Annotated in this window: 42 protein-coding genes (1 of these 42 cut by a window edge); 21 read left to right on the forward strand and 21 right to left on the reverse strand. The window is 44.0% G+C overall.

The features are described from left to right. On the forward strand, positions 1 to 723 hold the end of the coding sequence (gene cydD / locus BCT11_RS21490) for a cysteine/glutathione ABC transporter permease/ATP-binding protein CydD (protein ID WP_102389254.1). 1065 nt of this gene lie to the left of the window's left edge; the window shows 723 of its 1788 coding nt (coding positions 1066–1788); its start codon lies beyond the left edge, outside the window; the stop codon is at positions 721 to 723. Then, on the forward strand, positions 716 to 2440 hold the full coding sequence (cydC, locus tag BCT11_RS21495; protein WP_042604561.1) for a cysteine/glutathione ABC transporter ATP-binding protein/permease CydC: 1725 nt from the start codon (positions 716 to 718) through the stop codon (positions 2438 to 2440). Before cydD ends, cydC begins: the two co-directional genes overlap by 8 nt. Positions 2441 to 2527: 87 nt before the next feature. Here cydC and BCT11_RS21500 read toward each other — a convergent pair whose 3' ends face one another. Both BCT11_RS21500 and dsdX read right to left on the reverse strand, forming a co-directional pair. After that, a complete protein-coding gene (locus tag BCT11_RS21500) occupies positions 2528 to 3859 on the reverse strand; it encodes a D-serine ammonia-lyase (protein ID WP_102389255.1) in 1332 nt (443 codons plus the stop codon). Positions 3860 to 3874: 15 nt separating this feature from the next. Next, positions 3875 to 5212, reverse strand: coding sequence for a D-serine transporter DsdX (gene dsdX / locus BCT11_RS21505; protein WP_102389256.1), 1338 nt, complete (start codon positions 5210 to 5212; stop codon positions 3875 to 3877). A gap of 208 nt (positions 5213 to 5420) precedes the next feature. Here dsdX and dsdC point away from each other — a divergent pair, with 208 nt between their 5' ends. Further along, positions 5421 to 6362, forward strand: coding sequence for a DNA-binding transcriptional regulator DsdC (dsdC, locus tag BCT11_RS21510; protein WP_102389277.1), 942 nt, complete (start codon positions 5421 to 5423; stop codon positions 6360 to 6362). Positions 6363 to 6366: 4 nt separating this feature from the next. On the opposite strand, the gene BCT11_RS21515 is transcribed toward dsdC, so the two are convergent. After that, positions 6367 to 7170, reverse strand: coding sequence for an EAL domain-containing protein (locus BCT11_RS21515; protein WP_102389257.1), 804 nt, complete (start codon positions 7168 to 7170; stop codon positions 6367 to 6369). A 163-nt stretch (positions 7171 to 7333) separates the two neighbouring features. Here BCT11_RS21515 and BCT11_RS21520 point away from each other — a divergent pair, with 163 nt between their 5' ends. The 5 genes from BCT11_RS21520 (at position 7334) to BCT11_RS21540 (ending at position 12851) form a co-directional block, all read left to right on the forward strand. Beyond that, positions 7334 to 8254 carry a helix-turn-helix transcriptional regulator gene (locus tag BCT11_RS21520; protein WP_102389258.1) on the forward strand — a complete coding sequence of 307 codons (921 nt, stop codon included), beginning with the start codon at positions 7334 to 7336 and terminating at the stop codon, positions 8252 to 8254. Positions 8255 to 8424: 170 nt separating this feature from the next. Then, positions 8425 to 9357, forward strand: a complete 933-nt coding sequence (locus BCT11_RS21525) for a helix-turn-helix transcriptional regulator (protein ID WP_102389259.1) — start codon at positions 8425 to 8427, stop codon at positions 9355 to 9357. Positions 9358 to 9427: 70 nt separating this feature from the next. Continuing rightward, complete coding sequence (locus BCT11_RS21530; RefSeq protein ID WP_039974469.1) at positions 9428 to 10375, forward strand: helix-turn-helix transcriptional regulator; 948 nt, start codon at positions 9428 to 9430, stop codon at positions 10373 to 10375. A 571-nt stretch (positions 10376 to 10946) separates the two neighbouring features. Continuing rightward, positions 10947 to 11960 (forward strand): transcriptional regulator, encoded by a 1014-nt coding sequence (locus BCT11_RS21535; RefSeq protein WP_038868752.1) that lies wholly within the window; start codon positions 10947 to 10949, stop codon positions 11958 to 11960. A 504-nt stretch (positions 11961 to 12464) separates the two neighbouring features. After that, the gene (locus BCT11_RS21540) at positions 12465 to 12851 is read left to right on the forward strand and encodes a hypothetical protein (protein ID WP_102389260.1); all 387 of its coding nucleotides are present in this window, start codon (positions 12465 to 12467) and stop codon (positions 12849 to 12851) included. Positions 12852 to 12941: 90 nt separating this feature from the next. On the opposite strand, the gene BCT11_RS21545 is transcribed toward BCT11_RS21540, so the two are convergent. The 4 genes from BCT11_RS21545 to BCT11_RS21560 form a co-directional block, all read right to left on the reverse strand. Beyond that, positions 12942 to 14900 (reverse strand): diguanylate cyclase, encoded by a 1959-nt coding sequence (locus BCT11_RS21545; protein ID WP_102389261.1) that lies wholly within the window; start codon positions 14898 to 14900, stop codon positions 12942 to 12944. Next, entirely contained in the window at positions 14897 to 16069 is a 1173-nt protein-coding gene (locus tag BCT11_RS21550; RefSeq protein WP_241909048.1) for an extracellular solute-binding protein, read from the reverse strand. Before BCT11_RS21550 ends, BCT11_RS21545 begins: the two co-directional genes overlap by 4 nt. A 164-nt stretch (positions 16070 to 16233) precedes the next feature. Next, the gene (gene serC / locus BCT11_RS21555) at positions 16234 to 17328 is read right to left on the reverse strand and encodes a 3-phosphoserine/phosphohydroxythreonine transaminase (protein WP_038868699.1); all 1095 of its coding nucleotides are present in this window, start codon (positions 17326 to 17328) and stop codon (positions 16234 to 16236) included. 131 nt (positions 17329 to 17459) lie between these two features. After that, positions 17460 to 18722, reverse strand: a complete 1263-nt coding sequence (locus tag BCT11_RS21560) for a DUF945 family protein (RefSeq protein WP_102389262.1) — start codon at positions 18720 to 18722, stop codon at positions 17460 to 17462. A 185-nt stretch (positions 18723 to 18907) separates the two neighbouring features. Here BCT11_RS21560 and BCT11_RS21565 point away from each other — a divergent pair, with 185 nt between their 5' ends. The 3 genes from BCT11_RS21565 (at position 18908) to BCT11_RS21575 (ending at position 22098) form a co-directional block, all read left to right on the forward strand. After that, on the forward strand, positions 18908 to 20848 hold the full coding sequence (locus tag BCT11_RS21565; RefSeq protein WP_102389263.1) for an ATP-binding protein: 1941 nt from the start codon (positions 18908 to 18910) through the stop codon (positions 20846 to 20848). Then, positions 20845 to 21342, forward strand: coding sequence for a response regulator (locus BCT11_RS21570; protein WP_038868702.1), 498 nt, complete (start codon positions 20845 to 20847; stop codon positions 21340 to 21342). The genes BCT11_RS21565 and BCT11_RS21570 overlap by 4 nt, the downstream gene beginning before the upstream one ends. A 207-nt stretch (positions 21343 to 21549) precedes the next feature. Further along, the gene (locus tag BCT11_RS21575; protein ID WP_038868703.1) at positions 21550 to 22098 is read left to right on the forward strand and encodes a hypothetical protein; all 549 of its coding nucleotides are present in this window, start codon (positions 21550 to 21552) and stop codon (positions 22096 to 22098) included. Between the two features lie 211 nt (positions 22099 to 22309). On the opposite strand, the gene BCT11_RS21580 is transcribed toward BCT11_RS21575, so the two are convergent. After that, positions 22310 to 22897 (reverse strand): TfoX/Sxy family DNA transformation protein, encoded by a 588-nt coding sequence (locus BCT11_RS21580; protein ID WP_038868704.1) that lies wholly within the window; start codon positions 22895 to 22897, stop codon positions 22310 to 22312. 370 nt (positions 22898 to 23267) lie between these two features. Between BCT11_RS21580 and BCT11_RS21595 the strand changes: the two genes are divergently transcribed. The 5 genes from BCT11_RS21595 to BCT11_RS21615 all read left to right on the forward strand — a co-directional run bounded on the left by BCT11_RS21595 (position 23268) and on the right by BCT11_RS21615 (position 28855). Beyond that, positions 23268 to 24188, forward strand: coding sequence for an HDOD domain-containing protein (locus tag BCT11_RS21595; protein WP_038874621.1), 921 nt, complete (start codon positions 23268 to 23270; stop codon positions 24186 to 24188). Between the two features lie 107 nt (positions 24189 to 24295). Continuing rightward, positions 24296 to 25201: a lysine exporter LysO family protein gene (locus tag BCT11_RS21600; RefSeq protein WP_102389264.1), complete on the forward strand. Its 906-nt coding sequence runs from the start codon at positions 24296 to 24298 to the stop codon at positions 25199 to 25201. A 208-nt stretch (positions 25202 to 25409) separates the two neighbouring features. Continuing rightward, positions 25410 to 25922, forward strand: coding sequence for a hypothetical protein (locus BCT11_RS21605; protein ID WP_005442243.1), 513 nt, complete (start codon positions 25410 to 25412; stop codon positions 25920 to 25922). Positions 25923 to 26043: 121 nt separating this feature from the next. Then, positions 26044 to 27690, forward strand: a complete 1647-nt coding sequence (gene panP, locus BCT11_RS21610; RefSeq protein ID WP_102389265.1) for a pyridoxal-dependent aspartate 1-decarboxylase PanP — start codon at positions 26044 to 26046, stop codon at positions 27688 to 27690. Between the two features lie 310 nt (positions 27691 to 28000). Further along, positions 28001 to 28855: a MurR/RpiR family transcriptional regulator gene (locus tag BCT11_RS21615; protein WP_038868710.1), complete on the forward strand. Its 855-nt coding sequence runs from the start codon at positions 28001 to 28003 to the stop codon at positions 28853 to 28855. Between the two features lie 67 nt (positions 28856 to 28922). On the opposite strand, the gene BCT11_RS21620 is transcribed toward BCT11_RS21615, so the two are convergent. Further along, positions 28923 to 30161 (reverse strand): iron-containing alcohol dehydrogenase, encoded by a 1239-nt coding sequence (locus BCT11_RS21620; protein ID WP_102389266.1) that lies wholly within the window; start codon positions 30159 to 30161, stop codon positions 28923 to 28925. 359 nt (positions 30162 to 30520) lie between these two features. Here BCT11_RS21620 and BCT11_RS21625 point away from each other — a divergent pair, with 359 nt between their 5' ends. Together BCT11_RS21625 and BCT11_RS21630 are read left to right on the forward strand one after the other, a co-directional pair. Further along, on the forward strand, positions 30521 to 30787 hold the full coding sequence (locus BCT11_RS21625; RefSeq protein WP_005428550.1) for a GrxA family glutaredoxin: 267 nt from the start codon (positions 30521 to 30523) through the stop codon (positions 30785 to 30787). 181 nt (positions 30788 to 30968) lie between these two features. Next, positions 30969 to 32651: an aspartate:alanine antiporter gene (locus tag BCT11_RS21630; RefSeq protein ID WP_038868712.1), complete on the forward strand. Its 1683-nt coding sequence runs from the start codon at positions 30969 to 30971 to the stop codon at positions 32649 to 32651. Positions 32652 to 32755: 104 nt separating this feature from the next. Here BCT11_RS21630 and fabV read toward each other — a convergent pair whose 3' ends face one another. The 8 genes from fabV to BCT11_RS21670 all read right to left on the reverse strand — a co-directional run bounded on the left by fabV (position 32756) and on the right by BCT11_RS21670 (position 44802). Then, positions 32756 to 33958 carry an enoyl-ACP reductase FabV gene (gene fabV, locus BCT11_RS21635; protein ID WP_061034875.1) on the reverse strand — a complete coding sequence of 401 codons (1203 nt, stop codon included), beginning with the start codon at positions 33956 to 33958 and terminating at the stop codon, positions 32756 to 32758. A 180-nt stretch (positions 33959 to 34138) separates the two neighbouring features. After that, positions 34139 to 36424, reverse strand: a complete 2286-nt coding sequence (locus tag BCT11_RS21640; protein WP_102389267.1) for an acyl-CoA dehydrogenase — start codon at positions 36422 to 36424, stop codon at positions 34139 to 34141. Positions 36425 to 36493: 69 nt separating this feature from the next. Then, positions 36494 to 37120: a TetR/AcrR family transcriptional regulator gene (locus BCT11_RS21645; RefSeq protein ID WP_038868716.1), complete on the reverse strand. Its 627-nt coding sequence runs from the start codon at positions 37118 to 37120 to the stop codon at positions 36494 to 36496. A 446-nt stretch (positions 37121 to 37566) separates the two neighbouring features. Next, on the reverse strand, positions 37567 to 38736 hold the full coding sequence (gene nhaA, locus BCT11_RS21650) for a Na+/H+ antiporter NhaA (protein ID WP_038868717.1): 1170 nt from the start codon (positions 38734 to 38736) through the stop codon (positions 37567 to 37569). Positions 38737 to 39066: 330 nt separating this feature from the next. Further along, entirely contained in the window at positions 39067 to 40182 is a 1116-nt protein-coding gene (locus BCT11_RS21655) for a lipocalin-like domain-containing protein (protein WP_038868755.1), read from the reverse strand. 8 nt (positions 40183 to 40190) lie between these two features. Further along, the gene (locus BCT11_RS21660; RefSeq protein ID WP_039977378.1) at positions 40191 to 42644 is read right to left on the reverse strand and encodes an ABC transporter permease; all 2454 of its coding nucleotides are present in this window, start codon (positions 42642 to 42644) and stop codon (positions 40191 to 40193) included. Continuing rightward, a complete protein-coding gene (locus tag BCT11_RS21665) occupies positions 42625 to 43296 on the reverse strand; it encodes an ABC transporter ATP-binding protein (RefSeq protein WP_038874609.1) in 672 nt (223 codons plus the stop codon). Before BCT11_RS21665 ends, BCT11_RS21660 begins: the two co-directional genes overlap by 20 nt. 129 nt (positions 43297 to 43425) lie before the next feature. Continuing rightward, positions 43426 to 44802, reverse strand: coding sequence for an MATE family efflux transporter (locus BCT11_RS21670; RefSeq protein WP_102389268.1), 1377 nt, complete (start codon positions 44800 to 44802; stop codon positions 43426 to 43428). 94 nt (positions 44803 to 44896) lie between these two features. Here BCT11_RS21670 and BCT11_RS21675 point away from each other — a divergent pair, with 94 nt between their 5' ends. Both BCT11_RS21675 and BCT11_RS21680 read left to right on the forward strand, forming a co-directional pair. After that, positions 44897 to 46336, forward strand: coding sequence for a DUF2867 domain-containing protein (locus BCT11_RS21675; RefSeq protein WP_102389269.1), 1440 nt, complete (start codon positions 44897 to 44899; stop codon positions 46334 to 46336). 216 nt (positions 46337 to 46552) lie between these two features. After that, on the forward strand, positions 46553 to 48457 hold the full coding sequence (locus BCT11_RS21680) for an alpha/beta fold hydrolase (protein ID WP_102389270.1): 1905 nt from the start codon (positions 46553 to 46555) through the stop codon (positions 48455 to 48457). A gap of 153 nt (positions 48458 to 48610) precedes the next feature. On the opposite strand, the gene BCT11_RS21685 is transcribed toward BCT11_RS21680, so the two are convergent. The 3 genes from BCT11_RS21685 to rsuA all read right to left on the reverse strand — a co-directional run bounded on the left by BCT11_RS21685 (position 48611) and on the right by rsuA (position 51690). Then, positions 48611 to 49273 (reverse strand): DUF2913 family protein, encoded by a 663-nt coding sequence (locus BCT11_RS21685; RefSeq protein WP_198593984.1) that lies wholly within the window; start codon positions 49271 to 49273, stop codon positions 48611 to 48613. Then, on the reverse strand, positions 49273 to 50475 hold the full coding sequence (locus BCT11_RS21690) for a Bcr/CflA family multidrug efflux MFS transporter (RefSeq protein WP_102389272.1): 1203 nt from the start codon (positions 50473 to 50475) through the stop codon (positions 49273 to 49275). Before BCT11_RS21690 ends, BCT11_RS21685 begins: the two co-directional genes overlap by 1 nt. Positions 50476 to 50988: 513 nt before the next feature. Beyond that, entirely contained in the window at positions 50989 to 51690 is a 702-nt protein-coding gene (rsuA, locus tag BCT11_RS21695) for a 16S rRNA pseudouridine(516) synthase RsuA (protein WP_038868727.1), read from the reverse strand. A 154-nt stretch (positions 51691 to 51844) separates the two neighbouring features. On the opposite strand from rsuA, the gene BCT11_RS21700 reads away from it, so the two are divergent. Next, the gene (locus BCT11_RS21700) at positions 51845 to 53599 is read left to right on the forward strand and encodes a DEAD/DEAH box helicase (protein ID WP_038868728.1); all 1755 of its coding nucleotides are present in this window, start codon (positions 51845 to 51847) and stop codon (positions 53597 to 53599) included. Positions 53600 to 53661: 62 nt separating this feature from the next. On the opposite strand, the gene BCT11_RS21705 is transcribed toward BCT11_RS21700, so the two are convergent. Further along, complete coding sequence (locus BCT11_RS21705) at positions 53662 to 54999, reverse strand: GGDEF domain-containing protein (RefSeq protein WP_038868730.1); 1338 nt, start codon at positions 54997 to 54999, stop codon at positions 53662 to 53664. Between the last annotated feature and the right edge of the window lie 207 nt (positions 55000 to 55206).

Raw genomic sequence — 55206 nt, forward strand, 5'->3', positions numbered from 1 at the left:
GTTATCTTCAGCCCTGAAGGTAAACAGCTTGCTGGTCCCCTATCCTTCTCGCTAGAAGCGAATCAAAGCACCGCACTGGTTGGCCCAAGTGGTGCAGGTAAAACCAGCTTAGTAAATACCATCCTTGGTTTTATGCCATACAAAGGCAGCTTAAAGATTAACGGCTGTGAACTTTCCGAGTTGGATTTGGCGACATGGCGCGAAACCATCAGCTGGATTGGTCAAAACCCAATGCTTTTGCATGGCAGCATTCGTGACAACGTCACTCTTGGTAAGCAGGATATTCAAGATCAGCAAGTCCACTCAGTACTGAGCGACTCCTACGCTGCAGAGTTTGTTGAAATGCACGGTCTGGACTACCAAATATCTGATCGCTCTGGCGGTTTGTCTGTTGGTCAGGCACAGCGTCTTGCCCTTGCTCGTGCGATGCTACAAAACGGCCGTTTTTGGCTACTTGATGAACCAACTGCAAGTTTGGATGCTCGAAGCGAGAAATTAGTTATGGAAGGCATCGGTAAATACACCGAATCCACCACTAACTTGATGATCACTCACCAACTCGCGCCGCTGCAGAATGTCTCCCAGATTATGGTTATGCAAGAAGGTCAAATCGTTCAACGTGGCGATTACGCAACGTTGGCATCGCAAGATGGTTTATTTAAAGAAATGTTGGCTGCCAACCTAGCTCAACGTGAATCAGACAAGGGGAACTTAGATGCGTGATTTACTCCCTTATCTAAAACTGTATAAAAAGCATTGGTTTGGTTTGTCACTCGGCATGCTTCTGGCGTTTCTAACGCTGGCTGCTTCTATTGGCCTACTCACCTTATCCGGTTGGTTTATCTCTGCGGCTGCCGTCGCGGGTTTGACTATTGCTCGTGAAACTTTCAACTACATGCTTCCGGGCGCCGGCGTTCGTGGCGCCGCGATGGCACGTACTGCGGGCCGTTGGGGTGAGCGTGTAGTTAGCCACAATGCAACATTCAAACTACTGACGGATCTGCGTATCTTCTTCTTCAAGAAGCTTGCGCCTCTGATCCCTGGTCGCGTTTCGACTCTGCGTGATGCGGATCTGCTAAACCGTCTAGTGGCAGACGTAGACGCGATGGACCATGTGTACTTGCGTCTTGTCAGCCCTGTGATTGTTGGCATCTTCGGTATCTTGTCGCTAACCGCGGTACTTGCCTTCTTTGACTGGCACCTTGCGCTACTGCTTGGCGGTATCCTGACGGTAATGCTGTTGGTGTGGCCAGTATTGTTCTACAAACTGGGCAAACATAACGGCGAACACCTGACTCAAAACAAAGCACAACTGCGCGTAGCAACACTGGACTGGCTACAAGGTTATAGCGAGCTGAGCCTGTTTGGTGCAGAAGAGCGTTACCGTAACGTGATTCTAGAAAAGCAAAAACAGCTGCTATCCAACCAGTTTGTTAACGCAAACCTCACTGGTATGGCGTCTGGCTTGTTGATGCTCGCTAACGGCTTAACCCTTGTTGCAATGCTTTGGTTTGCTGCGGATGGTGTTGGTGGTCGTGCACCAGATCCTTGGATTGCACTGTTCGCGTTTGCAACCATGGCGAGCTTTGAAATTCTGATGCCAATTGCTGGTGCTTTCCAATATCTAGGTCAAACACTGACTTCAGCACGTCGATTAAACGAAATCACGCTAGCTGAGCCGGACGTTGTCTTCCCAGAAACATCGAAGCGTGAAGGTGATAAGCCGTTAAATATTGAGTTCGACAAGGTTGATTTCACCTACCCTGATGGCCAGCAAAAAGTGCTGAAAGACCTGACACTGTCACTGCCACAGGGCTCAAAAACGGCGATTGTTGGCCAAACCGGTTCAGGTAAATCGACGCTTATTCAATTGCTTTGTCGCTATTGGGATGTAAACCAAGGTCAAGTGAGCATTGGTGGTGCGCCTCTACAAGATTGGAGCGAGTCCGATTTGCGCGCTGCGATCACAGTAGTTAGCCAACGTGTTGATGTGCTTAATGGCACATTGCGTGACAACCTATTGCTTGCGGCTCCAGAAGCAACGGATGAACAGCTGGCTGATATTCTGACTAAAGTAGACTTGGCGAATCTGTTAGACGAACCAGGGCTGGATGCTTGGCTAGGTGACGGCGGTCGTCAGCTGTCTGGTGGTGAGAAGCGTCGTATCGGTATTGCTCGCGCGCTATTGCGTGACGCACCTATTCTGCTGCTTGATGAACCAACCGAAGGTCTAGACAAGCGCACTGAACAAACAGTGATGGAATTGTTCAAGCAACACTTCACCAATAAAACGGTGGTATTCATTACTCACCGTTTGATTGAGTTGGAAAGCATGGACAACATCTGTTTGATGGAACAAGGCGAAATCATCGAACAAGGTAGCCACCAAGCACTACTTGCAGAAAAAGGTCGTTACCACCAGCTATTACAATCTCTGTAATACTGGGATTCAAATAGACAAAGGGCTCATCAATTGATGAGCCCTTTTCTTTTGCTCTCGCTGTTCCCATAACAAGTGCAAAATTTGTTAACGACTTGACTTGGCCAGATAAGCCGACATTTCCTCTTCCGGTACCATGCCGCCACCGGTCGCCCAAACTAAGTGAGTCGCGTTGTTTAATTTCTCTTCAGTAAACTGCATTCGCGCTTGGTAAGCTTTGTCGTTAGAAACATGCACCGCACCAATCATGCCCGCTAACGCTGATGGTTCTAAACGAATATCTTCCAGCTCACTTAACTCGCCTAGATGGTGATACATGCGCTCATCCGTCATGGTGTAGTAACCATCAAGCAGTCTTTCCATTGCTCGACCAACAAAACCTGACGCACGACCTACCGCTAAACCGTCAGCTGCAGTGATATTGTCGATGCCAAGATCTTGCACCGCGATGTCATCATGCAAGCCGGTGTGCACACCAAGCAGCATACACGGAGAGTGTGTCGGCTCCGCGAAGATACAATGCACATCGTCACCAAAAGCCATCTTCAAGCCGAACGCTACACCACCAGGACCACCGCCCACCCCGCAAGGTAAGTAAACAAACAGAGGGTGATTCGAATCAACGACAATGCCTATCTCATCAAACTGTTGCTTCAAGCGCTCGCCTGCAACGGAATAACCTAAGAACAAGGTTTGAGAGTTTTCATCATCAATAAAGAAGCAAGTTGGATCTTTCTCCGCTTCTTTGCGTCCCTGCTCTACAGCAACACCGTAGTCTTGCTCGTATTCCACTACATTCACGCCGTGAGAGCGCAGTTTGTCCTTCTTCCACTCTCTCGCATCTGCCGACATATGAACCGACACAGAAAAACCGAGTTTTGCACTCATGATGCCGATAGACATACCTAGATTCCCTGTCGAACCTACGGCAATGCTGTACTGCTGAAAAAACTGACGAAACTCTTCACTGAACAATTTGCTGTAGTCATCAGTTTCACTTAGAAGCCCAGCTTCAATCACCAACTTCTCTGCGTGTGTTAGCACTTCATAGATGCCACCACGCGCCTTTATTGAACCTGAAATAGGCAGATGACTGTCTTTTTTAAGCATCAAACGTCCAAGAATTTGAGTGCCGTATTGCGTTTCCAAGCAGGACTTCATCTTGTCGATTTCAACAACGTTCGATTCAATAATTCCGTTAGAAGCCGCCGTTTCTGGGAAAGCTTTCACTAAATATGGAGCAAAGCGTTTTAGTCGTTCACTCGCGTCTTTAATGTTGGCAGCACCTAAACCAACGAACGGCAAGCCTTCTTCAAGTGTGGCGATATTTGGGTTGAACCAAACCACCTCTTCTAACCCAATGAGTCGCTCAACCAAAGGGAATTCTGCTACTAGTGCGTTTACGTTATGCGTAGTCATTATTGTTTACCTTTATTAGATCATGTACGACAGAAGGAATGTGCCTGCTAATGCAACAAAAGAGGCAATGAATGTCGCTGTCGTGTAGTACTTGAAGATTTCTGTCATCGTGGCTCCGCAATATTGCTTCACCAACCAAAAGAGCGAATCGGTCACTATCGTACAACCAATTGCGCCAGAGCCTATAGCCAGAGTAATGATTTCTGGACTTACGTTCGGATAAAGTGGGAGTAACGGAGCCACAATTGCCGTCGCGCCCATCATGGCAACGGTGGCAGATCCCACTGCCGCATGCAGAATAATCGCGACAAGCCATGCAAGAAGGATCGGATGCATATCGAGATTAGAAAGTAACTGAGCCAATACATCCGCCAAGCCACTGCCCTTTAGTACGCCGTTGAATGCACCACCAGCGCCAATAATCAGCAAGATGTTGGCAATCGAAGAAAATGCACCTTCCGTTTTCTCAAGCAGCACACTCATGCCCATGTTCTGCTTAATACCTAACATGTAATAAGCAACAAAAGCGGCGATAAACATTGCTGTGATTGGGTTGCCGATAAACTCCAAAGTGGTGTACAGCGCACTGCCATGTTCCATATTGAGTTCTGCCGCCGTTTTTAACAGCATCAGCGCAATAGGTAACATCACGGTGAATAGCGTCGCCCTCAAAGAGGGTAATTGTGCTTCATCTTTCACTTCTAGTGAGGTGAACTCTTCAGGTACGGTTTTGAAAGGTAGACGTGCACCCATCACCTTCAAGAACAACGGACCGCCAACTAAAGATGCAACCAAACCTATGAGTAAGCCATAGAAAATTACAGAACCGATATCAGCACCAAGCTCATTGGTCACAAACAATGCGGCAGGGTGTGGAGGGACAATACAGTGCACTGCCATCAAGGCAGTACAGAGCGGAATGGCGAGATTTAAAAGTGAGGTATTGGTTTTTTTCGCAATCGAAAAAGCCAGTGGAATTAGCAGTACCACGCCAACTTCTACGAATAGAGTAATTCCGCAAACAAGACCGATTAACACCATAATTACTTCAGGTGAGAGCCAGCGAATCTTTTGTAGGGTAAGGCCTATTCGTTCTGCCGCTCCAGACACTTCCATCATCTTGCCAAGTATGGTGCCTAAACCAATCACGACAGCAAGAAAACCAAGCGTTCCGCCAATGCCACTTTCGATAGCACTGACCATCTCTAAAGGTTGCATGCCCATCATCCCGCCAACGTAAAAACTGGCGAGTAACAGCGCTAAAAAAGGATGGAGTTTAAACTTAACGATCGCAAAAACGATCATTAAGATACTCGTTATGAGGGCAGTAATGACCCAAAGGTTGGATTCCATGTTCAGACCTATGTTGTTGTTTTAATTGACTGCAATTAAACGAGGAATCCATAGCCCTGACAAACGATCAAAACTCACCTTTAGATGAAGTGAATTGAAACAAAAGCGTGATTTATACGACGTTTAGTGAATTTTTCAACCAATAGGTGAAGCTAACTATAACAACACCGTTATTATGGGTTTTATCAAGCTCTACTCGTTGACGCACATGTACACCAGAGACAATATTTTCGCCAAGAACCAACGCATCAATAGCTTTCAACTTTCCAAGCTTCATACTTTTGAAGTGGCAGCACGACACAGTTCATTTTCTCTTGCGGCAGAAGAACTCTCCATGACGCCTAGCGCCATCTCTCACCGTATCAACAAGCTTGAAGAAGAGCTTGGCATTGCCTTGTTTACCCGCGCTCACCGCAAAATCACGCTCACAGAAGAAGGTGAACGTATTTATCTCGCCTTGAACAGAACACTCAACGAGTTAAATCAAGAGGTAATGGAAGTCAGAAATGGCGAAGTCTCCGGAGAGCTGACGATTTACTCTCGCCCTTCTTTTGCCCAATGTTGGCTCGTACCTAGGTTGTACCTATTTAAGCAAAAACACCCTTCCATCGAGCTGAATATTCTTACTGGCAATGAGAACGTCAATTTCCAAGGCTATGGCATCGATGCTGCGATCTATTTCGATGAGCAGATGCCAGAAAAGTTGTGGTCGAAAGAACTGATGAGCGAAGAGATAATCCCGGTCTGCACTCAAACATATGCAGAACAATTTAACCTATTTGAAAAGCCAGCGAATTTGGTAAACGCCACCCTACTTCACGACAACCAAGCATGGGATTACAACTCCCATCACGATGAATGGACGCTGTGGGCAAAAGAAAATGGCATAACAGACATTGACGATATTCCAAGCATTTCATTCGACCGTTCCGATTTAGCCGTTAGTGCCGCAATGCATAATGCGGGCGTTGCTATCGGTCGACTATCGCTGGTGGACAAACGACTTAAATCCGGCGAACTGATCACCCCTTTTAAAAACCAAACTCTGCAATGCAAACAGAAATATTATGTCGTTACGGCTAACGAGAAGCACTCACCTAAATTAGCGCTCTTCATTGGCTGGTTGAATCAACAAGTAAATGGGGAATAGCGAGCTACGCTCTTTTGAGTAACCGTTGGCTTTGTGCCAATGTGTCGAATGACAAATTGTCGTCAAGATCGCTGCGTAGTGTAGGTCGGTGTAAATAGTAACCTTGTGCATAATCCACACACAAACGTCGTACAAAATTCAAGTCGTCCGGAGTCTCTATTCCTTCTGCAACAAGGTCAAATTGGTACTTTTGCTTCCAAAGGCTTAAACACTGCCAAAATATCTCATACTGTTCTCCCCTCATGGTTAATAAGCTGCGATCCATTTTGACAATATCGGGCTCAACATAACGAATGATGGCTTCATCTCTGTGATTCGCACTACCAAAATCATCCAAGGCAATTTTGATACCCAAACGCTGGCAAACCTTTCTGTTCATTTGAAACATATGTTGATCAGCAACTTCCGTCGGATATTGGTTTTTCTCGGTAATCTCTAACCAGAGAGTCATTTTACCTCGGTTGCAAGACTGTAATAGAGGTAAAACATCTGCCAAAAATGAAACGCTCGCTAGATATGAAGGCGGAATATTGACCGAAATAAATCGGACAGAGCTCGGCAACATTTTCAATTGCTTGGTAAGTTTTTGAAATAAACGCTTGGTAAATTGGTTTGCGTACCCCTCCTCTTCGATACAACGAAATGAAGACTCAATACAACGAGGCGTATTCCATCGCGTTAACACTTCTGCTCCTAGAAGGAGATCTTGCCGCATACCATAGATCGGTTGAAAGATTGGATAGAATGCTCCCTTACTAATATCAGCAAAGACCTGCTTACATTTATCCTCCTTGGTTAAATTACTCATACATAACACCATTCAAAAGTATTTGTCAGCCCGAAAGAGTAAATCAACGAAACGCACAACTGTAGGCATCGAAAAATGGGATTCCTTGAGCTTTGCTATGCGCCTTCTATAATGACATAGCAATCAATAACCTAATATAAAAACAGAATGAGAGAGGTATTTGATGTTTGGCGGCTATTTAAAGCAAGTGCGGGAAGAGATTGGATTAACACAAAAAGAGCTTGCCACTAAGCTTAACCTTGCAAGCGCCGAGTTTGCCTCCATCGACCCAGTGACTATCAGTCGATGGGAAAGAGGAACGACCGCCCCCACGGTTATTAAAGCGATAAAGATTTTAAGAGTGCTGACGACAAACTTGATGCCTTTTTTGCGTCAGTTGCCAGCGAAAGTAGATAAAAACCTGCTTGCTGAAATAGCAGAGTATCGTTTTAAATCGCCATGGGCGACCTTAATGGCGTCGTCTTACGACGTACCAACTCCGGCAGGAGAAGTCTTAGAATACCCATTACTAGAAAGCGATCAAGACGTTTACTTAGCGAATCTCAAACACTTTTTTAGCAATATTGACCTCGACAATAAGGCACTTTTTGATGTTGATTTATATCAATACCAATTAGACAAAAAATTGTTTGCCCGAAAATTCATCGACAAAAATACGAAGGAAATATTAGGACACAGAATTGCTTTTTTACTCGATGCCAAAGAGCTAAGGCAATACTTTTCGTCCCCTTATTTTCCACTACCCGTTCAACAATCTCGCAGTTATTCTTCAAATAGAGTCATGGCCATGTGCACGGTATCTCGTTATTCATCCAACGAAGCCGTGTTTTGGGAAAACAATGCATCAGGGGCGAGATTTGTCGCCACTCATGCCAATATACATGACATCTACTTTTACGCGATTGACCAATGGTCAGTGAATTATATGGAAAGTTTAAATGCGGAAAAGGTTGCATTCGATACACCAGATGAAGATGGCATCGTCAAAATTGGAAATCAGTCATTCAAACGTTGTTTATATCGACTGGACAGTGCCAATTGGCTATCTCGTCCAGAAGTCATCTCTCTGTTACAAAACGCATAGCAAGACGCTGCGATATCCTTTTAAAAACAGGAGTATGAAAAGGATATAACCAAACTCAGACATATTATTGACATGGTTAACGGTAACACTACCTAACATTAAAATAACAACTACAATTTATGTAGACTCCGGTAAGAATTTAATAATATTCAATTTATTATGAGGTTTATATGTTTGGGGATTACCTGAAGCAACTTAGGGTCGAGGCGGGCCTTACGCAAAAGGAGCTTGCGGTAAAACTAAATTTGATCGACTCAGAATTTGTATCTATTGACTCTGTCACAGTGAGTCGCTGGGAGCGTAATAGCACAGCACCTAACCCGATTAGAGCAGTCAAAGTCTTACGCTCACTGACCAATGATCTTCGTCCGTACTTACTTTCATTGGAGGTTGAAGAAAACAGGACCCAAATCAACAACTATTTGAAAGATCGATACCGTTCTCCTTGGGATGTATTAATGGGTTCCTCTTATCACTCATCAAAAGAAACTGCAGAAGATGACGTAAAAGAGCTCCCCTTATTTGAATCGCGTTCAGAGAAATATGAAGAGGGATTGAAGAACTTTCTCAACAGCATCGGTATTGAAAACGAAGCACTATTCGACTTAGACCTATACCAACATCAGATAGAACACAAAATCTACGGGAAAAAATACATTAATGAAGATTCGGGTAAGCTACTTGGGCACTCTCTCTCTTTCTTCTTTCATGCAGAAGATCTCAATGATTACTTTTGCTCCCCTTTCTTAAAAATCCCGATAAAGAAAACGAAAGCTTATTCTCAAAACAAAAAAATGGCGATTTGCACACTCACCCACTTTTGTTCAGATGAGCCCACCTTCTGGATCGATCATCAAACAGGGATCGATTACCTTGCGAGACACGCAAATGTTCATGATCTTTATTACTACGCAGTCGATAAGCTAACAGCCGATTACATGATCAACATTGGGGCCGAAAAGGTCGCGTTCGACACACCCAATAAGCATGGCATCGTTAAAATCGGCCATGAAAAATACATGCGTTGCTTGCTCAAATTGGATAGTGCGGTATGGCTAACAAGGCCAGAATTATTACTGCTTCTGAAAAACCACTATGCTTAATGTTCAACGACCATAATGTAACGAGCAATTGTTAGTTGGTTCATTTCAATAATAAAAACAAGGTAAGTTTATGTTTGGAGATTATCTAAAGCAGTTGAGAATTCAACATGGATTAACGCAAAGGGAACTTGCCACAAAACTAAATCTATCTAGCCCAGAATTCACCTCGGTTGACTCTGTCACCATTAGCCGCTGGGAAAGAAACGCCACAACCCCAAACTCGGTAAAAGCAATCAAAGTGCTACGACAACTGACTTTGGATCTCAAGCCGTATTTGCTGACAATAGAAGCCCCATCAGAAGGAACGATATTAGATGATATTCTCTATGATCGTTTTCACTCGCAACGTGCGCTACTAATGTCTTCTGAATACGAAGAATTGAAACCTCAGAAAGACACTAAAATCATTGAAGAATCGATGTTCTCGAATGAAACCGCAGATCATGCCAGCCGATTGAAGAACTTCTTTATCAATGCCGATGCACACTACCCTGGTTTGATTGACTTAGACTTATTGAGCTTTCATAAAGAAGATAAAGTTATCGCCAACGTTTACCTAGATGAAGAAAGCCATAAAGTCAGAGGCCACTCCATCTCTTTTTTATTCAAAATAGAAGATCTCGAATCACTCTTTACTAGACCGGAACATACATTACCGTTTAGTTTAGCGAAACCTTATACTGAAAATAGAGAACTCGCACTTTGCTGCCTGAGTCGATACGCCGCAAACCAGCAAGTCTTTATGATGCTTCACCCAACCTTAGTGGATTATCTTGCTGCAAGATCCAACATTACCAGCCTCTACTATTACTCGTTTGATAATCAGTTCTCGGAATACCTTGTCAGCTTAGGGGCCGAAAAAGTGGCCTATGATAGCCCTGATAAATCAGGTTCAGTAACGATAGGTAAAACGGCCTATCGCAAATGCTTACTTAAAATAGATACATCGATATTGTTAGCACAATCTTCAATGATATACCTACTTCACCAACATCAACGTCATAGCAAACGTTGTTAACCAAAACATAAAGACTATCTAAATTAATGTCGTACGATTCATCGCCGCCATTAATTTAGAATAATGACTCTACTGGCAGCCGAATAAGGCTAAGTTCGGCAAATAACCTTAAATAAATATCTAATATACCCATATGAAATATGTTATCTGATATGAACATTTCTCACTTTTAAGATAAGACCAAGAAATAATTTACAGCACGTATAATTGTAAATACATCATCAAGTTTTACTCTAAATTCTCAAAAATGCTGTAATTTCAGCGCTATCCATCCCAAAATTAAGACAAAAAATGCGAGAACTAGGCATCTATTCATTGCTCAATAGCACAAATGCCTTCTCAATTTAATATCAAACATAATACGATTCTTATGATATTTATGAATAAATACGACATGAATATTAATGCATTTTCAACCTCCTATCAGCCGTATCAATTTTAGAAGAAAGGTCGCAAACCGAATATCGTTTATGACCTTAAAACTATTCGGTAGAGGAATGTCATGCACATAACTTAAACGAAGAATAACAATTAGCTATGGACATGTTTTAGATATATGGGAGAAAGTAAGGTGTTCGGGAGTTATCTAAAATCAATAAGAACCGCGTTAGGGTTAACTCAGGAGCAAGCATCGATTAGGCTAAATCTATTAGGTGGTGATTTAGCAAATATAGATTGCGTCACCTTCAGTAGATGGGAAAGAGGCATCACTCAACCAAGCCTTAGTCGACGAGTAAGAGTGCTTCGTGCATTCGAGAATAATTTGCTGCCGTACTTATGTAGCCTAGGGCTAGACTTATCGCTAAAAGAAGATGTCGAGCAATTCGAGCTGTCGCTAAAGCAACGGTATCAGGATGCGATGTCAATCATATCTGGCATTGATTACAACAGTGTACGCCAAGTCGAGCACGAGTACATCGAAGAGGAGGAGCTGAGTCAAAATAATGAGCAAGACTTTATTCATAGTTTGAACAACTTTCACGACCAATTAAAGTCGCTCAATATCAAACACAACCTCTCTTCAATCGATCTGGTCGAATATCAAAAGGATGGCCGCGCGATCGCTTATAAGTACTTATCAAGAGGTAAACTGGTTGGTCATAACATTGGTATGTTTTTTAGCGACCCAACGTTAGAAAACGAAATTGATAGGACAAAGCGAAATCGTCTTCCCATCGATACCATCGATCTGAGATTAACGAAACCATTGAAAGACAAAGGTACATATTCCTACTACGCGATTAGCCAACATTCGAAAAGCGAACGAGTATTTCGCAGGCAATTGCACACTGAGTTTACTTTCCTCGCTCAAAATGCGCATATTCATCACTACTATGCGAGCGTGACCTTAAAGAGCTCTGTTGATGTCATGTTAAAAATGGGATTTAGCGTTGCCGCCTATGAAAGTGAAAATCCTGTTGGTGCAATTAAAGTTGGTTCAAAACGCTATACGCGTGCTGTCATGTACATCGAAACCAGTGAGCTATTTACTCAACCGGAGTTTCTTTACTTATTAACTTGCTGTGGTGTCTGTACGGAGCGCGAATGCGACACATGTCTAGAGCACCCACATTGCATTTGCTGATAATAAACATCGAATAACAAACAGCTCTTCAATTTTTCGCTACGTTAAGGTCAATGTCGACAACGTTTTGCTTCGTCGTTATTGGCCTTCCTCCGAATAGCAACGATCTTGAAAATTCACTAGCCTTTAACGTTCGATAAAGTTTCTATTCTTGCCTTTTTGCTGCAACTTACTTCTCGCGCCGCGTTCGTTGATATCACTATTTGTCGTCATCATATTTGTGATTGAAATAAATTTATAGGCAAATACCATTTTAGCATTCATTAATATGCTTAAGGTTAATTAGGGAACTTACTATAACGTACCAGTTCAATCACTCTTACAAACAAGTGAAAAGCACAAATAGTATCTTTGTTTATTAAATAATTTTCACGTAAGTGCATGAAAATAAAATTACTTAGCAATTTAAGGTTTTTTCATTTCATAGATGCTATCCAAAGTCAGAATACAATCACTATGATCAATCTTTGACGCGCGAAACAGACTTGTTCACAGGTGAAAAGCATGAAAAAGATTCGCTATCCATTCGATTTGCACGGAACGCTATCAATTCGATACAGGGATAAAGTAAACCCGATTTTCCTCGATACCGATGACGATAATCAATCAGTCATCGACATTGATGACTTTGCGGTCAGATCATTTAGCTACGTCTCTGAAGATCGCCTACTTAAAATATCTCTGCAAAAAGCTTTGAACTTAACTGAGATCGCCGATTGCGGTACCGTATTTACAGGAATTGAATTGGAGCAGAATAATATCAAACTAGACATTGTTTATTGCTTGTACAATGCAGGTATTATCAGCTCAAGTATCTCTTACCCATTAGATGATGCCTCCCCTATTCAGTCTATCGCAGTAGCAAAACCTTTGACACTTCACTTAAAGTGACAAGGCAGCCTCATTAATAACAGGCGAAAAAGAAAGCCCTCACTCCTATAAGGAATGAGGGCTTTCTTATGTATTCATCGTATATCGAAACTACGTCTTTCTTGAATCGTCTTCTGTGCTCTCATAGAACGCTCTCTTACGCTCATACATGGCTTCATCTGCCATGGAGAACAAGTTATCAAGAGAGGTCCCCTCGCTTGATGCCCCACCAACTGAGAACTTAACTGGGTGACGCTTATGTTCTGAGAGTTCTATCCACTTGTCTTCTTGCGCAACTTCCAGAGAGAGGGTTAGTGCATCAAGCGCCGTGCTATCAATATTTTTCGCAATCACCGAAAATTCATCACCACCGATTCGGTAAAGCATGAATTCCTCTTTTAATACGGACTTAATCAATTGTGTTGATTTTGCGATTAACAAATCACCACGGTCGTGACCATAGTTATCGTTCAACATTTTTAATCCGTTAATGTCGATGATAATAATCGCTATTGACTTCCATCGCCCGTTTACCAACGACTGGCAAGCGAACTCATAATCTTCATCGAATGCTTTTCTATTTAGACAACGTGAAAGCTTGTCTCGACGAGCAAAATCTTCTAGTTCCAACCAAGAGTAGAGCTGCTTTTTGAATAGTTCGATCAGAATGCGTTCTTCTTCATTCATCTCATACTGACCATAATCGAAATAACCAAGTACGGTTCCTGTGGATGAGCGCATCGTCTTGATCTGCCCTCCCTCTGGATGGCTAAAACTAAACCGCATATCTGAACTTGTTATCAGACGATTCAGCCCAGAGTTAATCACTCCTGGGATAGCATGATAACCAATACCTGCATGACTCGTGGTAAAGTTAATTAAAGTCATTAACTTCTCTTGGTGGGCTTCTTCTCGCGTTAAGTTGACACGCAATTCCGCCGTTTGCTCTTCAACTCGGTGCTCCAACTCTTGGTTAAAATTGGCGAGCTGAGCATTGGTGTCCTGCACTTGCTGGTTAGCTTTCCGTAAATCTTGGTTACGAATCTCCAGTTCATCCATGTGGTTGGTCAATTGTAACCACAACGAATCTAACAAGTTCATCAGTTGGCGGAACTCTTTAAATTGAAAACGTTTTGGTCGTAAGTCTGGGCGAGTGTTGTTTTTAAAACTGCGTACGACGATTTCCATCTCTCGAATGGGACGCGTAAGCCAGCGACTCGCGACCACGGCGATACATAACGTCACCACTAAGGTTGCGATTATGATATTGAGTAGCTGTTGCTTAGACTGCATCAACTCCTGATTACGTGCTACGTTAGACACAGAGTGAATCATCGAAACTTCTAATGGTTCAACAAAGTTGTTGTTCAGCACTTCAATATTGGTTAGATGTCGAGAGGCATCACCCTTCGTTTGACTGACAGAGCCATAATGAAAGTTGACACTTTCTTGTGCGTAAAGGAACGGTTGCGATATCTGAATCAAGTCCTGATACGACACTAATACAACAAGATAACCTTGGGGTTCATATTCGGAATCAGGCAGCAAAGTATATGGCAGCAATGGACTCACAAAAACAAGACCACTTTGACCACCTTTGAGTACCAAGCCTTCATCAAAATAGGTGGTATGAAACATTTTCCCTTGTTTGTATACCGCATCTGCTGCGCGTATTTTTTCTAATAACTTACTGTTTTCCAGATGGTAAACTGACCCGTTGCTCTCATACATCGGCTGCCAGTTTTTGTCTATGATGTACGTAGTACTGACGTTGGTCGCCAACTCTTCAAAGGTTTCAATCATTTGCCAAATGATGCTCGAGTAAAGAACGTTATCCATCCCCTGAACTAACAGGCGATCTTTCGAGTACCAACGCGTTAAATTGGCAATGAAGGTAAGGTCTTCTTTGACGGTTTTCTGAATACCTTGATTGGTATTCTCTAGCTTGATTTCTTTTTGCACTAACAAATCTGCTTGGTGTTTATCAATCATGCTAGTACCTACCCAATAAGCAGGTAACAACGATCCGAGCACCACGATCAACGTTAAGATATTACGCAAACTGATCATGATGAAGACTTCCTGCTTTTATGGATATGCTCGGAATGCTTTTGGATAAATTCAACCACAAACTCAGCGGCGCTTTCTGCTGGCATTCCAGCTTTAAAACGCTTGTAGCCACGAATCAATGCCTCCCATGTGACCGCCATTTCAACCGTACTCGGCATAGCATAAGCGGGGGTTAGCTCTTCATACAAGTCACTGTAATAGGTGGTGTCAGAGTCATACCACTTGCGATTGATAGAACGATTAGTAGAAATCAAGTTTTGGTTGATGATCACATCTTCAATAAACTCTGGTTTTTGTACAATCATCGCCAAGGTTCGCATGGCTTTCTGCTTGGCAGGGTTGGCCATCGCCTCCTCGTTAAACGCCAACACTTTACCGCCACTTAAAGAATGCATGTGATGATTGTTGTAGGTAGGCAAACTGCTGATTTTCAGTTCTTTAGAAAAATGTTGTTTTAGCTCGCCCAGAGCCCAATCACCATCGATAAGATAGGCGACTTCCCCTTCAATAAACTGCTGGCGAGCTTGCTCTTGAGAGTAGTTATCTTTGACAACTCCTTCTTGGGGCAACTCACCATAAAATCTAAGCGCCGCCGCTAGCGCACCAACATCAATATCGGTCACCGGTTTTGAGCGATGCTCCGAAAACATAGGTACAAACGACATTAAAAAGTACATGTTTGGATATTGCATCGCGAGCGTCGTTCTTCCCTGCTCAGCTTCTTCGAGTAGCTCTTCCCACGTCGGTTCAAGATCTTTGGTTAGCTTTGTGTTCACGTACAACACAAGGTGGTTACCCAAACCTAAAGGCACACCATAAATGGCATTATCTACCGTTACCAATTCCAGAGCTTTGGGCTCAATGCTCTTTTCTTCTATCCAACTGCTAGGAATCTTAGCCAAATCAAAGTAGTCATGCAGCCCAAGGAAGTCTGACGGCACCCAAATGACATCCGGTACGGTAATGCCAGTTTGCTTGGCCAATAACAATTCAGAGCGGATGTTGTTTACATCAAACTCTCTGATCGCCAATGTGTTTCCTGTTTGCTCTTCAAAACGTTCGTTGATTTCAGCAACCGTCGAATATTCAATGCCGCTCCATACTTGGATCTCCTGAGCAACAGTCAGGTTAGAGAAGCAAAGCAGTAAGGTTAAGCAGAGGTTTCTCACTAGAATTCTCGAAAATAGATGGTGTTACAAAGATAGCGAACCAATGTTGGTTATTCAAAACCGTCCAATGGTTCTGTGCGAACGATTCCATTAGAAAACGATCCTGTAGAAAGTAAAAAGCGCCGCTATTGCGACGCTTTGGAGGATTATATCACAGGTCTGGATTAAGCATACTCTTGCTCAAAGTTGCGCATAAAGTCGACCAACGCTTGCACACCTTCTAACGGCATTGCGTTATAAATTGAAGCACGCATACCGCCAACCGCGCGGTGCCCTTTTAGTGCTTTTAGACCTTTAGCGTCCGCTAATTCAAGGAATGTTCCGTCTAACTCTGGCTTTGCCAGTTGGAATGGGACGTTCATTAAAGAGCGGTTCTCTGGATGCACACCGTTACGGTAAAAATCAGACTGGTCGATATAATCATAAAGCAGCGCCGCTTTCTCACGGTTCACTTGTTCAATAGCTTTAACACCACCCTGCGCTTTTAGCCATTTGAAAACTAGACCAGATAAATACCAAGCAAACGTTGGGGGTGTGTTGAACATAGACTCTTTTTCTGCCAGCACTTTGTAGTCCAAAATGCTTGGTAGTACTTCTTTCGCTAGACCAAGCAGATCATCACGAACAATAGCAATCGCGATTCCTGATGGGCCGATATTCTTTTGCGCGCCTGCATAAATCACACCGTATTTCGATACGTCAATTTCTCGCGAGAGAATCGTTGAAGACATATCCGCAACAATCGGTTTGTCGGTCACTGGTAGATCATTAATTTCAATACCATCAATGGTCTCGTTGGGACAGAAATGCACGTACGCTGCGTCAGGGGCAATTTTCCACTCTGTTGCAGGTAGTACGGCCGTTTTACCATCAATCACTGTCTTCGCGTTGAAAACATCTGGTTCACAGTATTTTTTGGCTTCTGCCACTGCACTTTCAGCCCAGTAGCCACCATCGATGTAAGTCGCAGTTTCTGCATCACCTAATAGATTAAGCGGAACAGCGGCAAACTGAGCACGAGCACCACCTTGGCAAAATAGTACTTTGTAGTTACTTGGGATATTAAGAAGATCACGAAGGTCTTGCTCTGCTTCTTCCGCAACCTTGATGAACTCTTTACTACGGTGACTGATTTCCATCACTGAAGTTCCAAGATCTTGCCAATTAATTAGCTCCTTTTGTGCTTGCTGCATGACTGCTTTTGGCAGACCTGCTGGCCCTGCACTGAAGTTAAATACGTTGTCCGTATTTTGTTCCATGATGCTCATTGCTCCTGCTAAGTAAGTATGACGAAATTAATATCATGTTTTCGTGGGGATAAAAACAACAAAAGAGGTCTTACGACCTCTTTTTAATCTGAAAAAGCTAAAAACTTACGTTGTAAACTTGCCTATTGCATCAATGCAGGCATAAGCAAAGCGATTAAAGGAAACTCTTGTCCATTTTCGAACTTCAGTTTCCCATCAGAAATTTGTGCTTTCAATTGGTAGCCGTTGTCTTTTTTCTCGATAAGTTCCATCACCATCAGCTCATCCACGCTTTCTTGGATGAATGGGTAAAGATCCACAAGCTCATCAGAGAAATAAGTGCTTAACGAACCACTTGTTGCCGTCATTAACTTCATTGGGTCTTGAGTGATATTGTCCGTTCCTTCTGGTACAGACAGTTGCCATTCGTTACGGAATTTACCTTCACCAAACGCAAGAGAAAGCTCATTCACTGACAATTTAAAGCCCTTGCTAAACAACGTATCAATGTGAGGAAGTAACGTTTGGATTTCTTGCTCATCTAGCATTGGCGAGTTTTGATAGATAGACATAATCTGATCAAACGATTGGCTGTCAACATCGGCGATTGAAAAGTCCAACTTAAAGTTGTCGACATCTGTCCCATCCGTCAAACGCAGTTGGTTGGCTTCTAGGTTCAATTTACTGTTGAGTTTGTCGCCAGTTTCATTAAGAGAAGTGTTACCGTTGTATGTCGCGTTCTCAATCATAAACATCGGAGCAAGTTGCGCATCAACGACATCCAGCTTCTGCAATGAGAACGTTTGTTCGCCTAACCAGTACCCCTTTGCTTGTTTACCTTTCCCTTGACCAGTCAGTTCGGTTAAATGAATTTCTTCGCCGTTTTCAAAATCCACTTGTACTGAAGGCACTGAAACTTGATAGTTCAGATCACCAAGCACCGTCACGTCACCAGTGATTTGTAATGGGCTCGTCGATAATGACATTCCTTGAGCATCGTTTTGATAGTTCCAGCTATCCAAATCTAAGGTAAAGGCAGTATTACCGTTTAGTTGGGTTTTACTGTGCATCGTAAGTGGTAGGAAATCAACGTCCACCAGCTTAGAGTCCGCCGTAAGGCTGGTTAAACCGTGAGATAAGTCACTCGTAACATCGAAAGTTGTTGGCAAACCATCACGCTCAAGTTGAGTTTTGATATCTGGGTCAACCACGGTGTAACGAGTAAGGACAACCGAAGAAAGGTAACCGCGGTCGTATTTCACGATCTCGCCCTTCACCATGTCATCATTCATGTTTGCAATACCATCTTCAATGATGGTTTGACCAATCTGCCCAACCGCAAGTGGCCAACAAAGCGCAAGAGAAATGGCACCACCGATGGCACCTATTTTTTTAAGATTTTCCATAATATCACTTATTGAGTATTTGTGCTCAGTCTAACCCAAACCCTAAGCGGATAAAACATTGAGTTAAATCAGACTATTGATGGTTATTTTAGTTCATTAATCGAGAACAATACTCAGCTCTCAACCATTGCGGTGTTTAATTGATATGTTGTTTGTGCCAAGTTTTAACCGGAGCTCAAACACCTGTGAACCGTTACGCTGTATTGTGCCTCGACAATAATCCTATCAGCGCTGAGCAATTTCGATTGGAGTTGTCCGCCTTTTCAAGCAAATTTGATATTCTCTCTGTCGAATCCATAGAAGAAGCGCAGAGCGCACTCGAATACCTAGAAGAAAGAGAGCAAACCGTTGCTCTAGTCATCGCGAGTCACCACGCACACTTTAATGGTGTTGATTTTCTTATAGGTCTAGACCGAAAACCTCACACGCAAAACGCTCGGAGAATACTGATCAGTTGTTCATCCGATATCGAAGCTATTTTAACGGCGGTAAACGAAGGGCGTCTCGACCACTGCTTGACCAAACCTCTACCCGATAAAGTTCTTTTCAATACTGCCCAAAAAGAATTGACTCAATTTATCCTTCGTCACGACAAAGAAGATTTGCTCAGCTATAGCCAAATTCTCGATCAGCACAAGTTGTTACGTGCGCATATTGAAAACCAAATGAGTAACTATCAGGCGGGCTTTTTGAATGATTACCATGCCCTCTCTGATAGTGAATTGGCAGAGCAAGTGATTAGCGCGTTGCAATATTTTTTCACCCAAGATGACGATAGCGAAGCATGCCGAACCTACTCACCCGAACACTTACTAACGGTAGAGGGAGAGCCAAACAGCTTTCTATGGTTTATCACCAGTGGCGAGGTAGCCCTTTATAAGCGAGACGAACTTGGTATGCAACGTGAGGTCGTTCGCCACTCAAAAGGCAACATCGTAGGTGGCATGTCGTTTGTTACTGGAGAAAGCTCCTTCTCGACAGCGTTAACACTGACCAAAACAGAAGTCATAAAACTGGACAGAAAAGTGTTCCGTAAGGTGATGCAGAGTGATTCTAATTTGCTACCACTGTTTACTAATTTGCTCCTTCGTCACTTTAACCGCCGATTACAACGCAGTATCAATACCAAGTTGAAGCTACAAAAAACCTTAGAATCATTAGAGTCTGCTCATCAACAATTAATTGAACGTGAGAAGATGGCCATGCTCGGCCAATTAGTCGCTGGCGTAGCGCACGAGCTCAATAACCCAATCGCTGCGATATTGCGTGGCGTCGAAAATCTAACCCATACGCTAGAAGAATTACTCACCAAACTCCCAACTGACGACATTCAAGAAAAAGGCGTAGAACTGCTCATTCATACCCAAAAAGCCAAGCCGGCCTCAACAGCAGAACTTAGGGAACGAGTGAAACAACTCAACCATTACCTACCCGACCGCGCTTTAGGGAAAAAAGTGGTCAATCTAGGATTAGAATCAGACTTGGCCTTCATCGATAAACTCAATCGCCAAGAACCGGCGTCACTGCGCTCATTGGGAACGTTAGAACAATATCACCAAGTAGGCGCATCACTTCGCTCGATCAACGTCTGCGCCGCCCGTATTGCCGACATGGTTAAGAGCTTAAAAGGTTACGCTCGTTCAGATGATGAAACACTACACTATGCTGACCTTCATGAAGGCATAGAAGATACATTGGTCATCTTCGAGAATCGCCTCAAATTGCATCAGGTCGCGACAGATTATGCGAGCTTACCCAACACGTTGTGTCAGCCTATCGCGTTACAACAAGTGTGGACAAACCTCATTTCCAACGCAATTGACGCATTCCCAGAAAAAGGGAGACTCAGCATTCAGTCGCAACTAATCGAAAAAAACCATCAACCTTATGCTGTGATTTCGTTTAAAGACAACGGATGCGGCATTCCTGAACAACAGAAGAAAGCGATTTTCGAACTTAACTTTACAACAAAGAAAGAAGGTAACTTTGGCTTAGGTATCGGGCTTTCAATTTGCCAGCAAATCGTGGCAAGCCACAATGGTTGGATTGAAGTGGATTCAGAGTTGAACCATTTCACCTGCATGAAAGTTTGGCTACCTATCACATCAGAAGGAGATGAAACATGACGAAATATCTGATTTTGTGCGTGGATGACGAAAGAGAAGTCTTGGATAGTGTCCTTCAAGATCTCATGCCCTTTGAAGATAACTTTGTTGTCGAGGGTGCAGAGTCTGTCACAGAAGCGAAACAGGTGATAGAAGAAATGACCGACGAAGGCGTTCGTTTGGCTCTCATTCTTTGCGACCATATTATGCCAGAACAAACTGGTATCAGCTTTTTGATTGAGTTGAGTCAAAATAGCGACACTCGATCTGCACGTAAAATTCTGCTCACAGGACAAGCCGGGCTAGAAGATACCGTAGAAGCGGTGAACCACGCCAGTTTAGACTACTACATCGCAAAACCTTGGAAAGGCGAAGCGCTTCGAGAGGCGCTTGTGTCGCAACTGACTGCTTTCATGATAGAAAACGACGATAACCTTTTATCATGGACTGCAATTCTAGATTCCGAAGCCATTTTGAACGCTATGGCAAAACGACGCAGTAGCTTTGGTGAATAACCGCTCCCGATAGAAAACGCGGACAGATAAAGAGAATCTGGCGCGTTTTTTGCTGTTAAGTTGGCACAATTGAGTCAATTGACAAAACATCGACACATTTTTGTTGGTCGTAGACCTTCGTTTTTATTATGATGTCGAACAAATCAGATTACGGTTCAAGTGGTTACTTGGATCCATGGAACTATAAGACAAGGTTTATCGTTAGTTATGCGTAAAACACTATTAGCCGCTGCCCTTTTGTTGGCATCTAGCCAAGCTCTAGCTGCGAACGATTACAACGCTCCAGCAACAATGAGCAACTTTAGCTACGACTACATGGAAGCTCGTATCGGTGCAAGCCCAGTAACATTCGGTGCTGGTTTCAGCAAATCAATTCACCCAAATGCGCACATCATTGCTCGCATCGACTCTGAATTCGATGGTGATTTCGATTCAGCAGCGGGTTTTGGTTTCCACTCGCCACTAAACAACTGGGCTGATCTAACAGGTGCAATGCTAATGCGTGTTGTACAGCCTTCAAACTCAAGCAGTACTGATGTTGGTATGGAACTTAACCTTGGTGTTCGCCAATGGCTTGGTCCTCAACTAGAAGTGGGTGGTAAAGCTGGCTACGTGTCAATCGATAACGATGACGATTGGATTGGTTCTGTTTACGCTCGTTTCCACTCTACAGAGCTATTCTCTCTAGGTGCAGAAGCGCGGATTAATGATTTCTATGGTGATCAAGTGATGTTCACCACTCGCTTCAAGTTCTAATCTCAAGTTGATTGAAATCTAACTGAAGCCGAAAAACAAAAACCGAGGTACTCACCTCGGTTTTTTTGTTCTTAATTATTGATTCGTTGCAATGACTAACTCGAATGAAGTGGCTAAAAGCATCCAACTTCCTTTTGTCGCTTTCAACGCTCACTTTTATGACTCGCTGACTTCATCTAAGACGAGTCAATCATCGTGAAACTAAATAAGCTTACTCACACATTGCCAGTAGCTGCTTTTTACGTGGCTCTTGGATAAGTTTCCAATGAACGCCGTCAATTGCACCAGCAAATTTCCATAAAAGCTTCACGTCGACATCACTGCCGTACGCAACTCTTACTTTATTGAATACTTCCACTGGGCCAAGTTCCAAAAACGTCTCTACGTCATCGATTCCTGCTTTTTTCACCATACGTTCTAACGTCAGTTGCATGTTTGGCAGATCACGTAGGCGTCTACTGGCTGAGGACTTTTGGTATTTACGTTCCTTAATTGAACAATCTATAGATTTTTGTAACAACGTATCAAGACCAGCAAAGCCAGCATCGAATAAGTCTGTTACGTCATAGTAGTTAACTGTTGCCGTCGTTTGTTTTTTGACGTGCTTATATTTTTCACAGTTAAGTTGAGTAAATTCTGCGTCGAGTTCGTCTCCGCCGCGCAAGTAGCAACAGTCGTTACTTACAAGAGCAAACATAGCGTCATTGCTAAATAAACCAATGCCGCCGAACATTGAACGTTTCTGATACTCACTAAAATTGCTTACATAGTTAAAAAAAGCTTGGTCTGTCATGTCCATTGACCTCTTTAATCTGAATAAATTACCCCGATTAGCGATGTCACCAGATGAACAGCAGCTTAGTGCGAATTATAAAATGTCGATATGTTGGCGATATTTTTGTGAATTGCGCTCACCAACTGCCTTAATCATACTTAACGTTGAAAAATAAGTTAGGATCTATGTCACATATGCCAAAGTACAAATTCCACATACGTGATTAGTTTCACATTTACCCATCCTAAAGCGATGTTTTTTTGACACAATCACTGCCAAAAACCAAACGCCATGGTGATTAATACAGCAATTGCGAGAGTCAAACCTGTATTTAATTGATTACTAACATACTGTGAGGGTACACTGTACGAAAGCTCTCTAGCACAGCGTCGTAATGGAACATCTATCATTTTTTTGGCTACCAAATAATAAAGATAAGCTTATAAAAGCATTGGAATCTGAGTTCGCTCAACTGGTAGAACAATCCATTTCTACCGGTAAAATATCCCTTCCTCCAATCCCTGATGTCGTACTTAAAATTCAGCAGCTTTGTACTGAAGAACATACAACGATTGCCGACATTGCTAATGCCCTACTCGAAGATCCGGGGCTTGCTGCTGTCGTTGTTCGTGTCGCTAACTCTGTTATCTTTAACCGCCGCAATATCACCTGTAATGATCTCACGACCGCGGTTTCACGCTTAGGTATCCTGAGGGTAAGAGATATCGTTACCGCACAAGCTATTGAACAATTAAAGCACTCGGTGAACTTAACCAAAGAATGCAATGCCATCTTAGTAAAGAGCGCAGCGGTCTCCCGTGAGCTTGGTGCAGCAATGGTATTGGTGGTTCAAGAGTTTAAAAAACATGAGCCCGCTACCTATGGGCATCTCGAGCAAGAGAAAGCCTTACTTGTTGGCTTACTTGCAGATATCGGTTTGTTCTGCCTTATCAATGAATACCACCTGTATCTTGATAGAGGGAATTACCTCGATTCTGATATTGCTTTGCAAATATTCCAAACTCGCTGCTCTGCAACCAGTAAACTCGTGCTTGAGAAATGGGGCTTCGACAACGATTTCCGTGAAGTGTCTTCAAACGAAAAATATCAAACTTCCCGTCCAGAAGTGAGCTATCTGGATATCGCCCGCATTGCAAACCATTTACTGATGTTCCGTAATCAGGATGAGCGAATTGAAGAACACGAAGTAGAATTTAATTTAACTGGTGCAGAAGTCTTGTATGAACTCAGCAATATGAGTGATACTGACTTCCAAAGTGAAATTAAAGAAGTTCTCAGTGCCAGCGGCCTTTAATCTCCCGATACATCAAATCCAGCCACGTTAAAGCTCAAATAGTGTTTTGATTCGTTTATACGTGGCTAAGTTATTCTGCTTACCTCATAAAGGAATCATTGAGTTTTATGTTCTCAGGGATGCTATTTATCTTCGCCCCATTGGTGGTGGGCTATTTAATTCCAATTTCTCGAGCTTCGATGTTGGAGAAAATCAACAAGTCGACCTCATACCTCATTTACGTCATTCTTTCTTTGATGGGTTTGAGCCTTGCGGCATTGGACAACCTTGGTAGTAATTTACAAACTATTCTTCTTTACGCTGGCACATTTTTCGCCTGCCTGAGCGTATGCAACCTACTCGCTTTACCTTTGGTCGATAAGCTGCTTCCTTTGCAAACCGATCAGAATCAAAAGAAAATTCCTCTTTCGTCCATGGCTTTAGAGTCAATCAAACTTGTCGTTGTTGTGGGTGGTGGCCTAGTTGCTGGCTTGTTTCTTCCTATTGGTTTGTCTTGGGTGGACACAGCGAGCGAGTGGATTTTATTCCTTTTGCTTTTCTTTATCGGCATTCAACTACGCAATAGTGGTTTGACGCTTAGACAAATCCTACTCAACAAGCAAGGTATGGCGATTGCGACAGTGATCATTGCAACGTGTATGCTTGGCGGCGTAATTGCTGCAATGATTTTGGATCTTCCTCTTTATCAAGCTTTGGCGATGTCTTCTGGTTTTGGCTGGTATTCACTGGCTGGCATTTTGATGGGTGACGCCTTTGGGCCTATCTTTGGCGGCGCTTCTTTCTTAATTGAGCTGATGCGTGAATTGGTCGCGTTGATTGCCATTCCACTACTTATTCGCAGTTATCCATCTACAGCAATTGGCTACGCCGGCGCGACGGCGATGGACTTTACCCTACCCGTCATTCAAACCACGGGCGGTGTTCGATGTGTACCTGTTGCCATTGTAAGTGGCTTTATCTTGAGCTTATTAGTGCCAGTTATGATGCTTTTCTTTGTGTCTCTTGCTAGCTAGATCTCAGGAATATTCATTAACATCCATTACAATACGGCAAAAATTCAAATACCCAAGTAACCTCAAAATGCTCAATTCGAAGAGAATTTTCTGGTTCACCGCTTTGTTATCGAGCCCTTTAATTTTTAACTCTTGGATCGGTAATCAGTGACAGGCAAGGCATATGTCTATTGGGGTTACAAAGGGAATACAACCAAAAGGAATAATAATGAAACGCTTTGTCGTTGCGGCGCTCCTCGCTACAAGCTCAACTTTTACTTTTGCTGCTGATCAGCAATGTCTTGCAACTAAATACGATGGCTACATTGATGCTTCCCTACAGTGGTATCAAGATCTCGTAGACCTAACCGTGACTCAATACCCTGACTTAAACGAAGTTAGCCAATGGTTCTTAGAAGGCCGTAAGCACCACTTCGAACTCAACCGTGAAGCAGTACATTATTTTCTAGAAAACGATCCAAGCCGAGTAGCAACAGAGCAACCGGTTGAAGCATGGTTGAAGCTAGAACAACACGATGTGAAGCAACTGGCGACACGCAGTGATGCCCTAGGTGAAGCGGCGAAGAAAACCTTCAGCGATCGTCAATCTGCTAACCATCCAAAGAACTACGACCTACGCTCAGCGTTTGCTGACTTGCTAAGCCATCCAAAACAGATCGATTCTGCGCTTAACAAGTATAACCAATCAATTGCTAAGATTGAAAAGCAGAAGTGTGAGTAAGACCCCGCCTAAAGTTTCATTTCAGCAACATGGGTTTCAATAATTAAAACGGGACTTTGCGCCCGTTTTGGTTTAGATTGTGCCGCTCGCATTACCAAAATAACTACAAAGATTCTTTGCTATGGTTAAGGAACAAAAAACCGCTGACGTTAGCTTCGAGAGCTTGTTAAAGATCTTCACGATTCCTGAAGGTCCAGATTCCACGTTGACGAAAATTGATGAAAGTCTTTCCCAAAACTTAAATCAATTCCTTCGTGAACACATCGTGGCAGAAGAAAAGCCTTTACGTGAAATCGAGAAAGACTTTTCTTCTGCTCAGATTCCTGAGCAACCTGAGTTTGTATCAGACCATACCGAGCACCTATTAGATACCTTAGTATCTCACTCGGTTCACACCTCTGCACCAAGCTTTATTGGTCACATGACTTCTGCCCTGCCGTATTTTTTAATGCCGCTGTCGAAAATCATGATTGCCTTAAACCAAAACTTGGTGAAGATTGAGACCTCAAAAGCTTTCACTCCACTAGAGCGTCAAGTGCTAGGCATGCTACACAGCCTTATCTACAGTCAGGACGAAAAGTTCTACCGTAAGTGGATGCACAGCGCCAAACATTCTCTAGGTGCATTTTGTTCTGGCGGTACCATTGCCAACATTACTGCGCTTTGGGTTGCTCGCAACAAAGCATTGAAAGCAGATGGTGCATTCAAAGGTGTAGAAAAGGAAGGCCTTTTCAAAGCGATGAAGCACTATGGCTACGAAGGTCTTGCGATCTTGGTATCAGAGCGTGGCCACTATTCACTTAAGAAAGCCGCCGATGTCCTTGGTTTAGGCCAAGATGGCTTAGTTGCCGTCAAGACAGATGCCAACAACCGTATTGTTGTCGATGACCTCAAGGCAAAAATCACGGAGCTTGAAGCACAAAACATTAAGCCGATCGCTGTTGTTGGTGTTGCAGGTACGACCGAAACGGGTAGCGTAGACCCCCTAGCCCAAATTGCCGAAGTTTGTGCACAGCATAATTGCCACTTCCACGTGGATGCAGCTTGGGGTGGTGCGACACTAATGTCGAACAATCATCGTCATCTACTCGGTGGCGTTGAGCTTGCTGATTCAGTCACGATTGACGCGCACAAACAACTGTACATTCCTATGGGTGCAGGCATGGTTCTGTTTAAAGATCCTGACGCAATGAAATCCATCGAGCATCACGCACAGTACATACTGCGCAAAGGATCGAAAGATCTTGGCAGCCATACGCTTGAAGGCTCTCGTTCTGGAATGGCGATGCTAGTTTACGCAGCCATGCACATCATTAGCCGCCCAGGTTACGAACTGCTTATCGATCAGAGTATTGCAAAAGCGCGCTATTTCGCCGATCTTATCAAGCAACAAGAAGATTTTGAACTGGTCTCTGAGCCTGAACTTTGTTTACTGACCTATCGCTATTTACCAACTCACCTACGAGCAGCACTGGAAAAGGCACAGGGCACGCAAAAAGAAAAATTGAACGAACTGATCAACCAGCTCACTCAATTTATTCAGAAGCGACAACGCGAAACTGGTAAATCCTTTGTCTCTCGTACTAGGCTGAATCCAGACCAATGGCAACGTATGAATACCATCGTATTTCGTGTTGTGCTGGCGAACCCTTTAACTACGAACGACATATTGAATGCTGTTCTAGATGAGCAACGTGAAATTGCTCAACAAGCACCAAGCTTGATGGCTAAGATTGAAGAAACTGTCGAAGACATTCTCAATTCTTAAGCGCCAATGTGAGTTACATCAAATTGAAAATTTCTTTCTTTTTGGTGTAACTCAAACATCATTATTGTGCCACTAGAGCAACATACCTTCGATCCCACATCCAATTCTGTAGTTTTTACAACATTTTGTTTGAGGCTTGTCAAATTCTCACGAAATAGTAACCGTATTTGTTTTAGCCAGATAAAGGATCGGGTTTATACTGAATTTATGGCGCTGGTCGTTTTCGTTAACGCCCCTCTCGACCGAGAAACTTTGTGTTTCTACCCGTTAACAGAGCCAGCGAGTTGTTCTCTATACCCTCGTGAACACTATGAATACATTAGAAAAAATTCAAAAAAACCTGGAGAATTTCAGTAAGTCAGAGCGCAAAGTTGCGGAAGTAATTATGGCGTCTCCACAAACTGCAATTCATTCAAGCATTGCAACGTTGGCGAAAATGGCTGACGTGAGTGAGCCAACTGTTAACCGTTTCTGTCGACGTCTGGATACCAAAGGTTTCCCAGACTTTAAATTGCACCTTGCGCAAAGCCTTGCCAATGGTACGCCTTATGTAAACCGTAATGTTGAAGAAGACGACGGTCCTGATGCCTACACCCACAAGATTTTTGAATCGACAATGGCGTGTTTGGATGTAGCGAAGAATAGCCTTGACGCGATGCAAGTGAATCGTGCCGTGGATCTTCTTACTCAGGCAAAGCGTATCTCATTCTTTGGTCTTGGCGCTTCTTCTGCGGTTGCGCGGGATGCACAAAACAAATTTATTCGCTTTAACATCCCAATTACTTGCTTCGAAGACATTGTAATGCAACGTATGAGCTGCATTAACTGCAGTGACAACGACGTAATTGTGTTGATTTCTCATACCGGACGAACCAAGAGCCAAGTTGAGATTGCGAATCTAGCTCGTGAGAACGGCGCAACTGTTATTGCAATTACAGCCAAAGATTCGCCACTAGAGAAAGCAAGCTCACTGGCGATTACATTAGATGTACCGGAAGACACTGACGTATACATGCCTATGGCCAGTCGTGTAGTTCAAATGACCGTCATTGATGTACTTGCAACGGGCTTTACGCTTCGTCGTGGTACTGGGTTCCGTGAGAACCTAAAGCGAGTAAAAGACGCGCTAAAAGATAGCCGTTACGACAAGCTAAGTCAGTACTAATAGAGATACGAAGGGGAGCTTAATTGCTCCCCTTTTTTTGTACAGATAACCGCATTCGCTATCTCAGTCAATCGTTGACACTAGAGAGATCTGAGTGTGATTCAAGAATTTCAACTGAACTAGCATGAAGCTTGCTTTCTTCCATGCATTCCCCGCTACAATCGCACACTTGACGTAAGATATAGACTAATCGGTCTTGATTGAGCGGAAGAGGATTTCCTTTAATAGCAACGGACATGAGGGCGTCATCGGCCACTTGTTCAAAAGAGGTTTGGCAAACTCCAAACTTACCAAGATGAGGCAACTCAAGTTTATCGAGCACCATTTTCACCCATAGCACACCGTCATGTTCATTAGCATTCGTTCTATCCGTGACAAGTTGTGCCAACCTCCTATAGCGACTGATCACATCCGCTCTGCCCGCTTGCTTTGCTGCCTTTATGTTCTCTTGCATTACGTGCGGCGCCAACCTTGCAGTAATCACACTATGGGGGGCATCTAACTTTCCACCTAATGCCGAAGCTAAACCATGCGCAGCACCTAGTTTAGCATTAGTGATCGCCATACCTCCCAACAAGGCTGCGAAAGACAAATCTGATCTCGCCTTATGATTATCTTGCTTACAACCAGCTATGACAGAGCGGCTTAGCCGTCTGAGCCCCTCTTCGCACACCATGTCAGTTAAAGGGTTAGGGTCACCGCAGACATACGCTTCCATCAAATGAGTGAAAACATCCATCGCTCCCCTTCCAGATGTGTATTGATCCGTACCATAAGTTAAGGTGGGATCCACAATAGCGACATCCGCTAACATCTCCGGACTGCGTAAACTAACCTTGACTTGGTCTTGCCCAGATTTGAGCACTGCGTTACGAGTCACTTCGGAACCTGTGCTTGCCGTGGTAGGGATAGCAATAAAATGAATCGGGTTGGTTTTTAGTGGGACGTTTCGACCAACAACTTCAACGTAGTCATACACATCCCCTTGATTTGGGATAATAGCAGCGAGCGCTTTCCCCATATCAATCACGCTGCCTCCCCCAATGGCAACGACTATATCCGGCTGAAACTTTCGTCCTAGAATGGCAGTTTCTTCCACCATGGTGATATTAGGCTCACCATTTATAGCGACATGCTGATAACGCATATTCTGCGCTTTAAGATAATTAATGATCGGTGTGGCACGTTGCGTGTCTTTACCTGTCACCAGTAATACGCTGTAGCCAAATTGATTGATTACAGACAACGAAGATTGAAGCGCCCCTTCGCCGAAGATAATCCTTGTTGCAGTCATAAACTGAAACATACACTTCCTCCCCAAAACAACAACTCAGACTAGATTGCTATGCTTTGCGCAAAAAAAAGTTGACCGAGTGCACCTTGCCGCCATTAACCCTTCAAAATGTGTGTTTTTATGCGTCACTTCACAGAGTTTGCTAAGCCCAAAGATCGATTAACTTTTGTTCTAAAAGTGACTTTTCTTGGCTTTAAGCTTAGTGCGTGTTTAGTTTTTATACGATAGATTTCGCCTATCGAAACAAGAGGCATTTGCTGCTTTATTTCCGGTTCTGGATCGGGCATAGTTGTCTCAACATACGAGAGCGAATCGCAGCATTGACGTTTTCGTTCGCTTTCAATAAGAATAGATTTAGGAGAAATAAGATTATGTTCGTAGTTATCTTTGGTCGCCCTGCATGTCCTTTCTGTGTACGTGCTAAAGAGCACGCTGAAACACTTAAGGCAAAACGTGATGATTTCAACTACCGTTACGTAGACATCCACGCTGAAGGTATTTCTAAAGCTGACCTAGAGAAAACAGTTGGTAAGCCAGTAGAAACTGTTCCTCAAATCTTCATCGACCAAACGCACATCGGTGGTTGTGATGACTTTGAAGCTTACGCAAAAGAGCACCTAGGTCTATTCGACGAGTAATTCGAATAACTGAATTTTTAAAAAGCCGCTTAGCGGCTTTTTTATTATGTATTCAAATTGTTACTCCCCTACGTCAAGTAATAGTAAAACCTAAAAAAATTCACTTATCTTTTTGCTATATTTAGTTACAATTCGCAATTCTTAATCTTTTTCTTTGGCACACACTTTACCGAGCCACACAGTGAACATAGACGTCGTACATCTTCTTGAACAAAACCCCATTCTTCTAATCTTCGTCGTATTAGCAATTGGTCTTGCCATTGGCAAAATTCGCTTTGGAAAGCTGCAGTTAGGCAACTCTATTGGCGTGCTCATTACCTCGCTTATCATGGGACACCTCGGCTTCTCATTTAACGCAGAAGCGCTAACGATTGGCTTTATGCTGTTTATCTACTGTGTAGGTATCGAAGCTGGGCCTAACTTCTTCGGTATCTTCTTCCGAGATGGTAAGCATTACTTCATTTTGAGCATGACCGTGTTGGTCTCGGCTGTCGGCTTAACTTATTTCTGTAGCCATTATATGGGCCTAGATTTTGGCTTATCTGCCGGTATGATGGCGGGTGCCCTTACCGCAACGCCTGTTCTGGTAGGTGCACAAGATGCATTAAACTCTGGTCTTGCTACCATTCCGCGGAACATGGATTTTTCTCTCGTATTAGAAAATCTATCGGTTGGTTATGCCATGGCTTATCTGGTCGGTTTGATCAGCATGATCATGTTTGCCAAACTGCTGCCTAAATTGCAAAAACAAAACCTATCCGACTCAGCTCAACAAATCGCACAAGAACGCGGCTTAGGGAGTTCTAGTCAAAGAAAGGTGTATTTACCCATTATCCGTGCGTACCGTGTTGGCCCTGAGCTGATTGACTGGACAGATGGTAAGAACCTTCGTGAGTTGGGCATTTACCGCCAGACGGGTTGTTACATAGAACGTATTCGTCGTAACGGCATTCTTGCCCACCCAGACGGTGATGCAATCCTGCAAGAAGGTGACGAAATCGCACTAGTAGGCTTCCCAGACAGCCATGCGCGTCTTGACCCTAGCTTCCGCAACGGTAAAGAAGTATTCGACCGAAACCTGCTTGACCTTCGAATAGTCGAAGAAGAGATCGTGGTTAAGAGCGATGCCATTGCAGGCAAACGCTTGTCTGATTTGAACCTATCTGAATTCGGCTGTTTCTTAAACCGCGTAGTGCGTGCTCAAATTGAAATGCCGATGGATTTAGACATTGTTCTCGCTAAAGGTGATGTCCTTCAGGTGAGTGGTGAAAAGAGCCGTGTACATGGTCTCGCTGAGAAAATCGGTTTCATCTCGATCCACAGCCAAATGGCAGATTTGCTCGCGTTTTGTAGCTTCTTTATTCTGGGCATTATGTTTGGCTTGGTGACCATGACGTTTGGTCAAGTGTCATTCAGCTTAGGTAATGCAGTCGGCCTATTACTTTCAGGCATCACGCTGGGCTTCCTACGAGCAAACCACCCTACTTTCGGTTATGTTCCGCAAGGGGCGTTAAATATGGTCAAAGATTTAGGTTTGATGTTCTTTATGGTCGGAATAGGCTTAAGTGCTGGTGGCAAGATGTTCGAACACTTAACTCAAGTTGGTCCACAGATCATTGGTTTAGCATTTATTGTAAGCGTAGTGCCGGTTGTTCTTGCATATCTAGTTGGCGCTTACGTGCTTAAGATGAACCGTGCCCTACTCTTTGGTGCTATTATCGGAGCTCGTACGTGTGCTCCAGCAATGGACGTAGTAAACGAATACGCTAAGTCGACAATTCCTGCACTTGGTTACGCAGGTACGTACGCGATAGCCAATATCTTGATGACCCTAGCTGGTACCATTCTGATTATTCTGAGTTAATCACAATGAATGAGCGTTACAGATCAGTTAGCGCTCCTTATTCAAAGATTCTAGACAGAAAAAAGGCACTCATTGAGCGCCTTTTTCAATTCCGCTAGAAACGATTAGATTTGTGTGAAATCTGTTTCTACTGCTGGGTTCACGTCTGCTTCGTAATCCACACCGTCAACACCAAAGCCGAATAGCTTCAAGAACTCTTCTTTGTACTCAACGTAGTCCGTTAGCTCTTTTAGGTTTTCAGACGTGATCTGTGGCCATAGGTCACGACAGTGTTGTTGGATGTCTTCACGCAGTTCCCAATCATCCAGACGTAGGCGGTTCACTTCATCTACTTCTGCAGCGCTGCCGTCCTCTTTGTAAAGACGTTGACTGAACATACGGAAGATTTGTTCCATACAACCTTCATGTACGCCTTCTTCGCGCATTTTCTTGAATACCATTGCGATATATAGAGGCATTACAGGAATAGCAGAACTTGCTTGAGTCACAACAGACTTAAGTACCGCTACGTTTGCGCTACCGCCAGTTGCAGACAGTTTCTCGTTCAGTGCTGCTGATGCACGATCTAGGTCCATTTTCGCTTTACCTAGAGCGCCATCCCAGTAGATCGGCCAAGTTAGCTCAGTACCGATGTAGCTGTATGCGACTGTTTTACAGCCATCTGCTAGCACGCCAGCGTCTGATAGTGCATTAATCCATAGTTCCCAATCTTCACCACCCATTACGGTTACTGTGTCTTGGATTTCTTGCTCAGTAGCAGGCTCTACGCTTGCTTCGATGATGACGTCTTTGTTGGTATCAACAGCGGTCGACGTGTAAGTTTCACCGATAGGCTTAAGTGCTGAACGAATCAGTTCACCCGTTTCTGGCATTTTACGTACTGGAGAAGCCAGTGAGTAAACCACCATATCTACCTGACCAAGGTCTTCTTTGATCAGATCGATTGTTTTCTGTTTTGCTTCATTTGAGAACGCGTCACCGTTTAGGCTTTTCGCGTATAGACCCTCTTCACGAGCTAGCTTTTCAAATGCAACAGAGTTGTAAAAACCTGCTGTACCTGGCTTCTTCTCCGTGCCTTCTTTTTCGAAGAAAACACCGATAGTTGAAGCACCGCCACCAAATGCCGCAGCGATACGAGAAGATAGGCCGTAGCCACTTGATGCACCCACAACGAGAACGCGTTTTGGAGCGTTTTTAATTGGGCCTTGTGCTTTAGTGTAAGCAATTTGTTCTTTTACGTTAGCTTCACAACCCACTGGGTGCGTAGTAGTACAGATAAATCCACGAATTCTAGGTTTGATGATCATATTCAACTTCCTTTAAAAAACGTTGCTAGGATAAAAGGTTCAGCCCTACTTCGCACCTAATTTCTGTAAAAATGCTGCGAAAATGCAAGTGGTTGGAGCACTCACAGCATCATTTATGACCGATAGAAACAAATAAGCACCTCGGCTGAGGTGCTTATTTCGAACATTTTAGTGTGGACGTTATGCCGCTGAATTCAAATGCGATTTTTTCGTCGTCACATTAGTACGAACTTCTGAGAAGTCATGGCTAAAGTGGTCAACTTGAATTGCTTTGTAACGCAGCTTATCCGCCGCCATAATTTGATCTATTTCTTGCTCAGTTAACACATCCTCTTCAAACGCTTGCTGTAGGCGGTCATGTAATAGACCTTTGCGTGCAACTTTGCCATCTTTAGCCGCCTTCATCAGTTTGCGCTCTAATGGCTTAACGTCATACATCGCTAAAAATGCACGCTCCATCAAACCCACACTGTCGTCTTCGTCTTTACCGATGTAACAAAGGTGCGTCAGACGGTCACGCTGAGCGCCTGGGGTCATCATAGCCTCTGCCAGACCTACACACAGTTCATCACTCGGTGCTTTGAAGTGATTACCAAGTGGGAATAACAAGCCTTTAAGGACACCACCTACGTATTTCACAGGGAAGTTTGAGTACGCTTCATTCAGTGACTTAGACGCATTGTATAAGCAGTGCTGTACCGCGTAATGGACAAAGTTTAGATCACCCTGTTGTCGACCTTCATCTTCGTACTTCTTCAACACGGCTGATGCCATATAGAGGTAGCTTAGGCCATCACCCAAACGAGCAGAGATCATCTCTTTACGTTTTAAATCACCGCCAAGCGTCAGCATCGCAAAGTCAGCACTTACGGCTAGCGCACGGCTTAGACGAGTAATGTCCTTGTAATATTGCTGCGTAGGGCCGCTCATGTGCGCCTTAACAAAACGAGAACCAGTTAGCGCTGCGCCAAGTGCGCCAAAGGTGTTACCCGTGGCATGTTTAATGTGCTTAAACAGCAGATCATCAAACTCTTTCGCACCTTCTTTCGAATCTGGGTTGGCCGCTGCTTCCATCTCTTTCAGTACGTATGGATGACAACGTGTCGCACCTTGACCGAAAATCATTAGGTTGCGAGTCAAAATATTTGCACCTTCGACGGTGATAGCAACAGGAATGCCTAGATAATGTTTCGCTAGGTAGTTCATTGGACCATCTTGAATCGCGCGTCCCGCATGGATATCGAAAGAATCGTTCAGGATAGTACGGGCCATTTCCGTCATGTGGTATTTAGCAATAGCTGTCACGATGCCTGGTTTCTCTTTCATATCAAGAGACGTCGTCGTCAGCGTACGTGTCGCCTCAAGTAGATAAGTTAAACCACCAATGCGTCCCATCGCCTCAGCGACACCTTCAAATTTACCGATGGACATACCAAACTGTTTACGGACATATGCGTAAGCGCCTGTGGTTCGTGTGGTAAGGTGACCGATCGCGGTGCCGAGCGCAGGAAGTGAAATACCACGTCCTGCCGACAAACATTCCACCAACATACGCCAACCTTTACCCGCGTACTCTGAGCCACCAATTAGCCAGTCCATAGGAATGAACACATCGTTACCACGTGTTGGACCGTTCATAAACGCAGAACCGAGCGGATCGTGACGCTCACCAATTTCCACACCTTCGTGATCAGCAGGAATCAATGCACAGGTAATACCCACATCTTTCTTGTCGCCAAGCAGGCCATCTGGGTCTTGGAGTTTGAATGCGAGACCAAGAACAGTCGCAACAGGTGCTAGGGTAATATAACGCTTGTTCCAACTAACACGGATACCAAGAACTTCTTCACCCTCGTGCGTGCCGTAACAAACTACGCCTTGGTCTGGAATACCGCCTGCATCTGAGCCAGCTTCAGGGCCGGTTAAGGCAAAACATGGAATATCCGTACCGTCAGCGAGACGTGGTAGCCAGTAGTCTTTTTGCTCTTGAGTACCATAGTGAGAAAGTAGCTCACCTGGGCCAAGAGAGTTTGGCACCATGACTGATACGGCTGCGCTGATGCTTCGTGTGGCAATACGAGATACGATGGTTGAGTTTGCAAGTGCAGAAAACTCTCGGCCGCCGTATTCTTTCGAAATGATCAGGGAGAAGAAACGCTCTTTACGTAAGAAATCCCAGACTTCAGGTGGTAAATCACGGTCATCTTTTACGATCTGCTGATCGTTTAGCATTTCAAGTAACGTCTCAAGTTCATTGTCCATGAAGGCTTGTTCTTCAGACGTCAGTGCTGGTTTTGGGTAGTGATGAAGCGTTGTAAAGTTAGGCTTGCCAGAAAACAACTCGGCATCCCACCATACACTACCGGCTTCCATTGCCTCTTTTTCCGTACTCGACAATGGTGGCAGTACTTTCTTAAACATTTTAAATGCTGGGTCACTAATCCATTTTCTTCGTAGAGAGCTCATAGTTCAGATCCTTTTGTTCACATTACCGCTCGCGGCTTTCACTTTTCTTTTTTATTGATTTAATTAGGTTTACTTGGCGGACATTCCTGCCGACAGGTATGGAATCAGTAGGTCGACGACAGACTTCGCATCGACGTCTTTTTGGAATTTACTTTCCGCAATTTCCGTTAGCGCTTGACTAGATGCCATGGTGAAAACACAAGTTCCAAGGGTAAAGTGTAATCGCCAAAACAGCTGTTCTTCTGTTAGTTCAGGGTTTGCTTTGCCTATGGAGAACATAAACAACTTCAGCACTTCGTCATATCTGGTGCTGATAAACCAGCGCAAGTGCCCCTGCACATCGGTGTAACCTCGCCCTATCAACAACATAAACAAGGCAGTACCGTTTGGTCGCACATCATTTAACGCCCGTAAGGGTAAGCGCAACGATTCGAATACCTCATCCATGTTGTAATCGTCACGGGTGTTTAGCTCTATCAGAGATGTTTTAATGCTCGGCATTAACGCTTCTAAATAGCGGTCTAAAACGGCTCTAACGAGCGTCTTTTTATCGCCAAAATGGTAGTTTACCGAAGCAAGGTTTACGTTCGCCTTACCAGTAATGGTTCTTAGTGATGTGTCATTGAAGCCGTATTCTGCAAATAGTCCTTCTGCTACATCGAGTATTTTTTCTTTTGTTGTACTTCTCGGGGCCATTTCAATCACTCGTATTAAACAACTGTTTGAAAATATACTCCCGAAACGACAGATTAACAAACGATTAACATCACATTTTCAAGCATTGGTCTGACCAGACATAGAAAGTGCAGGCGTAAAGGAATGAATTTAAAGCGAATATTATTTTGTGAAAAAAACTTCTAAAAAAAATGGAACTGAATGGAATTAGCTCGGTCTGAATTACTGTAACAACTAGGGCATTTAAAGTTTTTCAGGCCGTCAAACTTGTTTCTTTCTGGTTGTTACATTGCTGCTTTTTCTTATTAACTCCTATGTTTGTATCCGCCCAGATAAATTTTCTTCTGGGCTTTTTTTCGTCTGTCGTTCCCCGCTATGCACTAGCAAATAGTAAATCCAAGATATAAAAAAACCTCTCAATTGAGAGGTTTTCGTATTTCAAATTGCTGCTCTAAAAGCGGTTCGCTTTAGTATTCCTCAGCAACCTCTTCTGACGCCTGCTTTGGCAACGAGAAGTGCAGTAACGCATAGCCAAGTACAGCGGCAGTGGTAGAGCCCATCAAGATGCCTAGTCGAGCATAAGTGTCAAACTCAGGACTCACGTTTGCAAACGCCAATGATGAGATGAAGATAGACATCGTAAAGCCGATACCACACAACACTGACACCGCAAAGATATGCATAAAGTTCACGCCTTTCGGCAGCTTAGCAATACCTAGTTTCACTGCCGCCCAACTGAATGTGAAGATACCCAGAGGTTTACCAACCAACAGACCCAGAGCAATACCTAATGGCAACATTGAAGTCAGACCTGACATCGATACACCCTCTAATGAGATACCTGCGTTTGCGAACGCGAATAGAGGAAGAATACCGAATGCTACATATGGGTGAAGTGCATGCTCCATGTGTTTTAGTGGAGAGTGTTCACCCTGCTTACCTTTCAGTGGAATAGCAAAACCGATCACCACACCTGCCAATGTTGCATGGACACCAGATTTCAGAACCGCGAACCAGAGAATAGCACCAACGATCATATACGGTGTTAGCTTAGTCACCCCTTTTGCATTCAGCATAAAGAGCAAGCCAGTCATCGCAAAACCAACTAACAAGGCCATTGTTGATAGGTCACCGGTGTAGAACAACGCGATGATCACAACAACACCAAGGTCGTCAATGATTGCAAGTGCAAGCAGGAACACCTTCAAAGCAATTGGCACACGTTTACCTAGTAACGCCATGATACCAAGCGCAAATGCGATATCTGTCGCCGCTGGAATTGCCCAACCAGAGATCGCTTCAGGGTCGCCAGCATTGAAAGCAACGTAAACAAGTGCAGGAGCCAACATGCCGCCAACCGCAGCAATTGCCGGGAAGATTGCAGTTTCTTTCGATTTTAGTGCGCCTTCAAGTAGCTCACGCTTTACTTCAAGACCTATGAGTAGGAAGAACACAGCCATAAGGCCATCGTTGATCCAATGGGATACTGACATACCAAATACATAAGTATGCAGCATAGCTTGATAAGTTTCGCCAAGTGGGGTGTTAGCAATGGTCATCGCAATTGCCGCAGCAATTACCAGAAGAATACCACCAGCGGATTCCATTTTGAAAAAGTCACGAATGACATCGTTCATGATTTCGCCCTTATATTTATTATCTTAATAAACGATTAACAAAGAATGATGAGAGTGTATAGCTGCTGAAAATTTTAGAATAATCGCTTGTTCAGAGTATAAACTTCGATTTTTCCGATGTATTCTTTACGACACATCGTATTTTTCAACAAGAACATATAAATTTACAAGACCTGACAATCTCCCTATAAGTCTATGTATTCACATAGATTACTATTAACTTAGTATAATATGTGACTGATTTTCGTGATTAACATGCAGTTTTACGACGAAAACTGCGTGTTTCAACGTCAAAAAAGCCACCTTTGATGAGGTGGCTTTCTGTTCTTTTTAGTAACCGGTGAGTTGCATAAATCCCCACGCCTCATTGGAACCCGATGCGAGTATCGGTCCTTCCCAATAAGGGATCACAAACGGAAGCCACATGTCCGATTTTATGATTCTCGTCGTCAAATTGATGTTGTGCTCGGGGACATTAATGATCCATTGCAGCGGTAGCCTTCTTCCGTTTGATAAGCCAGTGACCTGCAAAGGTGTCATGGTTAATTCTTTCTCAGTTAAGTTGATCACCTTACCGGAACGTGTCGCTAAAGTGCCAAACAGATGGGGAACCTGTCCATGATGACGATAGCGACTCACCGTAAGTGCTCGTCCATCATCAAGATTGAAAACAAACCAGTCCCAGCCTTGTTGCCCTTCACCGATTAGGCCACTACCCCACTCTTTTTGCGTCCACGCAGCCCCTGTCACTTCAATATCCCGACCATTTAAGGTTAGGTTGCCTTTTACATTTAAGAAAGGCGCACTGAAGCTAAAGGATGCGACAGATTGGAGCGCGTGCTTAACTTGAAAGCCTTTATCGCCATTCACGACGAACGGGCCGCTAGTAGTGGTATTTAAATCCATACCAAAGGTATCTGTTGTCACCTCTAAGTTACCCGGAAAGGGCGTAGAACCTAACGCTCGCCACGTCCAATTATCTATCCACAGACGGAACGGGCGATTTGTCATTCCAGCTTGTCCAATGCCACCACGCGCCACTCTTTGTTCTTTCCATACTTTAGAGCCATTGCTAATCACAATATGGGAGATAAAAAGCTGTGGATTTTGCCAACCTCTGGTATCACGCTCATCTGTTGCAACTCTAAAGTAGCTCCATTGAACGTTGTAAACCTTGCCATGCTTATCTTGTAATTTGGCAAAGTAATTCCACCATTCATGTTGATAATCTGGATGGAAGCGAAAATCCTGAGGAAGCGAGACATGTTCATCTGGCAACACTGGTTCAAAGATCGTTTTGCTTTCTCTTTGTAGTACCGCGCTAATGTCACTCTCTTTCGTTGCCGTCGCTTCGGCCCAATGCGTGAAATACAGTGTCGCACCCGTTAATGCAATGAAAGCAATAAACACCAACACTGATATCGAGAAGATCTTTTTCGGCTTCATATTCTTCGTCACAGAGCATCCCTCAACGACTTCATCGGAGTACTCTTAATCATTCTGATCACTGGTAATGCCCCCGCGATCATGATGGCAAACATCGCCCAAGCAATCGTCTGAACATACTCCCAAGGGATCGTTTGCAACTCTAAAGACCAGCCAAAAGATTGCTTAATAATGATATCAACAATCAAATGTGCCAACGCTAATCCGAGCGGAACGGCAATAATGGCGGAGATCATACCAAAAGCAAACAACTGTAACCCACCAAGGAGGACAAGCTCTTTACCCGACACGCCCATACAACGAAGTAAAGAAAAGTGCCTTTGCCGTGAAAACTCGCCAGCAAGGGTGGCAAAGAACAAGCCAAACACAGCAATAATCAATGTAATGTTGCCTAGTGTGCCCGCGATCGCAAAGGTGTGGTCAAACACTCGCATGGCTTGGTTATAGATATTGTTGTTGTCGAAGACTCGGTCTTGTGACAAGCGGAACACGTTTTCTAAGCGACGTTTCAAACCTTCGCCATTAACATTGTCTTCAAGTAAAACGCCAAGCCCAACGTTACCTGAGCCCGCAAAAGCATACAGCCAATTTCGGTGCGACATCATCACTTGGTTGTAGGGGTTGCCATAGTCGTAGTACACCCCAACAACTTGCCACCCTCCGCCTAACGGTGGCTGAAGATCAATATAGTCACCAGGGCGAATGTCGAGCTTCAATGCCATAGACTCACTGACCATCAGACTTTTTGAATGATGTAAGTGATACCAATAATTAGGCACGCCAAGTTTTACTGTGAGTGAATCGAGTTCCCCTTCCGAAGCCCCTGTACTCACTACTTGAAGCGCTCCACGTTCCGTAGGCACATCTTTTTCCCAACGCCACCAAACGGTATCGACCTCTGGTTGTTCTTTTAACCAAGCACTCATGCGAGCTGCTGAGTTGTTCGTAGGGTAGATGTAGATATCTGCAGCAAGACGTTGGCTCAACCATTTGTCGGTCGTATCACGGAAACTGCCTACCATGGTCTCAACACCAATGTTCGCCGCAAGTGCCAGCATAAAGGCCATCGTAGCAACACCCCGGTAACTCATGCTTGCCGCCGCATCAGCGAAGAACCAACGGACACGAACCCAACGTAATGAATAAGAGAAACTTTGGAACATATGCCACATCAAAAATGGCATAAACAACGCCACGCTGATCAACATTAGCGCGATGATAGCAAAACCTGACTCTTGCGTTCTTGGAGCTTGATAAACCGCAACGGCCGCCACACAAAAAGCACAAGCAGCAAACGCCTGCCAAGAGAATTCACGTCCAGCAAAGCGCATCAAAGATAAACGAGAAGAAAGACGGATGGGTTGTGATTTCAACAAACGAATCAAAGGCCATAAACAAGAAATCAGAGCGCCCAACGCCGACATTGCCAAGCTATATAAACTCGATTCCCATGACCAACCAATGGTGAGACCAACGTTGGCATCGTATAAATCACTTAAGCTGGATGACACTGCAGGAATCAGTTCATTCGCTAAGATCAACCCGAAGAAGTTACCACAAGCCCATGCAACCAAAACTAGAATGGTCAGTTCTAACATCAATGCCTGTGCGAGCTGCATGCCATTCACGCCCGTTTGGCGAAGAATACCAACTAAACGTTGACGTTGGATAAAAGACAGAGACATTGCTTGATAGAAGATAAACAAACCAACAAGGAAGGACAACATTCCCATGGCCGTTAAATTCATGTGGAATGCTTTAGTAAGCGATTCTAACTCTGTTCGGCTATTGCGCACCAACGTCATGCCATTAGGTAGCATGTTTTTTAGCGCCAGAACTTTTTCCTCTGGCATTTCACCACAAGCAATCGCAGACAATCCTGAACTGCGTTGCAGCATTCTTAATAGAGAGATGTCCGTGACTAAACGCGTACCAGAAAGCAAGTTGTCACTATCAACCTTCAAAGGTCCGAGCTGACTGCCATCATTCAGCGTAATAAAGTCCCCATTACTCCATGACATATGTGCAGCTAAATCTTGGCTGACTAAGATTGGATATGGCGGCTTCATTAACGTCAGCATTGGAAGATCTTTAAGCGATTTACCTTGCTGTAGCGGCAGCAATGCAACAGGGTCAACCCCCACTAACATCAAACTTATATCGGTGTTGGTGTCTAAATGTAGAACATCAAATGGTGCGCATTGATTAAAACCAGCACGACGAAGCTGGATATAAAAGCCTTGAGGAATTTTGTTTGCAGAGTGTTTAGTACGAATACGGTAAGGCAAAGGGTTGGAAAAAAGTTTCTCACCAGTTTCGTAGCTCTGTTTCGCGTGTTGGTTAATTGAAGTCACACCAACAAGGAGTGATACTCCGAGGGTTAAACCAAGCCAAACAAGAATAATTTGAAGTGGGTAACGACGGTAATGACCGAGTAGCGCCTTAACTACGGGCCATAACATGCAATTGCCCTCCTTGAAGACGAATGCGGCCTTCCATGTGCTCAGCGACCTTTTCACTGTGCGTCACCAACAACAGCGTACACTCAAGCTGACGAGCAAGGCTGGTCAACAAGCGCATTACCGCTTCAGCATTTCGTTCATCTAAGCTACCAGTCGGCTCATCGGCAAGTAAGATCTTCGGCTCCATATACAGCGCACGAGCAATCGCAGCGCGCTGCTGCTGTCCACCTGATACCTCTTCTGGATAACGCCCTAAAAGCGGCATAAGATCGAGTGCAGAGAGAATTTGGCGCCATAAACCTTTGTCTTCAGGCAAGCCTTTTAACTGGCGACAGAAACGGATGTTATCTGCAATATTCAAAGTAGGCAGCAGGTTGAATTGCTGAAAGATGTTGCCGATGTTGTTTCGACGATAAAGTGTTCTTAAGCGCTCTGGAGCACTGTGCATCGCGAAACTTGGGTATTGGATCTCACCAGAGTCAGCGGTATCAAGGCCTGCAATTAAATTAAGGAGTGTACTCTTACCAGAACCACTCTCTCCCATTAATGCAACTTGTTCACCCTGTTGTAATGTTAATTCTGCCCCTTGTAGTACAGGATGAAATTCGCCCCCGTCTACATAGCCTTTACATAGGTCTGACAGTTTCAACATTGATTTTGCCGCTCAAATGGTGTTTAAAAATTGGAATCAGAATCTACACTAAAATCCGGTTGGTAGGAAGTAATTTGAATAGTTGATCACACTATCAGACTACAAATGCAACTTGTCTCGCGACCCTTCTTAAACATCGATCAAATTTTTCATCCATTTCTTACTCGCCATGCGGTGTAAACATGTCCCCCACTTAACCACTTCCTCGGTTAGAAACAATAAGTAAACCCATTGTGGTTCAAAGCCTAGGTAGATAGCACCAAAGGCGGCAAGAGGAATGCTAATCACCCATTGCGCAATCAGATCTTGGTACAAGCAGAACTTCACATCCCCACCCGCACGAAGCACACCAACAATAGCCATCATAGGAACAGAACGAAGTACCACCCCGACGGCAAGAATCACCATAAACTGTTCAGCTAGGTGGCGCGTTTCTGGTGTCAACGCACTGAAGGCGTCGAGAATAAGTTGGTTAGAAAACAGAAGTAAAATCGCCACCACGATAGCAATCGCCACATTGAGGATCACCGTCGCCCAAGCTTGATAATAAACAGGGCCAAAGTTCTTCGCTCCCAATTGATTTCCAACCAATACTGCCGCGGCGTTAGATGAACCAATCATCATAGCTAGAGCAATCGACTCTACCGGCGTCATTACTGACAATGCCGCTAAACCTTGAACGCCTGCTTGCCCCATAATCGCATGATAAGCAAACAAACCACCCGCCCAAGCAAGGAAGTTAAATGTGGTCGGAAGAGAGAGCTTCAAGAAACGTGTAATTTTATCCAACACCAAGCTGGCACGAATGTCATCCAAACCGAAAGCAATGATGTGTTTTTTAAACCACAGGTAACTGAATAAACAAGTTACTTCAATAGCACCACTGATGACGGTGGCAATGGCAGCCCCTTTAATACCCATCGCAGGAAAGCCAAATTGGCCAAAAATAAGCACCCAGTTAAGGAAGATGTTGGAAAGAATGCCGATGCCGCTAAAAAACGTACTTAGACCCGGTTGATGCATAGCACGCAGACCCACCGCCATACTTGCGACACAGGCTACAGCAAACATACTAACCGATGAAATAACGAGATAATCAGCACCAAGTCGAATCACCTCTTCCGAATCCGTTGTCAGGCGCATGATTGGTTCTGGGAACAGAACGAATAACACCACCGTAAGGGCAGCGAATACCATGGAAATCATCCAAGTCAACGACGTACTCTGACGCACACCGACTTTATTACCTGCCCCCCAATACTGCGCCGTAAGCAATGCTCCACCCGTTGTCACCCCAAGTAACATAATGGTCGTTACAAATGTCGCTCTTGCTGCAACACCGACCGCAGCAATTTCAGCCTCTCCCAATTGACCGAGCATCAGTACGTCCACCAAGCTTCGGCTGGAGAACATCATGCTCTGTAAAGTTATGGGTAATGCGATGGCAAATAGTCGACGTAAAAACGACTTATCAGCATGAATAACCAATTGTGAGAAAAAAGTCATGCTCGCTCCGACGACAACTTATTGATAGAACGGGAAAAGTGTCTCATGATTATACCCAGTGGTGACTAATCCACCAGTAATAAAAGGATTCATAATGAAAAAGGTGTTGGTACTCGGGGCTTCCGGCTACATAGGCTCTCAACTTCTTCCACAACTGATCGATAAAGGTTACATTGTCACTGCAGCAGCTCGTCATATTGACTATTTAGAATCTCGAACTCAGCCACACCCTAATCTCACACTCACTTATTTAGACCTCGCAGACGCAGAAGCGACGCTTGAAGTCGTAAATGATTTTGATTTGGTGTTCTTCCTTGTGCATGGTATGGCACAAGGTCACGACTTTGTTGAGTACGAGTTAAACCTCGCAGAGAACTTTAAAAATGCGCTTGAGAAAAGTCGCGTAGAACACGTGATCTACTTGAGTGCGATTCAGCCTCAAACCGGCAACTCTCAACACTTAGCAGCACGTAAAGCGACGGGGAAGATCATTCGTCAGGCTGGTGTTCCTGTTACCGAGCTTCGCGCAGGCGTGATTATTGGGCCAGGGTCTGCGGCATTCGAGATCATGCGTGACTTCGTCTATAACCTGCCGATTCTGATTGCGCCTAAGTGGATCGACTCCAAAGCTAACCCAATCGCCCTACCCAACCTCAATCACTATTTGCTGGAACTGGCAGAAACCAAACCAACAGAAAGTGAAATCTATGAAGTTGGTGGGCCGGATACATTAAGTTATCGCGAGCAATTTGAAGTCATTTGTAAAATAACGAAGAAACCTTACAGACTGTGGTCAACGCCACTGCTAACACCCAAAATGGCATCGTATTGGTTAGCCATTGTGACGTCAGTTCCCACAAGTATTGGTAAAGCGCTGCTTGCTGGTTTAGAGCACGATTACATTGCCAATACCAAAGCCATTCACGAGCGATTTCCACAAGAGTTAATCAGCTATGAACAGTCCGTAGCGGACACCATCGCTACGGAGGGAACTTTTGTGCGTAGTAACGTATGGGGGTTTGAACCAGCAGCTCTCAAACGTTGGCAACCAGGCTACGGCTATTATCCAAAACAAGCAGGAGCAAGCATTAAGACAAAAGCTTCTGCAGAATCACTTTGGAAAGTCGCACAAAAGATCGGGAGCCCTGAAAAAGGCTATTACTTTGCCAACATCCTTTGGCGCACCCGAGAGTGGCTTGATATCTTCTTTGGTGGAGGAAAACCCATTCGAGTTTCACCACCGGGGCCAGAGCTCAAAGTAGGTGATTTCATTGATTCATGGAAGGTCATTCGCTGCGAAGAGAACCAGTTCCTCTCACTGTTTTTCGGTATGAAAGGTCCCGGACTTGGTCGTTTAGAAATTACAATCAAAGACGATGGCGAAGAGCGCGAATTCGATATCACCGCATGGTGGCACCCGCAAGGCTTCCCTGGTTTGCTTTACTGGTTTGCGATGATGCCAGCACACCTATTCATCTTCAAAGGTATGGTAAAAGCGATCGCCAAAGAAGCAGAGCATCTAGAGCGGGAGTAACGCCCCATTGCGCTTGGCCTCTCATAGCACTTTCAAACAAAGCAGATAAAGGCTATTTGAGAGTGCTATTGAAAAGGTTCTATATTGATTAACACTCTGTAAATTTAATTGAATTTATTTCAGTACAATCTCCATATTATTCTTAGCTCATACCTTTTTAGACCGGCTTTGTTCTGAACTTAGTGACTATAACGTTAAGCAGATTTTGGAATCACAATGGGCAATCGATACATCATTAGCAGTAAACACCACGATAACTTTATGCTTCGTCAGCAACACGTCGATAAGATCGCGTTGGTGACAGAGGGAGGCGGTCAGCGAGGCATTTTTACTGCAGGCGTGTTAGATGCCTTCCTGCATGCTGATTTCAATCCTTTTGATTTGCTGATTGGTACTTCTGCGGGCTCTCTCAACCTCGCCTCGTATATCTGTGGGCATCAAGGGCATGCCTACAAAATCATCACAGAAACAACACGACGCCCTGAGTTCTTTAAACTCACGAAATACTTGCTCAATGGTGAAGGGTTTGACTTAGATTTTTTAGTAGACAATGCCGAGATAAGCATCCCGTTAAACTGGGAAAAAGGTTCTGATTTACTCAAAACAAAACAAGTCGTCGCCGTCGCGACACACGCACGGAACCTAACGACAGAATGTTTTGATGTCACCGTTGATAATTGGAAGGATGTGCTGAGAGCATCTTGTGCGATTCCCGCTCTGCACAAAAAGCCCGTAGTGTTTAATGGCGCACGTTGGTTAGACGGCGGTGTATCTGCACCAATCCCAGTTGAAGAAGCTTATCGTCGAGGTTACAAACACATCGTGGTAATCCGGACGATGCCCATAGACTTTGACGAGCATCATCCTTTAATAGAAGCCGTGCTAAAGCGCGCGCCATCCAAAACAATGAGTGAGCTATCGGCTATTTTGCTCAAACACGAAGAAACTTATCGACAAACTCGACGCTTTCTCGCCTCTCCTCCTGATGATGTAAACATTTACGAGATTTCTCCAGCGCGGAACTTACAATCTTCAGTTGTTGAGAGTACGAAAAAGCAACTCGATGCGGATTATTTGCACGGTGCTCAACTAGGCCGCTTGTTTGTGACCAGCATAGGAAGAAAACTCAATATTCCTCACAAGCCTTATAAACGCTATCACCCCATTACCTCGGAATTGAGCCACCATAAGCAGGATTATCACCATCAAATAGATGACGTATGGCAAAACAGAAAGAGCGGTTACTTTAAAGGTGCGATGAATAATGATATCGCTTGGATTAACGTGAACCCTCAAAACCATACAAGAACGTTAGTCATTGTTCAGGGGCGAAATGAATCGTTTTGGAAGTACAAAGAAGTCATTTACGAACTCAGCCAATACTTCAATATCTATTCCTTTGATCATCGAGGTCAGGGAGAGTCGCAACGCTTGGCAGAACACAGCGAACTTGGACACGTGGACCAATTTGAACATTATGTTGAAGACTTAGCTCAGTTTCTTGAAGAGGTTGTAGAGAGCCAACATAAAGACGAAGTTATGATGCTCGCCCACTCGATGGGAGGTGCTGTCGCAACTCAATACCTCGCGAGTTATGATCACAACGTTAAAGCTTGCGCCCTAACAAGCCCAATGTTTGGTATCAAATTACCCAAAGTGGTTGGCGGCATTCAAACGGCCACCATTAAACTCATCAGTCAACTTCAGAAAACACCGAATTTCGCCCCTACCCAAACAGCATTTGTGACTAAAACCTTTGAAGGCAATGACCATACAAGTAGCCCTAATCGCTTTAAAGCCTACAGTGATTTGTTGAGCAACCACCCCAACTTGAGACTCGGTGGTGTTAGCCCTAAGTGGATTAGCGAAGCCGTTGCTGCGGGTAAAAATTGTTTAGCTCAAGCTAAAGACATTAAAACGCCGATTTTAATCGTGCAACCGGAGGGGGATAACGTTGTGTCGTTGCCTGCCCAAGACTTATTCAATGAGCATTGTGCCAGTTCAAGGCTTTTAAGCATTCCTCATGCAAGGCATGACATTTTAATTGAATCCGACCGATATCGAGATTGGGCCCTAAAACGGATAATGAACTTCTACGATCACAGCCATAAGTTTGTTTAATCGCTTGATAGAAGTGAATGTCATGCCCTCAAAAACAAAAAAAGCGTACACACCACAGTATGTACGCTTTAAAGAGCCGTAATCTCCGATAAGTAACGTTCTTATCTCACCCGTAGGTGAAACTGGGTTACTTATTGAGATGCTTGATACGGTCTAGTCTGCTTTAAATGACAACGGGATCTCTGCCAGTTGATTGCCTTCGTTCGCAGGGAAGATCAGGTATTCACCGTGGTATTTCACCATGGATTTGTAGTCCGTCACTTTATGAACCATATAACCCGCTTGTGATGCTTTTTCGACAAACTCAGCGTGGTTACCGCGAACAAACCAACTCATCGGTTTAGCAAGCACTTCACCATCAAAACAGCTTTCACATTGGTCTGCACAAAGCGCCAGAGAGTTTTGACCCTCGGTGAAGATTTGTACTTTACCACAACCAATCAGTTGCTCAGAAGTCGACACTTCCCATTGAGCTTGCTCCATAAGATCCAAAAACGCTTCAATGTCTGAATCTTTGATCACTTTCTGTTCTTCGCCTTCTGGGAAGAATTGTGCGTAATAAGCAGAAATACGTTTGAAGATAAACAGCAAGCCAGCATCGTTCCCTTTTGAACGACCCGCTTTTTGCCAACGCGTTAAATCATCCCCAACAGTGCGACCGAAACGCTGTGATTTTAGCGCTTTGGTCACCCAACGAACCAAGTAATGATTGTTAGCAACTGGCGCATTCGCCAATTTACCTGAACGATGTTCCTGATCCAGTTCTTCCAGAGCAGAATTAACCAAGTGTTGAATTTCTTTGGTGTAATTAGACATTACGCCTTTCTTCCTAAAGTCCAATAAAACAGTGCAGACAGCACTGAACAAGCAAACATAACGATGATCATCGGCCATGCAACACCGCTCGGCATTGCAGCAACCAGCGCACCAATAAGTGAACCAGTACCAAAACGCAAGGTGCCAGCAAGTGAAGATGCTGTACCAGCCATGGTTGGGTAACCACTCAACAACAATGCCATTGAGTTACTACCAATCGTAGACAAGGTACCAATAAACAGCACGACAAATGGCACCATACCCCACAAACCAAGGTTGAACATCCAACCAACAAACAGACCAATACCCGCGGTTAATTGCACAGCTAGACCAAAACGAAGCATGGTATGAGAGCCGACTTTTTTCACCAAACGACCGTTGATGCTGGTCATGACGATCATCGCCACGATGTTCAAACCAAATAGATAACCAAATTGGTCCGGTCGAACACCATACAAATCTATATAGATAAATGAACCCGCCGTCAGGAATGCAAACATACCTGAGAACGAGAACGCCCCAGAAAGCATTAAACCTAATGCTTCAGGATTTGAACACAAGCGTGCATAGTTGCGAATTGTTGTTCGGAATCTTAATGGCTGACGGTTTTCTGGTTTTAGCGTTTCCGGAATCATCCATAACACCAGCAAAATCACTACGACAGCAAAGATAGCCAATACCCAGAAGATAGAGCGCCAACCGAACCAAATCGCTAAATGACCACCGATCATAGGTGCAACAAGCGGCGCAATAGTGATAACTAGGGTCACAAACGACATTGCACGTGCAAAGTCTTCACGGTCAAACATATCGCGAACGACAGCTTGGATGATCACGGCAGCTGCTGCTCCTGCAAAACCTTGTGCAGTACGTACATACGTCAGAGCATCAATACCATTTGTAGTTGCACTAACTACCGCCGCCAAACCAAAAAAGAACACACCTAAAATGAGTACAGGTCGGCGACCATAGCTATCAGCTAGCGGTCCATGAAGCAACTGGCCTAACGCAAAGCCTGCGGTGTACGCCGTTAACGTAATTTGCACTGCCCCTGCTGTCACGCCTAGATCTTTCGCGATAGTAGGCATAGCTGGCAGATACATATCGATAGCAAGCGGGGTTAATGCACCGATTGCACCGAGAACAAGAAACAATAAAAAACTGATTTGTGACTGGGGAGCACTTTGGGCTTTTTCTGTCATTGATTTACCTCTTGTTGTGGTCCTCCCATCAACATTCCACATTGATTGAGACAGATGAGTGACACTTCTCGAACACTGGCTTCATAACAGAGTTACAAAAAACAGTGCGTAGTATCCATACTATTGAGAAATACAGATGCTCAAGTACTTTTTCACTTTTTTAATGTCACTTGAGCATTACTGACGAAAGTATACCAAGGCGGTCTTGACTAACTCGACGCTTAAACCTGCATGATGATTATGCGCAGCGACAATATAACCGAGCTAAAACGAAGAGGCGGTGAAGTTAACACCGTCTGTACTTATCGTCAGTAAGGACCAACAAGAGAAAAGGTTTTTCTCAGATTAAATACAGTTCAGCCTGCGTTTACGAGCAGCGAATACATGACTGGTTCAGTCATTAACACAAATTTGGTAGGAAACCCCATTCTGAGTGATTTCCTACCAAAACACTAGTTCCTATCGAGAACTAAACAATTTCCCAGAACAGCGATTATTTCCAATCAGAAAGAATTACTTTAATACCGATTCGACTTCTTCTTCGGTTAACACACGGTAATCACCGGGCTCTAGAGCTTCATCCAATACGATAGAACCGATACGCTCACGGTGAAGGTGTTCAACCTTATTGCCAAGAGCAGCAAACATGCGCTTCACTTGATGGTACTTGCCTTCGACAATCGTCAATAGCACTTCGTTTTCGGCTTCGTTCACGATTTCCAAGTGTGCTGGTAATGTCGGTTCACGTTCATTGCGAAGTTCTATCCCTTGGGCAAACTTCTCCACGTAGTCTGGCTCAATCGCATCCACCAACCAAACACGATAGGTTTTCTCACACTTGTGTTTAGGTGAAGTAATACGATGAGACCACTGGCCATCGTCAGTGATCAAAACTAATCCTGTCGTATCGACATCCAAACGACCAGCAAAGTGCAAGTTCTCTACTTTCGGCTCATCGAGCAGAACGAAAGCGGTCGGGTTATGCCCGTCTTCATGCGAACAAACAAAGTCCGCAGGCTTGTATAGCATAATGTAACGTGGGCCAGGTTTACCAACGTCACGACCATCCCACTGGACGACACCACCTTCTGGTACTTTAAAAGAACCACTTTTTTGTACTTCACCATTGATGGTTACTTCGCCACTTTTGATGATCTTTGTTGCCTGCTTGCGAGTCGCACCCAGAGCATCACACAAATATTTATCTAAACGCATGAATACCTCATTGAATTATACCCAAATGACCTCTGCCCAAGCCCATTTAAGCTAACAATCGGTAAGTAAAACCGCACTCAAAAGTCACTTGGGTATAAAAGTCGGGTATTATAGCGATCCTAATTAGAATAGTTGAGCAATTTCACAGATTTTCATGTACACCCTTCGCCCTTACCAAGCCGACTCTGTAAAAGCGGTGATTCATTATTTTCGCAAACACACCACACCAGCGGTCATTGTACTACCAACAGGTGCCGGTAAGAGTTTGGTTATTGCAGAACTGGCGAGACTCGCCAAGGGACGCGTATTAGTGCTCGCGCACGTTAAAGAGTTGGTGGAACAAAACCACGCCAAGTATGAAGGCTACGATTTAAAAGGCTCAGTTTTTTCGGCGGGTTTAGGCAGAAAAGAAACCGATCAACAGGTGGTATTCGCATCCGTTCAATCAGTCGTACGCAATTTAGATTCATTCAAAAACCAATTTTCCTTGCTGGTCATTGATGAATGCCACCGCGTACCCGATGATAAAGACAGCAGCTACCAAAAAGTCATCACTCACCTAAGAGAGCTCAATCCAGGTATCAAGGTCCTTGGCTTAACCGCAACGCCATATCGTCTTGGGATGGGGTGGATTTACCAATACCACACTCGCGGACAAGTTCGTACCGAAGAACCTCGTTTTTTCCGTGATTGTATCTTCGAACTACCGATTCGTTATTTATTGGATGAAAACTTCTTAACACCTGCACGTATGATGGATGCGCCAGTACTGTCCTACGACTTCTCGCAGCTTAAGCCAGCCAGTACTGGACGATACAAAGAAGCCGAAATGGATATGGTGATCGACAAAGCCAAACGCGCCACGCCACAAATCGTTGAACAGATCATTCAATACGCCAAAGAACGTCAAGGTGTGATGGTATTTGCTGCGACGGTACGACACGCTCAAGAAATTCATGGTTTATTACCTGAAGGGGAAACATCCATTGTGATTGGTGATACACCAACTCCAGAGCGAGATGCGATCATTCAGTCGTTTAAAAACCGTGAGATTAAATACCTAGTTAACGTCTCCGTTTTAACCACAGGCTTCGATGCACCGCATGTTGATTTGATCGCGATTCTACGGCCCACGGAATCAGTCAGCTTGTATCAGCAAATTGTTGGTCGTGGTCTGCGTTTATCAGAAGGCAAAACCGAATGTTTAGTGCTCGATTATGCCGGTAACAGCTATGACTTATACCAACCAGAAGTGGGCGACCCAAAGCCAGACTCCACCAGCGAGATCATCACTATTCCCTGCCCTGCTTGCGGATTCAACAATAACTTTTGGGGCAAGTTAGACAGCAATGGTTTCTTGCTTGAGCACTTTGGCCGTCGCTGCCAAGGCTATTTTGAAGATGACGAAACCGGAGAACGCGAGCATTGTGGTTATCGGTTTAGAGCAAAATACTGCGGCGAATGTGGTGCAGATAATGACATTGCGGCTCGTATTTGCCATGAGTGCGACGCCACACTTGTCGATCCAGACAAAAAACTCAAAGAAGCATTAAACCTGAAAGATGCGCTGATCTTCGAATGTACAGAAATGGATTTGTCGGTATTTAAGTCCAGTGACGGTAAGTCGCAACTGAAAGTGACATACTCTGGAGAGTCTTATCAAGGTGAAGGGAATGCATTGGTGCATGAGTTTTGGTCTTTAAACACCAAAAAGCAGAAGCAAACCTTTAGAGATCAATTTGTTCGCCCTCATTTAGCCGACAAGCATCGTCCATTTGAAGAGGCTTCCCCGACCAAAGTGGTCGCGAATCAGCATCGCTTTCGCTTACCTCAATTTGTAATAGCGAGAAAGTCTGGTCGTTTTTGGAAGTTACGAGACAAGATTTTTGAAGACGAATTAAAGCAGTAATCGGCACATTATCGCGTCCAGATTGAATACAACGGCGCGACATGATTACTGAAAACTCTCGGTTATTTTGAGCGGTACATATCCCGGTCAGCGAGTTCGATAACGTCTATCAGGGATTCATTCCCTGTTGCTTTGGCCACACCTGTCGTTACTTTTACTTCTACATTATAACGATCTAAAGGCTTGGCAACGATATTCTCCTTGAGTCGTAAAGCTAAGTTTTCCGCAGACTCTAAGGAACAAGAAGGAATCACCGCTACAAACTCATCTCCGCCCAAACGAATCAACCAATCGCTCTGACGGAACGTAGATTGCATCGTTCGAGCAATATGAATCAATGCCATGTCACCAGCATTGTGGCCATGGTTGTCATTGATCTCTTTAAACTTATCACCGTCAATCAAAATCACAGAGTAGTGGCCTTGTTTTATTACCTGCTCAAATTCTTCATCTTCAAACACCTTCCGGTTATGTAGAGACGTCAATTCATCTTTGCTGGCATTTTTTATTGCATGCGCTAAGTGGTTTTGATGCCTTATATTAGAGGAATACAATCGATGGTAGGTGCGCACCAACCCCCAAGCTACCAACAACACCCATAGATTATCGATCAGCACCTTTACTACCGGAAGCTGATAGATAACCACGCTCGTATTATCGAGAGGTAGCACTAATCCTCCAGTAAGGTCATAAAAAGGGTACTTATCATGCCCTATCGTGACATAGTAATGCCCATTTACTTTTTCTGATGTGAGGCTTTGACCATCTAAAAAATGGTAGTTCACATAAACTTCAACAACGACATCTCCCAAAATCTGACCATTTAAATAAACGGGACTGGAGATGCTGAATGCGGTTTCACCGGTTTCTGTGTTATTGAAGTTTTCCGAGAAGATGACGCGATCCGCTAAGTCTGAGTCGTGCATATTCAAAGTACAGGAACGAGTTTGACTACATAGCATGGGATCAAACATCGATGCGTCGATAGCAAGATCATCATTCGCTTTCGAGAAGATAAGTTTCTTTCCCTCATAAGAACGATAGTAGATATGAACGTTAGGTCGTTCTGTTAGTTCTCTATTGTAGCGAAACAAGTCATCTAGAGCAGAAAACGCGATGCGTTCATTTGGGGTTAATTCTGCATCGTTAAGAGATTTAACTCGTTGCGAGCTCTCTATTTGTTGTTGGGTAAAGTTTACATCGGATTGGTTCTTCAAATCAGACTCGATTCGTAGCCCAGTTAATATCGCGGTACTTTTATAAAGTTCCAGATAGTTCGCAATAGAGGCAAACTCTTTTTCGCTGCGATTGATCGCCCATACGCTCATCACTGAAACTACGACGATATAGAGGCAAAACGAAATCACTAATGAGTTTTTCGACAATTTAAAAAGAAGCATTCTTTATCCTAGAACTCCATGCATACACTATGAACTGCACCGAGCTATCCAATTAAAGTGCTCTATGATTTGTCCAGACCAATTATATGTAACATTTATATCAACAGCATATCGCGCGAAAAATATACATTTGTTGTATTTTTGTTTATAGGCATGTTGCAAAACGCGAACCCGTCTTTTGCCTAATTAACCTGAACTCGGGATAAA

Origin of the sequence: Vibrio sp. 10N.222.52.B12 (assembly GCF_002875385.1) — a bacterium.
Taxonomy (GTDB): domain Bacteria; phylum Pseudomonadota; class Gammaproteobacteria; order Enterobacterales; family Vibrionaceae; genus Vibrio; species Vibrio jasicida.

Coding starts and splice junctions, on each gene's coding strand:
- cydC (WP_042604561.1), top strand. CDS start 716: ATGCGTGATTTACTCCCTTATCTAAAACTGTATAAAAAGCATTGGTTT.
- BCT11_RS21575 (WP_038868703.1), top strand. CDS start 21,550: ATGCGTAAAACACTATTAGCCGCTGCCCTTTTGTTGGCATCTAGCCAA.
- BCT11_RS21655 (WP_038868755.1), bottom strand. CDS start 40,182: ATGAAGCCGAAAAAGATCTTCTCGATATCAGTGTTGGTGTTTATTGCT.
- BCT11_RS21620 (WP_102389266.1), bottom strand. CDS start 30,161: ATGTTTCAGTTTATGACTGCAACAAGGATTATCTTCGGCGAAGGGGCG.
- BCT11_RS21670 (WP_102389268.1), bottom strand. CDS start 44,802: ATGACTTTTTTCTCACAATTGGTTATTCATGCTGATAAGTCGTTTTTA.
- dsdX (WP_102389256.1), bottom strand. CDS start 5,212: ATGGAATCCAACCTTTGGGTCATTACTGCCCTCATAACGAGTATCTTA.
- BCT11_RS21520 (WP_102389258.1), top strand. CDS start 7,334: ATGTTTGGCGGCTATTTAAAGCAAGTGCGGGAAGAGATTGGATTAACA.
- BCT11_RS21705 (WP_038868730.1), bottom strand. CDS start 54,999: ATGCTTCTTTTTAAATTGTCGAAAAACTCATTAGTGATTTCGTTTTGC.
- BCT11_RS21680 (WP_102389270.1), top strand. CDS start 46,553: ATGGGCAATCGATACATCATTAGCAGTAAACACCACGATAACTTTATG.
- panP (WP_102389265.1), top strand. CDS start 26,044: ATGGTTAAGGAACAAAAAACCGCTGACGTTAGCTTCGAGAGCTTGTTA.
- BCT11_RS21615 (WP_038868710.1), top strand. CDS start 28,001: ATGAATACATTAGAAAAAATTCAAAAAAACCTGGAGAATTTCAGTAAG.
- BCT11_RS21660 (WP_039977378.1), bottom strand. CDS start 42,644: ATGTTATGGCCCGTAGTTAAGGCGCTACTCGGTCATTACCGTCGTTAC.
- BCT11_RS21540 (WP_102389260.1), top strand. CDS start 12,465: ATGAAAAAGATTCGCTATCCATTCGATTTGCACGGAACGCTATCAATT.
- BCT11_RS21700 (WP_038868728.1), top strand. CDS start 51,845: ATGTACACCCTTCGCCCTTACCAAGCCGACTCTGTAAAAGCGGTGATT.
- BCT11_RS21600 (WP_102389264.1), top strand. CDS start 24,296: ATGTTCTCAGGGATGCTATTTATCTTCGCCCCATTGGTGGTGGGCTAT.
- BCT11_RS21580 (WP_038868704.1), bottom strand. CDS start 22,897: ATGGACATGACAGACCAAGCTTTTTTTAACTATGTAAGCAATTTTAGT.
- rsuA (WP_038868727.1), bottom strand. CDS start 51,690: ATGCGTTTAGATAAATATTTGTGTGATGCTCTGGGTGCGACTCGCAAG.
- fabV (WP_061034875.1), bottom strand. CDS start 33,958: ATGATCATCAAACCTAGAATTCGTGGATTTATCTGTACTACTACGCAC.
- BCT11_RS21595 (WP_038874621.1), top strand. CDS start 23,268: ATGGAACATCTATCATTTTTTTGGCTACCAAATAATAAAGATAAGCTT.
- BCT11_RS21525 (WP_102389259.1), top strand. CDS start 8,425: ATGTTTGGGGATTACCTGAAGCAACTTAGGGTCGAGGCGGGCCTTACG.
- BCT11_RS21530 (WP_039974469.1), top strand. CDS start 9,428: ATGTTTGGAGATTATCTAAAGCAGTTGAGAATTCAACATGGATTAACG.
- BCT11_RS21545 (WP_102389261.1), bottom strand. CDS start 14,900: ATGATCAGTTTGCGTAATATCTTAACGTTGATCGTGGTGCTCGGATCG.
- nhaA (WP_038868717.1), bottom strand. CDS start 38,736: ATGAACGATGTCATTCGTGACTTTTTCAAAATGGAATCCGCTGGTGGT.
- BCT11_RS21500 (WP_102389255.1), bottom strand. CDS start 3,859: ATGACTACGCATAACGTAAACGCACTAGTAGCAGAATTCCCTTTGGTT.
- BCT11_RS21645 (WP_038868716.1), bottom strand. CDS start 37,120: ATGGCCCCGAGAAGTACAACAAAAGAAAAAATACTCGATGTAGCAGAA.
- BCT11_RS21685 (WP_198593984.1), bottom strand. CDS start 49,273: ATGTCTAATTACACCAAAGAAATTCAACACTTGGTTAATTCTGCTCTG.
- serC (WP_038868699.1), bottom strand. CDS start 17,328: ATGGAACAAAATACGGACAACGTATTTAACTTCAGTGCAGGGCCAGCA.
- BCT11_RS21570 (WP_038868702.1), top strand. CDS start 20,845: ATGACGAAATATCTGATTTTGTGCGTGGATGACGAAAGAGAAGTCTTG.
- BCT11_RS21690 (WP_102389272.1), bottom strand. CDS start 50,475: ATGACAGAAAAAGCCCAAAGTGCTCCCCAGTCACAAATCAGTTTTTTA.
- BCT11_RS21665 (WP_038874609.1), bottom strand. CDS start 43,296: ATGTTGAAACTGTCAGACCTATGTAAAGGCTATGTAGACGGGGGCGAA.
- dsdC (WP_102389277.1), top strand. CDS start 5,421: ATGTACACCAGAGACAATATTTTCGCCAAGAACCAACGCATCAATAGC.
- BCT11_RS21625 (WP_005428550.1), top strand. CDS start 30,521: ATGTTCGTAGTTATCTTTGGTCGCCCTGCATGTCCTTTCTGTGTACGT.
- BCT11_RS21675 (WP_102389269.1), top strand. CDS start 44,897: ATGAAAAAGGTGTTGGTACTCGGGGCTTCCGGCTACATAGGCTCTCAA.
- BCT11_RS21605 (WP_005442243.1), top strand. CDS start 25,410: ATGAAACGCTTTGTCGTTGCGGCGCTCCTCGCTACAAGCTCAACTTTT.
- BCT11_RS21515 (WP_102389257.1), bottom strand. CDS start 7,170: ATGAGTAATTTAACCAAGGAGGATAAATGTAAGCAGGTCTTTGCTGAT.
- BCT11_RS21640 (WP_102389267.1), bottom strand. CDS start 36,424: ATGAGCTCTCTACGAAGAAAATGGATTAGTGACCCAGCATTTAAAATG.
- BCT11_RS21560 (WP_102389262.1), bottom strand. CDS start 18,722: ATGGAAAATCTTAAAAAAATAGGTGCCATCGGTGGTGCCATTTCTCTT.